We start from the raw sequence: 56095 nt of genomic DNA on the forward strand, positions 1-56095 counted from the left end.
TCGACTGACCGTCGGCGAGATGCGACATCCGGAGAGTTGGCGGCGGCGGGCGGAGGCGTCCTAGCGTCGGCGCATGCTCCTTCTCGATGCACCGCCGACCACGCACGCCCCCGTCGAAGCGGACAGAGCCCGCGTGGTGCGTTCCCCGACCGGGATGTCCTCCGTCATGAGGCTGCCCAACGGTACGGATGTGCCGCTGTTCGGCGGCACCGGGATCTTCTCGGGCATGTACCCGCCGAACCACCTCGAAGACCTGCGCTCCAGCGACCAGTGATCGCCCTCGACGCGAGCGTCCTGATCGCCTGGTCGGACGCTGGAGACGCGAGCCATCAGCGCGCCTTCGACCTGATCGAAGCGCACGAGTGGGACGAGTTCGCCACGAACGCCGTGGTGGTCAGCCGAGTGAGGCAGTCCACTCCGCGGTCGTGACGACGTCGGCCTGCCGCGGGAACACCTTCTCCAGCAGCACCCGGTGCACCTCGGGATCACCGTCCGCGCAGGCGTCGGACAGCACCGTCAGCCCGAAGTCCAGGTCCGCCGCCTGCCGCAGCGTCGACAGGACGACACCGCTCGTGGCGATGCCGGCGAGCACCAGGTCGCGGACCTCGAGCCCACGGAGCAGCACCTCGAGGTCGGACCCGGCGAAGGCACTCACGCGGAGCTTCGTCACGACGATGTCGTCGTCGCCCACGCCGAACGCCGGGTGGACGTCCGTGGCGCCGGGTGCCTGCGCGCCCATGCGGTCCCGCATGCCGGAGAACATCCGGTTGGACGACGCGACCTCGGGAGCGCCGGGGCGGAACCCGACCCGCACGAACAGCACCGGGATCCGTCGCTCGCGCGCGGCCGACACCGCCGCCGTCGCGGCAGCGAGGGACTCCTCGCTGCCGAGACGGTCGACGATGCTGTTCTGGTAGTCCATCACCAGCAGGGCAGTGCCAGCCATGTCAGTGTCCGAGCGCGTCGATCTGGCGGACCTCGTCGTCGGACAGGCTGATCGTGGCACCCGCGGCGTTCGAGCGGATGCGCTCCGGGTTCGACGACTTCGGGATCACGACGAACTCGTGGGCGACGTGCCACGCGACGATGACCTGGGCGGCGTCGGCGTCGTGCGCCTCGGCGATGGAGACCAGCGTCGGGTCCTCGAGGTTGCTCGCCTTGAAGGGGCTGTACCCCTCGAGCACGACGCCGCGCTCGCGCAGCCCGTCCGCAACGGCAGCGTCGAACTCGACGGGGCTCCACTTGATCTGGTTCACGGCCGGCGTGACCCCGGTGGCCTCGATGAGCTCGTCGATCTGGGCGAGCGAGTAGTTGCTGACGCCGATGGCCTTCGTCAGGCCGTCCTGCTGCGCCTGCACGAGCTGCTGCCAGACATCGGGACGGGCCTCGCCGTTCGGCGGCCAGTGCACCAGCCACAGGTCGAGGTGGTCGAGCCCGAGCTGGTCGAGGCTCTCCTCGATGGTCTCGCGGACCTTCTCGGCGTTGTCCGGCGGGAGCTTCGTCGTGACGAAGACGTCCTCACGGGCGAGCCCGGAGTCGGCGATGGCCTTCCCCACGCCGCGCTGGTTGCTGTACCCGGTGGCGGTGTCGATGTGGCGGTACCCGGCCTCGAGGGCGGAGCTCACGGCGGCGGGCGCGTCGGAGTCGTCGATCTGCCAGGTGCCGAAGCCGAGGAGCGGCATCGCTCCGCCGGTCACCGGCACGGACGGTTCTGCGTAGTCGGTCATGTCCTCGTGTCTACGCGGCGATCTCGGGGGCGTCCGCCAGGATCGTCAGGAACCGCCGAGCACCACCAGGAGTCCCGCCAGCAATGCCCTCTCGCCGACGCCGTCCCGTCCGCCTCCGCACGGGCGTCACCGCCGTGCTCGTCCTGCTCGCGATCGTCGTCGCGGGCTACGCCACCCTGACGGCCGAGCCCCCTGCGCCGGGGCCGAGCCGAGCCTCCAGTCCGACGGCCGCCAGCCCCGCGATCACCGCGAGCGCCGACCCGACCGCGCCGACGGCGACTGCGACTGCGACTGCGCCCACAGCCCCCGCTCCCACCACAACGGCAGGCACGATGCCACCGGCTGCTGCCGCGGCCCACGCTCGCGAGCTGCTCGCCGCGCTCCCGGTGAAGGGCCCCGCGCCGGCCACCGGCTACGACCGCACCGGCGACTTCGGCTCCCCCTGGCTCGACGTCGACCACAACGGCTGCGACACCCGCAACGACGTGCTCGCCCGCGACCTGACCGACGTCGTCCGCAGTGGTCCCTGCCGCGTGCTCTCCGGGGAGCTCGTGTCGCCGTACACCGGTGCCACGATCGACTTCGTGCGCGGGAACACGACGTCGACCGCCGTGCAGATCGACCACGTCGTCGCGCTCGAGAACGTCTGGCGCACCGGCGGGCAGCAGCTCACCCAGGACGAGCGCCAGGCGCTGGCGAACGACCCGGTGAACCTCTTCGCGGTCGACCAGCACTCGAACGCGCAGAAGCGGTCCGGGGACGCGGCGACCTGGCTGCCCGCGGACACGGCGTTCCGCTGCACGTACGTCGAGCACCAGGTCGCGATCAAGACGACGTACCGGCTCTGGGTCGTCCCCGCTGAGCGCGACGCCATCGAACGGGTCCTCGCTCGATGCTGAACCGGCCTGACCGGGCGAGATAAACGACAGGTGTAGCCTGGAGGGAGGCTGATGCGCACGCATCGACCTTCACCGTCGAAGACCTCAGGAGGCCTCCCCATGACCGTGCCCACCACCGGCACCACCCGCTTCACCGACCGCGTCGTCCTCATCACCGGCGGCGGTTCCGGCCTCGGCCGCGCCACGGCCGCGCGCCTGGCCACCGAGGGCGCCTCGCTCGCCCTCGTCGACGTCTCCGAGCAGGGACTCGCGGCCTCCGTCGCCGCCGTGCACGAGGTCGCCCCCGATGCCGACGTCCTCACCACCGTCGCCGACGTCTCCGACGAGGCCCAGGTCGACGCCTACGTCGCCGCCACCGTCGAGCGCTTCGGCCGCATCGACGGCTTCTTCAACAACGCCGGCATCGAGGGCAAGCAGAACCCCACCGAGTCCTTCACCGCCGCCGAGTTCGACAAGGTCGTCTCGATCAACCTCCGCGGCGTGTTCCTCGGCCTCGAGAAGGTCCTCGCCGTGATGCGCGAGCAGGGCTCCGGCAAGGTCGTCAACACCGCGAGCGTCGGCGGCATCCGCGGCGTCGGCAACCAGTCCGGCTACGCGGCCGCCAAGCACGGCGTCGTCGGCCTGACCCGCAACTCGGCCGTCGAGTACGGGCAGTACGGCATCTCGATCAACGCGATCGCCCCCGGCGCCATCTGGACGCCGATGGTCGAGAACTCGATGAAGCAGCTCGACCCGGAGAACCCGCGGAAGGCTGCCGAGGAGTTCATCCAGGTCAACCCCACGAAGCGCTACGGCGAGGCCCCCGAGATCGCTGCGGTCGTCGCGTTCCTGCTCTCCGACGACGCCTCCTACGTCAACGCGGCAGTCGTCCCGATCGACGGCGGGCAGTCGGCCAAGTACTGACGCTGGTCCGGCCGGGTCGCCGAGCAGGGCCTCGGCACCGGCCGGGAGGCTCGGCTCGCCCCGACACCGCATCGCGCCATGGCAGCATGGGTGGTCACACGACGAGTCACACGTCGAGTCACACGTCGATGGAGGAGGACGCGATGAGCGCGAACGGATCGACCGGGTCCGGCTTCGGCCGGGGCGCCGAGCACGCGGAGCCCGACGCTGCCGGTGCGCTGCGCCGCCGGATGGGCGAATCGGTCGAGGGCTTCCTCGGCAGCGCCGCCTGGGTGCCGTGGAAGGCCGCCGGGACGAGCGGCGAGGACGGCAGCATCGCGCACGTCATGATCCGCGACCGCGAGTTCGTGCCGGTCTTCACCGATCCGGCGGAGCTGACCACGAGCCTCCCGGACACCGAGGCCCGCGCCATGCCGATGGCCGAACTCGTCACTGCGCTCCCCGAGGGCTTCGGCATCGTCGTCGACCCGACCAGCGCGCAGGCGGCGAACTTCCTGCAGGCCGACGTCGTCGCCGAGCTGCGGGAGGGGATGCGCGGCGGCGTCCCCCTCGACCCCGACGAGCGCTGACCGCAGAAGCGAGCGCCCCCATGGCTGAGCACCTCACCGTCCCCCGGGCGTTCGCGCTGCTCCTCATCGAGCCCGACGGGCGTCGTGTCGTCAACGGCCAGACGTTCGACTCCGGCCTGGCGGGCGCGGTGCTCGCAGACCTCGCGCTTCGCGGCACGGTGTCGCTCCACGGCACGCACGTCCAGGTCGTCGACGGCACGGCCACCGGTGACCCGGTCCTCGACGGCGTCGTGGAGATGATCGGCGCTCCTGGATCGGCACGCTCCGCCAGGTGGTGGGTGTCGAAGCTGGGCCGGCGTCCGCTCCGCGACGGCGTGCTCGGCGGCCTCGTCGCCGACGGCCTGGTCACCGCGGCCCAGCGGAAGACACTCGGCATCTTCCCCTCGACCACCTGGCCTGAGCGGGACGGCGGACCCGAATCGCTGCTCCGAGCCGCGATCGCGGACGTCCTCGCCGCCCGGTCTGCTCCGACGCCCTTCACAGCCGCCGTGATCGGGCTGCTCGACGCCACCGGGACGCTGCGGAGGCAGTTCGGCACGGTCGATCGCGGCCGCGTGGCGGTCATCGCCTCCGGCGCGTGGGCATCCCCTGCGGTGAAGGCCGTGCTCGACGAGCTCCAGATGGCCGTGATCGTCTCGGTGGTCGCGGTCACCGCAGCGACGACGGCGACGACGGCCGGCACGAGCTGAGGGGCAGGCCGAGGCTCACCGGCCGCCGGGACGACCGATCCCGTTCTCGGGGCTGACGGATCCGGTCGACGAACCCCGACGTACGCGAACCGGATCCGTCACCGCGCTGAGGGAAGTGCATCGCTCGGACGAGCGACTCCCAGCGGTGAGTCGACGAGCTCGATGAAGCGGGAGAGCAGGGACAGGCCCGGGATCGAGGGCGGCAGGGCCGTCGTCAACGCAGGTGAGTACACGAGGTACGCCGCCCACTTCGCCCGCGAGAGCGCCACGTTCAACCGGTTCGGCATCAGGAGGAAGTCGAGCCCGCGGGGGATGTCCGCCGACGACGACGCCGCGAGCGAGACGATCGACACGACGGCCTCGCGCCCCTGGAACATGTCGACCGTCCCGACCTGGGTCCCTCGGAACCCCGCGCGGTCGAGCTCCTGCCGGATCACCGCCCCCTGCGCGTTGTAGGGCGCAACGACGATGACGTCCTCGTCCGTGAGCCTCCGCACGGTGTCGCCGTCGGTCCAGGTGCGCCCGACGACGTCCTGCGCGAGGGCGACCACGCGGGCGGCTTCCTCGAGCGACGAGGTCGTGTTGCCCGCGTGCACGACGGGCTCCGGGTGCACGCCAGCCTCGATGCCGTCGAGTTGCCGCCCCGTGACCATCGACGTCAGCTGCCCGTCGTAGGAGAGCCCGGACACCGCCGACGTCAGCGCTGGCTCCATCCGCCGGGTCCGCGCGAGGAAGTACCCGAACTCGGGTGGCAGCACATGCTCACCGTCCGCCAGCCACCCGAGCGCCGACTGGTCGACCGGCTCGGGGTGCGAGCCCTGCGACACCTGGGGCAGCTGCTGCGGGTCCCCCAGCAGCAGCAGGCGGGTCGCTGCGATCGAGGACGCGATCGTCGGCGCCAGCGAGAACTGGCCGGCCTCGTCGACCACGAGCAGGTCAAGGGAACGTCGGGCGATCGTCGTCTCGTTCGCGAACGTCCACGCCGTGCCGCCGACGACTCCCCCGGTGCCCGACTCCTCGCACGACGACAGGAACGCAGCCACCGCCGCGTTGTTCTTCACCGGGGTCCACCGCGCTGCGTCGAGCTCGTCCTCGGACGCGCCGGCCTTCGGCACCTTCACGACCCGCTCGGGGGCGACCCCCGCGGCGATGACGGCGTCGAGGAAGTTCTCGCTCGTCGCGTGGGACTGTCCGACGACGCCGACCCGCCACCCGTGCTCGCGGACGAGCCGCGCGACGACGTTCGACCCGACGTACGTCTTGCCGGTGCCGGGAGGCCCCTGGATCGCCAGGTACGAGTGGTCGAGTCCGAGCAAGGTGGTGACGACCGCGCCGACGGTGTCGTCCCCGACGACGGGCGCGAGCGCACCCCGCGGCGGCACCCGGCGCAGCAGGTCGAGGGCCGGGTCGGGCAGCATCTCCGGCAGCACGTCGAGCACGAGCGCACCCCACTCCGCGATGGCCTCGGGCTGGGGCTTCGCCCGCGGCGGGGCCGACGGCGCGAGCGCGACCGGGTACTCGTGGTGAGGCTCCCCGCCGACCGGCAGTCGTTCGAGCAGCAGGACCTCGGTGTGCTCGCCGTCGTCCCGCACGTCGAGGATCACCGCTCGGTCCGACGCCCCCTTCGACCCCGGGCCGGGCGAGCCGACCGATGGCGGAGTCGGGGTGTCGTAGACGAGGTGGGGCGAGCCTCCTGGCCGGAGCCGACTACCGGGCGCGAGCGTCCCCGACAACCGGAGCTCTCGTGACTGCGACCGGGCGCGCGGCATCGTCGCCCAGTCGCGCTCGACGGACGCGCGCTCGACGACCAGGACGTCGCGCGTGTCCGCCCACTCGTCGACCGGGTTGCGGAGGCGGTCGAAGTGGTCCTGCCAGAACGTCTTGGCCTCGCGCCGGTGGTAGTCGATCGCGGCCGCGGCGAGCGCCAGGGCGGTCTCGTCGGGGGTGCGGTCGAGGGCGTCCACGTGCTCGAGGTGCTCGCTCAGGGCGACGTACACGGGGTTCGGCTCGCGCTCGACGGGCACCGGTGGCAGGTCGAGCTCGAGCGGCGTGGCCGTCGTGGCGGGCTTCAGCGACAGGAGCCAGTCGCGCAGGCGGAGCGTCGAGCGGCAGTCGTAGGCGTTGTAGTCCGCGACCTGATCGAGCATCCGCTGCCCCGCGACCCCGTCGCCGGTGCGGAGCTCCTCGATCGCGTCGACGTAGGCGGTGATGCTGTCCGCCGCGTTCGTGACGTCGCTCTCGCGCAGGTCGTCGCCCATGTAGAGCGGCTCCAGCTTCTTGATCGAGTAGCTGCGGCTGCCGACGACCAGGGCCTTGCGGACGATCGGGTACAGGTCGACGAGGACTCCCGCGCGGAGGAGGTCGTCCACCGCTTCTTCGCCGACGCCGTGGCGCGCGGCGAGCGACAGCAGGTGCGTCCGCTCGTAGGACGCGTAGTGGTAGACGTGCATGCCGGGGTGCTGCTCGCGGCGCTGCTGCACGTACGCCAGGAAGTCCACGAGCGCCTGGCGTTCGTCGCGGATCGTGTGCGCCCAGAACGCCGTGAAGTCCGCGCGGTCGTCGACCAGGCCGAAGAGGTAGTCGAGGCCCCAGTGGACGCCGTCCTCGGTGTGCAGTGGGTCGCCCTCGAAGTCGAAGAAGACATCGCCGGCATCCGGTACCGGGATGGCGTCGAGGGCGGTCGGGTCGAGGAGTTCGAAGGCCGGTCGTGCGGGTCCGGTCAGCGTGGTCCCGGTTCGTTCCGTCTCGATCTGGAGGCTCGCCTGGCGGACCAGGCGATCTCGCGTCGTGCTCGACATGCCGGGCACCGGAGCGGTGCGGACCGCCAGGTCGTCGATCGTCCGCACCCCCTGCCGGATCAGCTTGGTCCGCTGGTCGAGGCGCATGCCGGCGACGAGGACCAGGTCGCGGTGCTGCGCGACCTGCTGCTGGCACGCGCCGCAGCGGCCGCAGCTGCTGTACCTCGGGTCGCCCCACTGCAGTGCTTCGTCGGCGCCGAGTCGTTCGTCGATCACGCGCTGGAGTTCGGCGCGCTGCGTGCGGTACACCGGCGCGATGTCGGCCAGGTCGTGCGTGGTCGTCGTGCGGTCGCCGAGGACCAGGTGGACCTGCTGCCCGGTCGGGATGCCGTGCGCCTGCATCTGCTCGGCGTAGGCGGCGAGCTGCAGGAGGGCGCTGATCTTGGCGTGGCGGGCGAGCTTGGTGTCGTAGACCTCGTACTCCCCCGCGTCGTTGCGGATGATGAAGTCCGCGAAGCCGATGAAGCCCGCGGTGTGGGCGGTCGGGGGTGCGTGGAAGGTCGGTTGGAAGAGGACGTCGGCGCCGTCGTGCATGGCATTGCGTGCGGCTTCCGCTGCTTCGGCGTACTGCGGCGGTGCCGGGCGGTCGAACTCGACGACGTCGTGGGTCTGCTTCAGGATCTGCAGGTAGTCGAACTCGTGCTGGTCACCGAGCTTCGCCGTGCGGTCGAGCATGTCGTCGTGCTCGTCCGGCAGGGGTTCGGCGCGGCCCAGCTTGGCGTCGAGGCGGCGGAGGAACGCCCACTCGCAGGTCGCCCACGTGGTGAGGTCGCTCGGGCTGAGGAGCGGCCGGCCCTCGGTGGTGATCTGCATGGGATCAACCGTAGGGGCGGCTGCCGACAGCGCTGGGCTGCTACTGATCGAGCGGGTCCTGCTCGTCCCAGAGCTCGTAGGCGGTGACGCCGTACCCGCACAGCCCTACCGCGTCGAAGCTCGAGTGCATAGCCGACACCGTGTAGCCAGCGCTCTTGAGCCCCGGCGCGTCGAAGGTCGTGACCTCCCAGAGTTCCGCGCCGGTGCTGGTCTGCCCGAGCTTGCCGACGTTCGCCGTGTAGCCCTTCTGCTGCCAGTGACGCTGCAGCTTCTTGACCTGGTGCTCGGCGTCGTCCTGTCCCTTGCCAGACCACGCCGACTGGAAGAACACCCCGTCCTCGTCTGGGTGGGTGCACTCCTCGATGGACATCTCACCACGCCCCTCCCACGCTGCATCCACCAAGCCAGTCCCATCGTCCACGAAGGCCGTGGTCTGCGCCTTCCGCGTCTCCCAGTCCACCGAGCGGTCGCCGTGCTGCTCACCGACCAGCGGACGCTCACTGCACCCGAGCAGCGTGATCAACACCGTCCCGACGATGACTCCGACAGCCGCCGGTCGGACGCTTCGCTGACCCATCACGGGTTGAGCGGAGTCCCGCGCTCGGGGAGTTCCCCGGCAACGCAATGACCGAAGACCGTCACGCTCGCATGCCCTTCAGCGGCGCCGATGTCGAACCCGTAGCCGTCGGCTTCAGTCCCGCCGTTGCAGCCGTTCGGGTACCCGATGACGGACTGCCCATTGGACGCGTCATGCTGCACTCGGACGTCGACGCCTCGATCGGAGAGCGAGTGCACGATGCGCTCGAGCACCTCTTCTGGGCTCCCCGGAAGCGTGCCCTTGCGAGCGCCGTCGATCGTGTACTGGACGGCACGTCCGCCGTCCGACCCGCACGGAACCCACCGGTGTTCGGTCTGCCAGTCGTCCTCGCCGACCGACTTCTGCACCATGGCGTACAGGTCGTCGAGATCGGCCTTCGCCGCTGTCCTGCTCATGCTCGGCTCCTTCGTGAGCCGTGTGATGGGATCGCCTTGTCTACAGGCTGCGAGGGCGACGAGGACCAGTGCAGCGCCGGCCGTCATCAGGGAAGGGCGCCGTCGGTTCCCGGGCGACGGACCGCGCCGCCGAGAACTGGCTCCGTTCAGAACAGCCACGTCTCCCCCTCAGACTCATCCGGCGCGACGAACGTAGCACCGAGCAACCTGGTGCATCACATGCACCGAGCACGCGCGACGGAGGGCAGCGCACACGACGTGAGAGCACTGATATGCTGCCGGTCGTACCACTTCGGGGGAAGGAAGAACGTGTCGGATGTCGTCGTCGACAAGGGGGCCATCCACGGGGTTGCCGGCAGGATCGAGCAGAGCAAGGCCGAGCTCGCATCACTGCAGATGAGCACCAGCGGGGGTGGAGCGGCATTCGGAGCCGCGGACGTACAGTCCGCGTTCGAGGCGGCGGCACACGTCCACGCTGCGCTGATCGAAGCGCTCGCATCGAACACGGGCGACATCGGTGCGCTGGCCAGGTCTGTCGCTCACGAGTTCGACAAGTGGGACGCCGACACCGCGGATGCGGCTGGGCGATGACCACCGACCCGACTGCTGGCGACCCAGCATCCATCCGAGCCATCGCCGCCACCCTCCAACGACGAGCCGGCGAGATCAGGACGTCTGCGAGCCGCGTGCAGCGTCAGGCCAATGCCGTCAGTGCTGGCGAATGGACGGGGAAGAGCCGGGCACCGTTCGTGCATGCCGCAGCCGATGTCAGCACCGGCGGGGAGCGGGTCGCAACCCAGGTCGATCAGGTGGCGACGGTACTGACCACCTACGCCGCGCGGGTCGAGCAGATCCAGGACGAAGCCCGAACCATCAAGGCGGCCCAAGCCCGCAATCAGCACGACGCCGTCACGAACTCCCGCTCGACGCAGAAGTTGCAGGACTCCCACGCCGTCGACGTCGCCGTGCAGCTCGGCGGTCTCGCTGTCGAGGCCGCGAGCCTCACCGCCTCGAAGCGAGCGCTCGACCAGTCCTGGGACGACCTCATCGCTCGCCGGAAGACCGCTGACGCCGAGACGGCGTCGAACCTGCGGAGCTCAGACACAATCGGTGCCTTCTCCGTCTCCACGTCGTCGATCTCCGGCATGTCCGACTCGCAGTTCTTGACGTTCCTCGCGAGCCTCCGACCCGAGGAGGTCGCCGCGTTCGCGGGCAACACGACGATCGCGGCTCGGCTCGCGGGCCTCGAGGACCCGGACGCTGTCGCCAAGTGGTGGTCCGGGCTCGGCGGAGAGCACGGCAAGGGGACGGCGGGAGAGCACACGGTTGCGCAGGCCGCGTTCATCACGGCGTTCCCAGCAGCCGTCGGGAACCTCAACGGGGTGGCGTACTGGGCGCGCGATGTGGCGAACCGCTCGGAGCTGGCACGACAGAAGCAGGCATCTGACGATCGCCTGACGGACCTCGAGAATGCGATCGACCGAGCTGTCGCGAGGGGCGAGCGCCCCTATGACCTCGCGCAGCAGATTGCCGCGGAACGAGTCCTCAACAAGCAACTCGAGAACTTCGCGAGCGCGGCTCGTGGGAGTCAGCTCCAAGAGACGGAGAAGTGGGACGACGTGCCCGTACAGGTGCTCTCGTTCACGATGGGGCATCCTCCACTCGGCGCGATTGCACTCGGCAACGTCGACTCTGCGGAGAACGTGAGCTACGTCGTTCCGGGCATGGGCACGACGATCGGGGATTCGACTGTCCTGCAACGCGGCGTGCGTAACCTCAAGGAAGCGCAGTTCAGGGTCACTCGGGACCTGGATGACACAGCAGTCGTCGCATGGGTGAACTACGACACTCCTCTCGACGTGCTGCAGAATCCTGATCAGGTCATGCAGGAAGAAAAAGCTGACGCGGGCGCTCGACGGCTCGTCGCCGACCTCAATGGCTTCCGCGCGGTTCGAGGCCCCCATGCGACACTCAACGTCGTCGGGCACTCCTACGGAACCACGACGGCTTCGATCGCGCTGGCGATGCAGGCCGACCTCCATGTCCAGAGCTTCGTGACACTCGGGTCGGCTGGAATACCCGAGTGGATTCCGAACGCAGAGGCGCTCCACGCCGCTCATGTCTATGCGGGTACCGGGCACGAGCCGATCGCTCCCGCCGGTCGCTATCTCAGCGGCCGCTCCGATCCGAGCAGCGGTGCTTTCGGAGCAGAGCCCATCCAGACGGGGCCGAGTTCTTCGGGCGAAGGCGTCAACGTGCACGATCCACTGAAGCATTCGCCCGACAACGACAAGTACGGTTACCTCGATTCGGGGACCAGTTCCCTGAACGAAACGGCGAAAGCGACATTGACCCCATGGTGAATCGATGAACGGGCGGCTGCTGCCCTGGCGCATAGCCGCGCTCGTTGCAGTGACGATGATCTTGACCAGCTGTGCGAACGGGGAAGGTTCTGGTATGGACATCCAGAAGAGCAAGCAGGACGGCGAGGCGGCGCTGCTCCAGGTGGTTCGTGTCCCTGGGAGCGAGTGGTCCTCTGAAGAACGCCAAGCGAAACCCGCGCCGACAGTCTGCACCTTCAATGGCGATGCTCAAGGTGGCGTTCAGTATCACTGGTTTGTCAATGGGAGCGCTCCGTCGGACCCCGAGGCCTACATCGCAGCCGTCGGCAAGGAGTTGCGCGGGAGCGGCTTCACGGTGCAGTTGCGCGAAACGGACTACGGCAAGTACGGGACGCTGTATGAGGCGGTGGCTCGCGGTGAGAGCTTGCCGACGGTCGCGACATCGGCGAACGCCAAGGGGTCCACGATCATGTTGGACTCGGTCTGTGTTGCTGGTGATGCGGAGAAGCTCTAACCAGGAACAGACCGAGGACGTGGGTGACGAGGGATGGGGTGGGCGCGATCTTGGTAGTCCTCGTGACCTCGCTCGGAGTGGAATCCACCGGTTGCGCGTCCGATCGCGGAGAAAGTCCGCCGACGAACAGCGCTCGTGTGCCCGCCCACGACCCGCTGCGGCACAAAGCAGGTGATCGTCAGCATGGCACTTCGACCGTAGGACGTCCTCGATGCACATCACAACTGCTGCGACCTTGAGACAGCAATGATGACCACGCTCGTGCGTCCTCGACGGACCGTCATCGTCGGTGCCAGCCTTGCCGCTCTCCTCTCGCTTGGCGCAAGCGGCTGTAGTCAAGCGAACACGGAGACTCCTCCCATGCCGGCTTCCGTGTCTGCTTCGGACCGGAATGAAGTTCGTGCCGTTGGCGAGGAAGCTCTTCGCCTCGTGAAGGAAGTCGCAGGCGCGACATGGGACACCGATGACGACAGCAACGGGTTCAGCGCCAACGACTGCTACCTCGACTCCGAGACGAAGGGTGTGCTGTTCCAGTGGTCATCCACCGGTCCGGAGATCTCGGACGGCGCGAACTACATCAAGCACGTCGCCGCCGCGCTCGTCGATGCTGGCTACTCAACGACGACTCGGACCACAACCCTCGAGCGGTACGGGACGTCGCGCCAAGCGGTTGGGCGGGGCGATGTCGTGTCCGCAGTGAGTGTCGCGTCCAACGAGAAAGCCGTGATCGCGTCCGTCGAGACGATCTGCGTTCCGGGGAGCCCGGAGGACTCCCCAGACAGATGAGCGCGTGGTTCAGAGTCCTGACACCGCTCTCGAAGTCGGAACGATCGCATCCGAGGACCAGGTGGACTTGATGACACTCGGGCGTTTCGCGATATCCACGGCGGTACTCGCCGCTGTCCTTCCGCTCTCGCTGAGCGCATGCGCGGGCTCAGCCCCGGCCCAGTCGTCTGGAACGACCCAGTTCGAGGAACAGAGAATGACACCCACTGAAGCGCGACAGGAAAGCGGCGAGGTAATCGCGAAGCTGCGGAGTCTCGACGAATCTGCCGTACCGACGCCCCCGTCGCCGAGTTCGGTGGAGTGCGGACCGCATCCGGACGCAGGCGTCGAGTTCCACTGGGTTATCCAAGGCGCTGCCGCCGAGGATCCACGGGAGCATTCCGCACGCGCCGTGACCGCGCTGAAGGCCGCCGGGTTCTCGACGAACGAGACCACCAGCGAACTCAACGACGAGCGGCCCCTTTACTTCGTCGGGGGCGAATCTCCGAGCGGCGTGCAGGTCGCTCTGAGCGCAAGCGCGGTGAACACGGTGTTGCAGGTTTCATCTGCTTGCTCGGACGGTGACGCGGACGACTCCGGATGATGTTCCCGACTTCGACCAGCATCAGTACTTCCGATGTCCGACGAGGACCTCCAGGCCGACCCATGAGCAACTTGCAACGGCGGTTCACCATGAGAACAACGACCGCGACGCTCGCATTGATGATCACTGCGTCGCTGGCAGTGAGCACGACCGGCTGCGCATCCGACACCAGCCGAAGGCCACCGCTGAACAGCACGCACTTCCGGTCTGACGCAGAAGCCTCGCTTCGTATGGTCTTCTCGGTTCCGGGCTCGACGTGGTCATCGGCGAACTCGAACTCCGAACCGGCCAACGCCGAGTGCACCCACGACGGCGACCCACACGGCGGTCATCAATGGCACTGGAACGCGGCGGGCTCTGCCCCAGCGGACCCGAAAGCCTACATCGACTCGGTGGTGAAGACGCTGCAAGATGATGCCCGGACGGTGACGATCACCTCCGCGAAAGCCGGAGCGTACGGAACGCTCCACCAGGCGACCGCCGAGGACGACGGGCGCCCAACGATCGCGGTGACGGCCAACCCGCGCACGACGACCGTCACGGTTGACTCACCCTGCCTCCCGGCGTCGTGAGCGCATCACCTCGAGGAACCGAAGACATCCCATGCGTACCGAGTCCCTCCGCAACAGCGGACCCCGCGACGACCGGAAACGTCCCGACCCAGTGACATTGCACTTGCGCCGCGCCCGGACGGCCACCCTCCTCCTGGCGGTCGGACTCACGGTCAGCGCATGCACGCCGACGGTGGATGCCGAGCACGCATCGAAGCAGATGCAGTCGCTCGTCCGAGACACGATGAACGCCGCTGGTGGGGAGTGGACGAGTGCGAGCGACGGCCCGGCCGGCCACGCGTGCACCACGCCTGACGGCGGCGAGGGCGTCTGGTTCTCATGGGACCAAGACGCCGATGGGCCGAGCGATCCGCAAGCGGTCATGCAGCGCGTCGATCGGGTCTGGCGAGACAAGGGACTCGCGACGACGACGCAGAGCGTCAAGCGAGCGGACGGCAGGACCTTGCATCGGGTCGGTTCGGCTGGGCGCGATGTCGACGCGATCCAGTTCAACGCCACGACGGGCCGCATGTCAATCAACGTGCAGTCGCTCTGCGGAATGGGCGACATCGACGACTTCACTGATGACAGGGGTGGCTAGGTGTTCTCGACCAGAAGCAGTGGAGCATGCACGGCTCCCCGCCGTTTCGGCACGGCCGCTCTCATCCTGATGATCGTCCTCGCCGTCACGGGGTGCACCCGAGCGTCGATCGAGCCCGTGCTGACGGCGACGAAGGCGTCCAAGCAGATGCAGTCCCTGGTCCGCGACACAATGGCTGCTGCCGGCGGCAAGTGGACGAGCACGAGTAACGGGCCTTCTCCAGATGCCTGCACCACGCCGTCCGGTGCAGAAGGAGTCTCCTTCTCGTGGGACCAGATCGCCGACGGAGTCGACCAGCCGAGAGCCGTCATGGAACGGATCGATCAACTCTGGCGGGACAAGGGACTCGCCACGAACACGCAGAGCGTCAAGCGCGCGGACGGCAAGATCCTGAACCGTGTCGGCTCCCAGGACGACGTCGTCGACGTGATCCTGTTCTCTGCCACGACGAGCCGCATGGTCATCGAAGTGCAGTCGTTCTGCGGCACGGGCAACGTCGATGACTTCGCCATCGACGGCGACTGACCTGCGGCGCCTCTGCCAAGACCGCGGCGCCGGAGACTCCCCCCATCGAAGCTTCCGACGCCGCGCCGACTCAGACCGCAACACCCCGCAGTGCCTGCGAGCTCAGCGCCACGAGGTCGTCCGCGCGGAGCCCCGGCCACCCGTGCAGCAACTCACGCCACTGCGTGGGCAGCGCCGACGCACCGTGGACGGCCCCCGCCAGTCCTCCGGCGATCGCCGCGACCGTGTCGGTGTCGTTGCCCGACCGGACTGCGGCGACGAGGGCGTCCTCGAGCGAGTCCGTCCGGAGCACCGCTGCGTACGCGGCCTGCAGCGCCGAGACGACCCAGCCGTTCGTCGCGGTGAAGTCGACGGGCACGCCGGCCTCGGCCGCGGAGAGCCGGCCGGCCCACAGCGCGCGGCGGTCCTCGGGCAGGGAGTCGAGCCCCCGCCGGACGTCGAGCGCCCCGTGCACGATCGCGTGTCGGATCGCCACGCACCAGAGCACGCAGCCGTCACCGGCGTCTGCCTCGAAGTGGGTCAGGTCGCTGACCGCCCGCGCCGCCGTGACGAGCGCAGCCTCGTCGTCCAGGTAGCCGAGGACCAGCGGCGTCGTCCGCATCAGCGAACCGTTGCCAGCGGAACGACCGCTCTGGTCGTGTTCGAGACGGGCCGCAGCCCGCGCGGCGGACGCGGTCCGAGCCTCCAGTCCGGTCAGAACGCTCCGTGTCTGGATGCCGACGTCCGGAGCGGTCCGTGCCCAGTCGGCCCAGGCTGCGACGAGGCTGTCGAGGACGGCCTCGTCGGCGAAGGACCCGCCGCGTGCGAGCGCCCGCAGGATCGGGACCGCCATGCTCGTGTCGTCGGTCCACTCCCCCGGTGCCCAGTTGAACATCCCGCCGCCCTTCATGCGGATCAGGGTGGGCTCCGGGACGGGCGGTTGGAACTCGTAGCCGGCGCCGAGTGCGTCGCCCGCGGCGGATCCGAGGACGGCGCCCACCGCACAATCGAGGATGTCCGGGTTGAGGGTCATGGCCACTCCGATCGGTTCGGGTTCACGCAGGATCGCGTAAACCCATCATGCATGGCGTTCTACGTTTGCGCAAGAGCGCGTAAACTCGCCGCATGACCAACTCCTTCCGAGACAGCAGCGGCAAGCGGCTGTCGGACTACCCGCGGCCCTCGGTCGCGGTGGACACCGCCGTCCTGACCGTGCCGATCGGTGGGCCGCTCTCCGTCGTGCAGGTCCGTGACCAGGTCGCCGGGGACTGGCGCCTGCCGGGGACGTTCGTCCACGAGGGTGAACGGCTCGCCGATGCCGTGCTGCGGTCACTGCGGGACAAGGCCGGCGTGACCGGGCTCGCGCCGCGGCAGCTCCACGTGTTCGACGACCCCTCGCGGGACGACCGGGGGTGGGTGCTGTCGGTGGCACACGTCGACGTGGTGCCGGCTGCTGCTCTGCAGACCGCGATGGAGGCGCGGGTCACGCCCGTCAGCGAGGCGACCGGGATGGTGCATGGGCACGACGACATCCTCGAGTTCGCGGTGGCGCAGCTCCGCGCTGACCACCGCGGCGCTCCGGATCCGCACGGGCTGCTGCCCGCGCCCTTCACGATGTCGGCGTTGCGAGGGTTGCACGAGGCGGTGCTCGGGGAGCGGCTGCTGCCGGACTCGTTCCGGCGGGCGATGCTGCCGATGTTGACGGCTACCGCCGAGAAGCGGGCAGCGGGGCCGGGGAAGCCGGCGGCGTTGTACAGACGGTAGCGGTCCCACGGCGGTGGTGGGACTCGAGCGCTCTCAGCGCCCGTCCATCGCCACGAACCGCGGCCCGTCGTACCCGTCCCGGACGACGTGCGCGGTGAAGTCCTCGAGCGAACGGACCCAGTGGCCGCGTTCCCCGTACAGCGCTTGGTACACGACCACCGGATCCTCGGTCTCGACATCCCGTGCCACGAGCAGTACCTCGTACTCGCCGCCCTTGAAGTGTCGGTAGCGTCCCGGCGTCACGTCGTTGTTCACGGGTCCGATGCTAGGGCCGAGCAGTCGTCGCGCGGGCTCACTCGACCTCCGCGAGAACCCGCTCGACGTCATACTCCGGATGACCGCCAGCCCAGCGGTGTCACGGGCTACCTGGCTCCTGAATCGAGCATCAAGCACGGCCGCCGTCCGCGACCTCGACGCGCTCGGCCTGACGGCGGACGACGTGGTCGTCGGGATCAGCGCGTCCGGCAGGACGCCCTACGTCATCGCAGCCATCCTGGAGGCCCGGCGCCGCTCCGCCCTGTCGGTATCCGTCGCGTGCAACCCCGACTCGGCCGCGGGGCGGGAGGCCGACATCGCCATCGACGTCGTCGTCGGCCCCGAGTTCATCGCCGGGTTGACCCGCCTGAAGGCGGGCACCGCGCAGAAGCTCGTCCTCAACATGCTCACCACGCTCGCGATGGTGCGCAGTCACAAGACGTACGGCAACCGCATGGTCGACGTGCGGGCGACGAACGCGAAGCTCGTCGCGCGGGCGTTCTCGCTTGTGCAGGACGTCACCGGCGCTCCCCCCGCCGAGGTCCAGGCAGCGCTCGATGCCTCGGACGGCGAGGTGAAGACCGCCATCGCCGTGATCCTGACCGGCGCCTCGGCTGCCGACGTGCGTGCTCGCCTCGATGCTGCTGCCGGCTCGTTGCGCGCCGTGCTCTAGACGTCGTTCCCCCTTTTCCGTTTCCTTTCCCCCGAGGAGCACAGCAATGCCCGATGCACAGCAACTCGCCCAGCAGATCCTCGACGCCGTCGGCGGTTCCGCGAACATCGCCGACGCCGAGAACTGCATGACCCGCCTGCGGGTCGAGGTCGTGTCCGACTCCTCCGTCGCGCTCGAGCACCTCAAGGCCACCGACGGCGTCATGGCCGCCATCGCGGCCGGCTCGAACCTGCAGATCGTGCTGGGCCCGGGTCTCGTCGACCGCGTGGCCGACGGTCTGGAGGCCCTGCGCGCGGCCGCCCCGTCGGCTGCGGCTGGTGGGCCTGGTGCGTCGCCTGAGGAGCTCGCTGCTCGCGGTGCGTCCATCAAGGCGACCGCGCGGTCGCGTTCCGACGGTCGCACCATGCGCGCGACCCGGAATATCTCCGCGATCTTCATCCCGCTCATACCCGCGCTGATCGCCTGCGGGCTGATCGCCGGGATCAACGGCGTCCTGACGAACCTGAGGTGGTTGCCTGCGTTGACGCCGTTCCTCGGGGTGCTCTCGTCCGGCTTCTTGTCGCTGCTCGCCGTGTTCGTCGGGATGAACGCCGCGAAGGAGTTCGGCGGCACGCCCATCCTCGGCGGTGCGGTCGGCGGCATCATCGTCGCGGCCGGTGTCGCGAACGTCACCGTGTTCGGTGAGACCCTGGCCCCCGGGCAGGGCGGTGTGCTCGGTGCACTGGCCAATGGCATCCTCACCGCCTACGTCGAGCGCTTCATGCGCCGGGTCACGCCGGACGTCATCGCGCTCATCGTGGTGCCGACCGTCACCGTGCTCGTCGCCGGTTCGATCACCCTCGGCGTGCTCATGTCCGTCGCCGGCTTCGTGCTCGGAGGCCTGTTCCTGCCACTCGTCATGACCGGCATGCACCAGGGAATCATCCCGATCCACACCACCCTGATCGACCAGACCGGGTGGATCGTGGTGCTGCCCGTGCTGGCGATGGGTGGTGCCGGGCAGATCGGTGCGTGCATCGCGCTGTGGGTCCGGTTCCGGTCGAACGCCTCGTTGGTGCGGACCATCCGCGGAGCGCTGCCGGCCGGCTTCCTTGGTGTCGGCGAGCCCCTGATCTACGGTGTGCCGCTCCCCCTCGGGCGGCCCTTCATCACCGCGTGCATCGGAGGGGCGTTCGGCGGTGGCGTCGTTGGGCTGTTCGACCAGCTCGGGCACTCCGTCGGGGCGATCGCCATCGGGGCCTCGGACCTGTCGCTCATCCCGCTGCTGAACGGCTCGTCCGGGTACGGGTGGGCGTTGCTCGGGCACGGGTCGGGCTCATCGTGGCGTACGTCGTCGGGTTCATGGCGACGCTGCTGTTCGGGGTCTCCGCGTCGGTGCGGGCTGATCTGGAGGCACGGTCGTCTGCGCCGTCCGGCGACCCCGTCGCTCCCGCTGCCCCGCTCGCCGTGGAACTTCCTGCGGTCGATCAAAGTGGCTCGGGCGCCGATCGACTTCAGGTTCTCGGCATCGGCGATCCGGCAGATCGCCTCGGTGCTCCCGATCGCCCTGAACGCGAGCACCCTCTAGGCCGACGAGCTGACGCCGTTCGCTGATCTCAACGTCGAGCTGATCCACAACTTCGACCCGCGGGAGTGGACCGGGCTGGCGTTGTCCTCGGTGGCGGCGTCGGTCTCAGTCGCCCGGCAGTTCGGCTGGCGTGTGGGTGCGTTCATCGCGGGCGACTCGGTCCGCCGAGGGCCGCTCGGCGAGGGGCTACCGACCGTCGAGGAGCACCGGAACTCGCCGCCGTTGTTACAGGCGCTGTCGCTTGTGGACGCCGGCGTGGACGATGTGTACGTCGAGGACCCGGTGCCCACCGATCACTCGTGGTCGCGACTCGGGTCGTGGTCCGCGAGGACCTGGGCGTGCTCGACGGCACCGCCGCCCCCGGCGTGCGCCCGGCGGTCATCGAGGCGCTGGTGGTCCGGACCGAAACCGACCCGATGCTGCCGAGGCGATGATCCGGCTGGAGCACTCGCGGGAGCGGTTCGACGGGTTGCCGCTGCCCGAGGTCGGTGGGCAGCCGAGGCCTACGGGATCGGTCACCGTGCATTTGACGTCGGCGGGGAGGTACTCGGAGGAGGTCTCGGTCACGATGCGCGACCTGCCCGTCGACAACCGCGTCGCCGTCCTCAGCTCGATTCCCGACGAACTCGGTAGGTTCCGTAGACGGCACTCCTTCGCGATACGTCTCGACTGACCGGACGTTCACAGCTGGTGACGCGCGGCCCTTGGCCATCCTTGAAGCTAACAAGATCGGTCGCGAGCGCAATCTCGCCAGAGGTGCCGAGGTGCCGAACCGACCGCACTGCCTAAGAGGCGGGCTGGCGTGTGTCTCGTTTCCCAAGTACGAAGCGCCGGTATCTGTGGCGCAGCGGGCCATGGGGTGGACGCGAGCCGGAGGCGCGACCGTCACGCCCTGAACGAGGAAAGGGTGTCGCCCCATTCTTCGGTGATGATCTGGATCGGTGCGAGCCGGTCGGCGAAGTCCTTATGCCGGGCCATGTCCGCGGTGCGGCCGAAACGGAAGTCCCACCGCCCGGTCGGCGAAAACAGACAGGCGGCAACGACATCGAATCCGTCCACTGGGTAAAATCGCGAAGCAGCATTGCCCTTGGAGGCGCGTGTCTTCTGCGTTTCGACCTTGTACGCACCGCTGGCCGAGGACTTCGGGCTGGCGTTCTTGCACTCAACCCGCAGGAGAGTCCCGTCATCAAGGGTGACGTCAAAGTCGTGCATCGCGTCCACGTCGAGCCGCCGCACCGAGGCAATGCCGGGAGCGCCGGTGAGTTGCCGCTCCAGGTGGTACTCGGCCACCCCACCACGCACAGCGACCGAGAGCCGATTGCGGCCGCCGATGATATCGAGGATTTGCTCGCTGGTCAGTGCGAACTGCTCTTCAAGGACATGCCTGTGCTGAGGCTCATCCGGCAGAACACGGTTGGCAATCGCGGTTGCGGCGGCAAAACGCAAAGGGGGGTCCAAGCGCAACGAGGTGGCGCGCCGCTCCAGCCGGGCGTAGTCGATGAACCGGTCGGGGGTGAAAGCGACAACGGTCTCGAGGTTTGTCGGCGAGCGCGCCTCACGGCGCTTCGTGCCCCCGCGATTGACCTTCTCCCAGACATGCCAACCTGAGTCCTTGGCTTGCTGCAACTCGGCGTCCTTGGCATAGAAAGAGATGCCCATCGGCAGCGGGTCCCACAAGTTGACGTCCAACCCGAGCAGCACCCCGTCAACCGGGTCGATGCCGATGATCGTCGTCACGTCCACGCCGGCGATATCACGTCCGACTGGATGCTCGCGCCTCCAAGTGTCTTCAGAGCCGTACCGTAACTGGCCCCGAACCTCGTCCCTGGGGCGCTTCTTGATCGGGTTTCGGGTGATCCGGAACGGGTAGACGAGCATCCCTATTCGCTCGTCCGAGTCCAGTTGCACCCCGAGGTACACCGGCGCGCGGCCGGGACCGCTGGCATAGAGGACGCGCCCGCCGGAAGCCTCGACGGCGTGCACGAGGAAGTCGCGGAGATCGGTCCCATGGACCCGGTAGACCTCGCCGAAGTCGCGACCTGCGAGCAGCTTGTCCTCCACAGGGCTCCCATCGTTCTCGAACGTCACAGAATGGCCGTCTGTCGCTAAGCATGTCGGAGGCATGGGACAGACTCGCTTCGACGATACTGGTCATACGCCCCGGGCCCACGGTAGACGGGCCGCGAGGGTATCAACGATTGAGGTAGCAGATGAGCGAGCAGCTCCCGGTAGTCAGCCTGTTCTCCGGAGCAGGAGGCCTCGACCTCGCCGTCGAGCGGGCCGACGCGGAACCGTTGTCCACCGCTGACCTCGGCGGTGGACTGCTGCGGGTCTCGGTCGCAACCGACTACAATGAGCCGGCTCTCCAGACGCTCAAAGCCAACTTCCGCGATACCAAGACGCTCACTGGCGACATCCGCGTCGTGCCGACCGAAGAGATTCTCGCCAAGGCGGGCCTACGCGCTAAAGAGCCCGTCCTCGTGGTCGGCGGACCACCCTGCACCCCGTTCAGCAAGTCCGGGTTCTGGCTGGAGCAGAAGCGCGAGAGCCGCGACCCCAACGCCTCTCTCCTCGACGAGTACGTGCGCGTCGTGCGGGAGACCCAACCAGAAGCTTTCATCCTGGAAAACGTCCAGGGACTCACCTACAAGACACACAAGGCACAATTCGAGCGCCTCCTCAAAGGCCTCGGCGCGCTGGGATACAACCCTCAGTGGAAGGTACTGCTCGCCGCGGACTACGGCGTGCCGCAGCTGCGGCGCCGCGTGTTCGTTGTCGGCCGCCGCGACGGGCAGAGGTTCGAGTTCCCCGAGCCGACCCACTCCGGATGGAGTGAGCATTCCCGCACTGTGGACGCCACGAAGATCCCTCACGTCACCGCCGCCCAGGCTTTCGAGGGCCTGCCCATCCTTTCGCGGGCATCTAACGACGAAATCGTCGACGGCAACTACGGCGAGCTTGCCGCAGAAATACCGCCCGGCCAGAATTACCTGTGGCACACCGAGCGATATGGCGGCCGCAACCATTTCGAGTGGCGAAGCCGCTACTGGACCTTTCTACTCCGACTTGACCCGAACCGGCCCTCCACCACGCTTCAGGCCCAGCCCGGCCCGTGGGTCGGGCCGTTCCACTGGGAGAACGTCCGCACCACTTCTGGACAGGAACGTGCTCGCCGGCTCCGCGTCAACGAGATGCTTCGTCTCATGTCATTCCCCGACGACTTTAAGATTGCTGGCACCCGAGCGGACGTGCAGCGTCAACTCGGTAACGCCGTCCCACTGGAACTCGGCAAGGCCGTCGTCCGTGCACTCATGACGCAACTCGGCTATCTCGACCGTGAGCCCGCATCCCGCTCCGTCGCGTTCGCCTGATCGAGACGAAGAGTTCACGCAGGCCTTGCCCGGACCAACACGCTTCGCCGAATCATCGTGGACCTCGGATGCGTGACACGTTCTACGCGTTCCGGTTCCAACGGCCGCCCGACGCCTGGTCGACATCTGCCTGCGAAATAGCCAATTTAGCCTCCGCTGATTCGAGCATTTGTAATGCAATAACGTTGTAAACGCTCTCGATGACGGAACAGAGCGCAGCGCATAGGTCATTCCAATTCAAATGCTCCGGCAAAATGCGGGCATCACCTAAGCTGTAATGTACGAGTCGATTGCGCATCTCGTAGAGTGGATGAGCCGTGCGCTCAGCCGTTGCATCGCCCTCAATCCCAAGGCTCCACCCCAACTTCGCCACGCTCTCGGCGCTGCTCATATTCAACACATGGGTGAGAGCCTCAAACTCTCGCGGACGCCACTTCAGGGAGCCGGCCAGCGATCTTGCAAGTTCAATCCAACTTGCATCTACCTTGAGTTCCGCACGTAGATCGGAGCTGGCTTTGTAGGCGTAAACGCCCTCCAGATATCGGTAAAGAACCATGAATAACGATCGGGGATCTTGATCTAGCAGCACCTCGACGAGCGGACCGGTTGGCATCATAGTCGGCACCGATCGCGCGAGCGTAACTAGCTTTCTCCGCAAGCCCTCTTCCATCCAGGACCCAGAGACCTCGGCTTCGTCAGACAACGCACTTATAAAGGCCCGCTCAACGTCGGGCTCAGAAATCTTGTGCCGAAGTTGCACGCATTGGAAGCGAGGGAAAAGCTCCGATAACGCAAGCCCGTCTTTGTCGACTGGCGAATTGCCACTGCGATCCGCGCCGATCAGATTCGCCACGTAAGTAGCGCTTTCGCGGGGTCGGGGCCCCATCTCGGCAGCAAGAAGCAGGAACATCGCCGAGGTCAAGTCGATTGGGCCAGAGTCGGCCAGTTGCAGATCGGAGTCAAAGCCGATAGTTGCAACGTAAGCTGTATCTTTCAACTCCCAGTACGAAACGGAGCGATACCTACCAAAATGGTACGCCTTGACCTTCACGGCGTTCTCAACAACGAGGTAGTCGTACCGAGAAAGCCATATCCGCCTCGTCCGATCGCGACCTTCAACCACCGCCCGTCCGGACATACAATAATCGTCGAGCGCCGCGAACAGACGCGCATTTGTGGAGTTGACCGAGCGGCTCAAGCCGCCCGCCAGCAAGGCTCCAAGTTGACCAAAGTGAAATCCTCATCGACGAGCACTTTGAATGCCTCGGAGAAGACGGAACGTTCGTAGCGTCCGACCTGCCCTACGCGTCGATCAAGGACCTCGCGGAGCACGTCAAGGCGCAGGTAGTCACCGAGTTCATCGTCCGTCATATTAGACAGTCGGTCCACCAGGATCCCGACGGACTCACCAACTTGCTGCATTCGCTCCGACCGCTCGCCCGCTGACCGGTCACTCCCGGGACGGCCCAGTATTTTCATGCCGAGAGCGACAATAAATCCAATTCGAGCAGGCTGTCCGTCGAAGATATTCCGACCCTTGCTGAATCGAGTCGAGTCGCCACCATCGAACCTTGAGAACTCTTTGTCGAGACGGGCAAGGAGGTTAAGGGTCTCGTAGAACTGATTCTGGAACTGCTCGTCGCTTAGATTATCCACAACATCTAGACGCGAGAACTCGTCCGAGACAGCTTCTTTAGTGTCGACGGCTGTCTTTCGGAGACCAAATGCGAGATACAGTTCGATAACGGCGTCGCTAGAGTACTGTGCACCACCGACCCTCCGACCCGGCGCGTCGGGAGTGTTCAACTTGTCGATCTCAGGAACTCGCGCCCTGATTTCGTCGAGGAGCGACGCGTAGACCACCGAAAGTTGACGACTCATCGTCCACGGCACTTGGCCGGTATTCAGGACGAGCATACGGTAGATTAACGCCCGGACGTCTTGCGCCAACCAGAACTCGACCCGAAGCTCGCGAGTACCGATTTCTGCCGCCTCGGTCAAGGCGTCCATGATTGCCGCAGTCCGCTGCATACCATCAATAATGGATAATGAACCGAACTTGTCGTCGCCCATGAGTGATTTGAGTTCGTCAAAGCTTTGGACAGGAAAGCTTTCGAATACATCGACGTCTACGACCTGTCCAATGACAACCGGTGGCAGCACGGCCCCGGCGCGAATATCCTCGACCATCCTCGTCCGAATGCGCCTCGCCGTCGTCGTGGCTAGGACATCACGTTGACCCGATATCGCGCCCTGCGCTTGATGAGCCTGATCGATCATCTGCACATAATCTTCGACGGTCATCAGGGTCTGCACGGACCAGCACTTGGTGCGGTCGTCGAATAACCAGTTCAATACGAGGCTCCCTCATCGGTCCGCTAAACACAGTAGCGCACTGCGCCGAGGCGGCGAACTAGTCTGAGCCGAGCCAGCAGCAGGGACTCGCCCCGTCTTTCGTTGTCCGGAGTGTTCATCGACCACGGCGTCCATCCCCGACGCGTACGGCGGCGACGCCCGCGACCAGTCAGGGCGCCTGGCTGACACCGCCGCCTCGGTCGGGTTGACAGCGAAGCCCCCGCCCGAATCCGCACCAGCCCCGCACCGGCGTGCGGCTCCGAAACCTCGTAGACGGCTAGGGCCACCTCGGAGCTTCCGAACACTTCGACCCCGGATGACGTGCATGCTCCCGGTCTACTTCCCCCGCACTTTCGCCGCTCAGAGAGGCCAGCGCCCACACGGAGTGCCCCTCTGCGCATCTGACATGATTAGGACATTCTGTATGCATGGCAGCCGCACTCCTTGATTATCAGTCAGCAGTTCCACGACACCTCGTGATGCAACCAGCAGGCGATGCTGCAAAGGTCAACCTACAGAAGACCGTGCTTACGCCGGTCCCGCGTCACGTGTGGTCCGAGCACCTGTCAGATCAGGATCGAGGAGTACTCGATCGCGAACATCCGTCCGGTAGCGTCCCGATGTGGGGCACGACGACTGGCGCTAAAGGGCAGATGCAGGGCAAGTGGGATCGCATGTTGCCCGGCGACCTCGTGCTCTTTCTAGCGAACAACCGGGCCTTCCTCGCCGCCACCGTCACTCACAAATGGGCAAGCGAAAGCCTCGCCGATGTGCTCTGGCCGAGGAAGCGAAGTGGCGCTCACCTCGTTCCTTGGCAACTCATGTTCAGTTTCACCCGGCCGACGCCGGTACGGATCTCCTATTCTGAAATGGCCACAGCCGCAGGAGTTAATGGCGCCCTCGGCACGAGGGAGTTCAACGTGTACGGAGCGCCGATCAGCGAGCGTGTCGCTGCACTGCTCAACGTCGATCAGCGAGCCCTCCTTAGGACTCATCCGTCGATCGACTTCGATGAGGTAGTTCGAACGTTCGACGTTGTGGACGCCGCAGCTTCGAGCGCACGACGACTGGAACAGTCGTACCTTCGCGATCTCATCCTCCCTGGGCGACAAGGCCGATGCGACCTTTGCTCCCGGGAAATGGCATCGGTTTTCCTCGTAGCTGCGCACATCAAGAAGCGCTCTTGGTGTTCCTTCGAGGAGAAGACTGACCTACCCGCGATCGCGATGGCAGCCTGCCGTTTCGGCTGCGACGAGTTCTTCGAGCGAGGCCTAATCTGGATTAGCGGCACGGGCTCGATCCGTCGGTCTCCTGCGTTGACTGACGAAACGGCCAGGTCTTATTGGACCGAACATCTGCAGGGGAAGAAGGTGTGGCGGTGGGAGGATCGCACCGCCTCGCACAAATACTTCGCGGTGCACCGAGAGGCGCATCGACCCTGACTGGCCACGCGGTTCTCCCCACACGACCGTCAGCACCTGGCTTTTCGGAGCGATCTGCCGAGACGCTGGGCATGTTCCGTCGGATGGTCGGCCGGTGCCTGGCGACGCGTATTGAACGCGGCGGACTCGCCCTCGGCCCCGCGTCCTGAGCGTCCTGAGCGGCACCTACCAGCTCAACACGAACCGCCCTCGCGTCCCGCCCGCCTCGAGCCGCTCATGCGCCTCCGCAGCCCGCGAGGCAGGCAACACCTCCGCCACCCGCGGCGTCACCGTCCCGCCCTCCACCGCGTGCCGCAACTGCTCAAGTTTGTCGAACGACCGGTACTCCTCGGACACCATGATCTTGTCGAACCGGATGTCCCGAGCCCCGTTGCCTTCGCACCCCCGAACGCTGAAGAACACTCCCCCGTCCTTCACGGCGTCGACGACCTCGGCCTGCTGCACGGAGGCATCGGCGAGCGCATCGACCCCGCCGCGCGGGATCGAACGGACGGCGTCCGCGAATCCCGCCCCTCGCGGCACGATGTGGTCCGGCCCGAGCGCCCGCACGACTGCCTCGTCGGCAGGCGCAGCATCGGCGATCACGGTCACGTTCGCGGTACGAGCGAGCTGGACGACGTAGTTCCCGAGCAGCCGCGCAGCCCCGGTCACGGCGAGCGTCTGCCTGGGAGCCAGCGCCGCACGAGACAGGATCTGCAACGCGGTCAGCCCGTTCATCGGCACCGTCGACGCAGCCTCGACCGACGTCCTACGAGGAATCCGCGTGAACGATCCCACCGGCGCCACGAACTCCTGCACGTACGCCCCGCCGTGCGTGCTGAGCGGCAGCGCGATCGCCTTGATCTCGTCGCCGACGTCCCACCCGGTGACGTCGGGCCCGACCTCGTCGATGACCCCGGCAGCGTCCATTCCCGGCACGTACGGCGGCGAGGCCTGCGAGCTGTCCCGCTGCCCGGCACGCACCCCCGTGTCGGTCGGGTTTACGGCGAATGCCTGCACCCGGATCCGCACGGATCCCCTACCGGCGTGCGGCTTCGGCGACGAGGGTCTCGACTTCGAGCAGCGATCAGGCCGCGTGAACCGTCTTGGCGGCCACGCGGTCCGCCAGAACGTCGCGGCGGCGCACGGGGCCTTCGTTGTCTCAGACGATCCGAACCCGTGGCGTGCACGGTTCGAGGACGCGACCCAGTCGGCTGCGGCGGCCGGGTACGGGCATTTTGCACCGTGGTGGTCTCCCCGGAGTGGTCAGCACCCAGCGTCTGGTGATGGAGGGCCCGCTGAGCCGGGATCGTGCCCGGTACGACCGGCTGCGGGACGCTCGTGCTCTACCGGCTGACCCTCGGCAGCCGCAGCAGGAAGACATAGTGGACCTGACGAAACAGCGCGGGGTCGGCAGCGCAACGATGGCATCGATTGACCTCCGTGACCCGTCCAATCGTGCTGACCAGCTGTGGGTCTGCGCCATGACGCATCCTTCACAGGGTTGGATGCGCTCCCCCACAGCAGCCCATACAGTAAAAACTGTTCGTGACGTTGCCCCCCCCCCCCGATCGCTCGTTCAGACGATCAAGATGCGAGACGAGACGAAGGACTGAGATGAGCGAGGACGACGAACTCACCACGCGAAAAGCAGAGAGACTCCGGCAACTCGCCAGCAGCAACTTCTCAAAGTTTGCCATTCAGGTCGAGCACCTCAGTACCGAGGTACAGATGAAATTGATTGCACAGCTACCTGAGTTCCAGAAGCTCGCTGCGGGGGCTCTCGAGAAAGTCTCTGACGCGCATCGAGAGACGCTCCGGTCGATGGGCCACAACGAAAATCAGGTGCACGAGGCGTTCGAGGAATGGAGAGCTGCCCTCCGAACTCTGCTCGATGATTCCTCGCTCACGCTCGACGAGAAGCTTCGAGTCACCTCTGAGATCGGTAGAACAGTGCGGGAGCAAGCAGATCTGCAAGCACAAAACCACCGAGCCAAGGTCGCCATGTTCGGGAAGGTCGCCGTCGGTTCTCTGATGGTGGTCGGGAGTATCGTCGTTGCTGTAACCGGTGGGAAATTTGGCATCGACCAAGGCGACAAGAGTGCGTGAAGCGACTGCGGGTTTTCGTCGAGCGAACGAATTCACCTCAGGGCGTAGGCGCCGTCGCCGGAGCTTGTTCATTAGCACGTCGCGTTGTCCGTACAGAGTTGATTCGACCTCGCCGCAATGCTGCATCAGGTCCCCGTGCTCCGCGACGGCGCGACGATGCCGCCGCAGAATGTCGTCTCCTCAACGCGGATCACCGCGAACCGGCCCCGACGATTGACTCCTTCGACGACGAACTCAGAGAGCGGCTTCTCAACGGCGTCCTCGGCGCCCCGTCCAGGACTGGATGGCCTTCCTCGACCCCACCCAGGCCAAACTCGTCCGTCGCAACTTCAACGGCCCGGCACGCATCCGCGGCGCCGCCGGCACCGGCAAGACCGTCGTCGGCCTGCACCGCGCCGCCTACCTGGCGCGCGCGACCGGCGGTCGCGTCCTCTTCACCACCTACATCCGCACCCTCCCGGCGGTCCTGCAGTCCCTCCTCGAACGCCTCGCGCCCGACATGGTCGGCCGCGTCGACTTCGTCAACGTGCACGCCTTCGCCAGCCAGCTCCTCAAGGAGCGCGGGGTCCCGTTCCGCATCGACGGACTGGAGGCTCAGCGCGCCTTCGCCGACGCCTGGAACGTGATCGGAGCCTCCAGTCCGCTGCGCGCTCCGCGCTTCACGCGCCGGTACTGGGAGGAGGAGATCGCTCACGTCATCAAGGGGCGCGGGCTGACGCACTTCGACGAGTACGCCGACCTGGCGCGCGTCGGGCGGCGGCACGCGCTGCCGGTCGAGGTCCGGCAGGCGGTGTGGGACCTGTACGAGACCTACTCGACCAATCTGCGCGAGCGGCGCGTCTGCGACTTCGAGGACGTGGTCCTGCTCGCCAGGGACGCCGTCCGCGACCAACCGCTCGACCGGTACGACGCCGTCATCGTGGACGAGGCGCAGGACCTGTCGTGCGCGATGGTCTCGCTGCTGCACGCCCTGGTCGAGGACCGCCCGGACGGCCTGACGCTCATCGGCGATGGCCAGCAGACCATCTACCCGGGCGGCTACACCCTCGGCGAGGTCGGCATCAGTCTTGCCGGGCGTGGTGTCGTCCTCGACGTGAACCACCGCAACACCGCCGAGATCCTCGACTTCGCGAAGAAGATGGTGGCGGACGACCAGTTCGTCGACATCGAGGGCGTCGACGGCGCCGGGGACACGGTCTCCGCGGTCACCCGCTCTGGCCCTGCGCCCGGGGTCCACCGCTTCGCGGACCGCGCGGCGCACGATGCTGCGCTGCTCGCCCGCGTCGACGAGGTCCTGCGCTTGGTGGGGACCGGCCGCGGTGACGTCGGCATCCTCACCGCGACGAACCCGCAGGCCGACAAGGTCACGGCGGTCCTCGATGCAGCCGGAGTGCCGTCCGTCTCGCTGAAGCACTACGCGGGTAAGAGCTCCGACAGGGTGCGGGTCGGGACGATCAAGCGGGCGAAGGGCCTCGAGTTCAAGCAGGTCCTGCTGCCGCACGTACCGGCGAAGCTGCTCGGTGACGCTCCGGACACCGAGTCGGTCGCCGTCCGCGAGCGCCGCGAGCTCGACCGCCGCGAGCTGTACGTCGGGATGACCCGAGCGCGTGACGGTCTCTGGGTCGGTGCGCTCGGCCGCGCGTGAGCGGGTCTGCGCGCCTCGGCGAGGCACTGACTCTCCACCGGTCGTCGGCGACCCATTCTGCACGCGCACCCGTCGGGCTAGCGTCACGGGATGCAGCAGTGGGAAGCGGACGACGCCCGGCGGAAGCACATGGCTCGGCTCCGGCGGCGCGACACTGCACCGGAGCTCGCACTGCGCCGGGTCCTGCACGCACGGGGCCGACGGTTCTTCGTCAACCGGCTCGTCAGCTCACGCACTCGGACGCGGGCTGACCTCGTCTTCTCTCGTGCCCGGGTAGCAGTCTTCGTCGACGGCTGCTTCTGGCACTTCTGCGAGGAGCACGCGCACCTGCCGAAGGCCAACGCCGATTTGTGGCGGCAGAAGCTCCTGGCGAACCGGCAGCGGGATGCTCGGCACGACGAGGTGCTCCGCGCTGAGGGGTGGAAGGTCGTCCGCGTTTGGGAGCACGAGGATCCTGTTCAGGCCGCTGACCGCGTGGAGCGTGAACTCGCGCTCTGGGCTCAGATCGTCGATGGTCGATGGTCGATGGTCGACGAGCCTCAAGCACGCCGACCAGTCCGCTGAACCGCACGACGACGCCGGCGTGACGCCGACGTGTTCAACATCGCGTCGCAGTCGTGTCCGATGCCGCGTCACTCCTCGTAGTCGTCGAGCGATCCTGTAGCACACGGTGAGAGGACGCGGATGGCGACCGTCGTGTTGCTGACCTGGTAGGCGGCGCTGGCTGCCCCCGCCTCGTCCGCGGTTGCCGAGTACAGGATGCCGCGCTTCTCGCCGAAGTCCGTCGTCGACGGAGAGACAGTCAGCCCCTCGGCCGTCCAGAACCGCCCGAACGTCGTGGCGAGTTGCTTCGCGTCCGTCCGGATCCTCGCGGTCACGTAGTACCCGAACCGAACGCCGCCTTCGCACTGTTCTGCGCTTGGGGACGGTGTCGCTGGCCACGGCAGGTCGACTTGATTCTCGGTGCGGTTCAGCAGCTGCACCGCTGCCTTCTGCGCATCGCGTGGCGTTGACACGGCTCCCTGCCCTCCTGCGCACGCACTTGACCCGAGACCGACGATCAAGGTGAGAGCTACCAGTCGGCAGGTCTTGATTCGGTTGCTGCTCACCGCATCGTCCCTTTCGGGGCGCTGGCCGAGCCAAACACCCGATTGGCTCCGAGAAGCGGATCAGCATCGTGAGGAGGATGACTGCCCTCACGCCGTGCGCTGCTCACTCGTAGTCGCTGACGTTCCCGTCGGCGCACTGAGAATCAACGTACAAGTTGATGCCAGTGCTGGAGATCTCGTACGAGCCCCAGGGCATCCGATCCGCACGAGCGGTGGCTGAATACATGACACCGTACTTGCCGAAGTCTTCCTGGGATGGCTTGACCTCAAGACCACGGCTCGTCCAGTACGACTGGAGTGTCGAAGCGATCTTCTGTGAGTCCGCATCGGTGTCCACCGAGACGAAGTACTGGAATCGCACCCCGTCATCTCCATCGGAACATCGCGTAGCCACGGGTGTGGGCACCGGGGGCCATGCGACGTCCTGTTCGTGCTGCATGGTGTCCTTCAGGAACGCAACGGCTTCTGCTTTGGCGTCGTCGGCGTGCACGTTCGAACCTCCGGTAGCGGCGCAACCGCTGAGTAGGAGCATCACTGCGGAGAAGATCGCCGCTGACGCGATGAGATTGGGTTGTTTGGCTGTGGTCATGGAAGCGTCACCTTCGCTGTAGCGGCTAGCGACTGAGTACCACTGTCAAGGTATCCAAAGTCATCGCCCTGCCCGTTCGCGCTGAGATCGTGGACATTGACCGCGGAGGCCCCTCCTGTTCCGATCGGCGTCGAGCCGAAACCTTCCGTGGGGTCCGCACGGTGCGGCGAACTGAAGGTCCTTCCGACCCACGCGACGCCGTACTTCTCATCGGCCTGAGCAGCGTACATGTGCCTGACATGCGTGGCCGATGCGTCCGGAACACTGGTGTGCATCCCGGCAGACCCGTAAGTCACGAATGAGTTGACGTCCACGTCCGCGCTGTCTGCGAGGGCGAGCGAAGCCACCGTCGACCCGTACGAGTGCGCGAGAACGTTTAGCGAGGCATCAGGACGGGTTGCACGGAGGCCCGACAGGTCTTGTTCAAGGGCTGGCGCCCCTCGCTCTGCGTACTCCTGGTTGAACACGGCTGGGTCCCCTGTCTTCGTGAAATCAGGTGGGGCCTCGTACCCGAGCCAGGTGACCACGGCCGTCGGTTCTGCGGGCGGCGGCAGTCGCTGCTGCGCTGCCTGGATGTTTGACCCTGTCCGCATGTAGTGCGTGGTGTCCTCGAGGGAGCTTCCCATGCCGGGAACGAGGTAGGACACGCTGCCTGCAGTGTCCAGGTCTCCGACGGAGAAGGCCCCAAGAGGCGGCGCTCCCGGTTTGAAACTCACCATCTGGCGGGGTAGCGGAGTCCGGAGGTTGAGAGGCGTCCTGGCTCCAGCCAAAAAGTTCTCAAGTGCATCGTGCTGCTGCTCTGCAGCACGGAGCTTCGCCAGGGCCCGGGAGTAGGCGGTCCGTCCCACTGCACCCGCGACCGACTCCTTCGCACGCTTCAAATCAGCCTTCGCAGCATCGAAGGCCTTCTCCGCGCTGATCCGGTTCGCCTGGTCCCGCGCCCAGTACGCGACGCCGTTGAGATTGCCGATCACTGCGGGCAGGGCGGTGATCAACCCGTCCTGCGCAGCGGAGTGCTCGCCCGCACTCCCACGGCCGCCCATGCTGTCCCACCACTGCTTCACGACGTCTGGCTCCATCGATGCGAGTCGCATTTCGATCTGCTTCTGCAGCGCGGCGAGTTGTTCCGGCGGCATCGTGGTGAGGGCCACGAGGAAGTCAGCGTCGGACATCGACGGCATCGATGCGGCGAAGGAGATGGTGTTCCCGACGACGTCCGAACCGGAGAGTGCGGACGCGGCCGCACGGTCGGCAGCCTGGCGACGCGCCACGAGCTCCGTCCACTGTGTCGCGAGCCGCGCTTGCGTCAGAGCGAGGTCATCGCTCGAGCTCTGGAGACGACGCAGGGCAGCCCGATCAGCATCGGACGCGTCATCGGCGTGCGCGGCGTGCGCTGCTCGGGCAGTCGAGTTCGCGTTCCTCGCGACATCGGCCGCCGCGTTGTCCTGAGCGCTCCGGATGCGCTGGGCTTCGTCCTGGATCTGCCGGACCTGTTCGGCGTAGGTCTCGAGCGCGGTCGCTGCGGCGTCGACCCGACTGCAGACTCGGTTCGCGGCATCGGGGAGTGTCGATGCCGTCGAGGTGAAGCGTTGCCTGGACGCACCTTGCCATCCGACGGCAAGGGCGGAGGCTCGGGTCGTCGCGCTCGCGCCGGCCGCGATGGATCGTGAGCGCTCGGTGAGCTGCATCGCCATTCGCTTGATCGTTCCGGGGTCACCGGACAGGGGATCCGCGGTCATCTGCCGGCAGCCTTCCCGGCGAGGTCCTGGTCAACGTCTTGGAACGACGACTTGGTGTCGTGGGCATAGGTCGAGAGAGTCATCGCGCTGTCGCTGAGCCACTGGGCCATCTGCTGCTGCATCGCTCGCATCGTCGCGAACGCCTGGTCGACCTCGGCAGCACCGAACGCGCCAGTTGGACCGTCGACCGAACCGTGCGCGAATGACCGGGCCGCCGAGTGCATCCGCTCAGACACATGGTCGAGCACGTCGTAGGACACCGTGAGTACAGCCATGCAGATCCCCCCTCTTTTCCGGAACAACTCCCCGACGGCAACATATCAGACGCGGTCTCGACGCGGCATGCTCGCAGAGATCAACTGAACCTCACGTACCTCGCCGTTGTGATGGCAAGAGTGATGTTTCCCCCTCCCCTGCTAGCGTGACGCAGGGTCGTCGGAGGGGCTGACGACTTGAACCACCGAGGGGAATCACCATGCCGAACATCAACGTGTCCTACCAGGAGCTCAACGGCAACGCCGACCGGCTGCTCGCAGGGCGTGACGAGATCAACGCGACGCTGTCGAAGCTGCAGGCGCAGATCGCGTCGCTGACGCAGGCGGGGTTCCAGACCGACCGCTCGTCCGGTGCGTACAACGACGCCTACCAGCGCTTCACCTCCGGTGCGCAGAACACCATCGGTGGCCTGAACGACCTGGCCCAGTTCCTCCGCACCACCGCGACCACGCTGGGCGACGTCGACCAGCAGCTCGCATCGAAGCTCGGCCGCTGACGCGAATCGAGATCATCGACGCTCGCGCTGGTGTGGGGACACCGCGTCGAGCGTCGTCTCAGGGGGTGAACTGTGAGTGCAGAACTGAAGGTCGTCCACGCCGCATTGGATGCAACAGCGACACAGGTGTCCGTTGCTGCTGACGACGGCCGAGTGCCCTGCGCGACATGAGAACGTTCGTCGAGGACCAGTGATCATGAAAGCCGTCAAACTCCTCGCCATTGCGACGACAGCCGCCCTCCTGACGGGATGCTCCATGAACGGTGCGAACGACGCGGCCGACCCGAAGCAGCGAGTGATGGACGCCAAGGATCGCACGCAGCAGTTCGAACTCCGTGTGGCAAAGCTCGTGCCAGAGAATGACGTGAGCCAGGTGACACAACTCGGACAAGGCTCACTACAGTCGTGCGAATCCGGCGAGATGTGGGCGGGCGGCGTGACGATTCAGCTGCGATCTGGGGTGGAGCCCGAAGCCGTTCTCAACGATCTTCGTGCCAGCGCGCGCACCGCGGGCTTGGAGGTGGGCTCGAGCAAAGCGTTCGGCGGCGCGCAACGGGTCACGGTCACGAGCAAAGGGGGGATTTCGATCTTGGTCGATGCCACCGAGCGAAGTCTTGAAGGTGGATCCTTCTCCGAGTGTTTCAACCTCCCCGAGGACTTCTACAGGGGCGGTGCCTTCTGACAGGCAATCCCGTCATGATGACGGAGGTTCGACAGTCGGTCTGCCCGCCTCCAGGGTGCGGCCGGCGGATGCGGTGATTCGTGAGGAGGACAGTCAGGATCCGTGGCACATTCGCGGTCGCGGTGACCTTGGTCCTGCTGGAACGCTTCCTCGGGATGGGCACACGATGAAATCGACAGCTGTGTTGCTCGGCCTGACGCTGATCATCGGACTTGATGGATGTGCAATGAAGAGCGATCTGCCGACGAACCCCGATGAGCGGATCCTCGTCGTCAAGTCACTTGCGCAAGACGCCGAGATGAAGACCGCCGAGCTCGTCCCCGTCGATGACCGCACTGACTTCAAGCAAGCCGACAAAGGGACACTCCTGTCGTGCTCCGGCGGCAGACAGTGGTCTGGCAACTCGACAATTCAGTTGGAGAACCCGGCGAACGGCGAGCAGGTGATGGAGCAACTCGGCAAGGTGGCCCCTGACCACGGCTTCACGGTCACGCGCAGCACCACGCACGATGGAGCTGCCCGCCTGCGCCTCATCGATGTGCACGGAACGACGGTGTACGCGTCAACGTGGGTCGATGGGCGATCGATCGAGGTCAATTCATGCTCGAGGTGTTTCCCGCTCCCCAATTACTTCCACCCTGAACGCTCGTACTAGCCAAGTGTCGGGCAAACGGCCGGGCGGAAGGAGAACTGTCATCATGCAACCTGCGAGACGCACCTGGGTCGTGTTCGCAGCACTAACACTCCTCATCGCCGTGGCAGGCTGCTCGTCGTCGAGCCTCCCCGATGCGCCGAGCGAGCGAATCGCAGCCGCGAAGGCTGCAGCGCAGTCGGCGGAAGACACCGTGGCCGACTTCGTTCCTCGTGATGAGGTCGAACGCCGTCACCAGATCCCCACCGGCAACCTGCTGCCGTGCTCGTCCGGCAAACAGTGGTCAGGCAACACGACCTTGCAGCTGGTGCGACGGTACGACGCGGATCGGCTCGTCGACACCGTCGCCCGGAAGGCGGCTCGCGCAGGTTTCACGGTTGAACGAGACGTCTCCCGGTCGGGAACGCCTCGTTTGAGCGTGACGAACAACGCGGGTGTCTCGCTGCTCTTCGGGGTCTGGAACCAGGGCACAGTCGTCAACATCGACTCGTTCTCGATGTGCTTCTCACTGCCGACCGGCTTCTCGCCACACCCGTCGTACTGACGGGGCTCATGAAGGACACACGCAAGCAGAGAGATGAGCAGCCAGTGAAACGAAGTGGTCTTCTGGTGGGCATGGCCCTGGTCATCGGACTGACGGGATGCGCAACGGACACTCATCTCCCGTCTGATCCAGAGGAGCGCATCCTGCTCTTCAAAGCTCAGGCACAAGAGGCCGAGAGCGCGGCCGCGCGCCTGATCCCGACAGGCGCACGGGGAGAGGTCAAGCAGATACCCGAAGGGACGGTGCTCGCTTGCTCTGGTGGCCGACAGTGGTCAGGGAACACGAGGATCACGCTGACGGACCCGAACGCGGGGCCCTCAGTTCTGCGCGACCTGTCCAGCGATGCTGCGGAGCAGGGTTTCCTGGTCGCCCGCAGTACCACCGCAGACGGCGCACCCCGGATCCGACTTGTCGACGACAACGGCACCACGCTCCTGGCAACGGTGTGGGTGGACGGGAAGTCCATCGACGTCGACTCGTTCTCGAAGTGCTTCCCCCTCCCTGCCGACTTCATCCCCCACGGCTCGTACTAGCCGCGCGCAGGTTCGTTCTGACACCGCTGTGATGCCCCGGGCGACGTCAGAACGTCCCGAGACCTCGAGCACCATCCTCCGATCGGAGGACCCCACCCCGCCCGCCCCACCGATCCGCCGACCGCCTCCTCCGATCAGGCTGGTCTCATGCCCGAGTCCCCCGCCATCGAGGTCCACCACCTCGCGAAGCAGTACCCCACCGGCAGACGCGCCGTTGACGACGTCTCCTTCACGATCGAGCGCGGCGAGACCTTCGCCCTCCTCGGCCCCAACGGCGCCGGCAAGTCCACGACGGTCGAGATCCTCGAGGGCCACCGCTCCCGCACCGGCGGCGACGTCCGCGTCCTCGGCCACGACCCCGCGAACACGAGCCGCAGCCACAACGCCCGCATCGGCATCGTGCTGCAGTCGAGCGCGGAATCGCCGAACGTCACGGTCGCCGAGCAGCTGAACCACTTCGCCAAGCTCTACCCGAAGCACCGCACCACGGACGAGCTCCTGCACGCGACAGGGCTCGAGACGCACCGCAACGTCCGCCTGAGCAAGTTGTCCGGCGGACAGCGTCGCCGCGTCGACGTCGCGCTGGGGATCATCGGCCGCCCCGAGGTCCTCTTCCTCGACGAGCCGACGACCGGCTTCGACCCCGAGGCCCGTCGCCAGTTCTGGGACCTCCTCCGACAGGTCCAGCACGAGGGCACGACCATCCTCCTGACGACGCACTACCTCGACGAGGCCGCCCACCTGGCCGATCGGGCGGCGGTGATCGTCGACGGCCGGCTGCTCGACATCGCGCCGATCGACGAGCTCGGGGGTCGGGCAGCCCGGCAACCTCGAGTGATCTGGCGGGATCCCGACGGTCAACGACACGAAGAACGAACCACCGACCCGACCACGCTGATCCGCAGCAACACGGACCCGATGCACGACCTCGAAGTCATCCGCCCGTCCCTCGAGGACGTCTACCTGGAGATGGTGGGACACGCATGAACCCGGCAACCGTGGGCATCGCCCGCATCAGCTACGAGCTCCGCTCCTACTTCCGGGCGCCCGAGTCCGTCTTCTTCACGTTCCTGTTCCCGATCATCATGCTGGCGCTGTTCTCCGTCGCGTTCAGCAGCGCCGCCGACATCCAGGCCGGCCCGGGCACGAGCGTCGACTACGCCACGTACTACCTCCCCGGTCTCGTCGCGACCGGCATCCTCCTGTCGGGCACCCAGGCGCTGGGAGTCGACATCGCCACCGAGCGCAGCGACGGCACCCTGAAGCGCCTCGGCGGCACCCCCCTCCCCGTCCTGAGCTACTTCGTCGGCAAGATCGGCATGGTCCTGGTGACCACGTTCGTCCAGACGGCGATCCTGCTCGCCGTGGCGAGCCTCCTGTTCGGTGTCGACCTGCCGACAGACGCGAGCCGGTGGGGCGTCTTCGCCGGCGTCCTCCTCCTCAGCATCGCCACCAGCTGTGTCCTCGGCATCGCGATCTCCGCCCTCCCCCGTGAAGGTCGCCGTGCCACCGCCACCATCGTCCCGGTGGTCCTGGTCCTGCAGTTCATCTCCGGCGTCTACCTCCCCTTCACCCAACTTCCCGCCTGGTTGCAGGATGTGGCGTCCGTCTTCCCCCTCCGGTGGATGGCGTCCGGCATGCGGTCGGTCTTCCTGCCGCAGGCGTTCGAGTCCGGTGAGCCGGGAGGCTCGTGGCAGCTCGGCCTGGGCGCCCTGGTGCTGGTCGGGTGGCTGGTCCTGGGCACGGTGGCCTGCGTGGTCACCTTCCGGTGGAACCGCAAGGACGCCTGATGCCCCGGCAGGTCCGGCCTGTGGACAACTGCCTGCGGCCCGCTGAAGGGTGGGATGCTGTCGGCATGGACACGGTCACGGAGCGCGAGGACACCTGGGTACGGAACCGGTGGCTGCACGCCTTCTTCGCTGCGACCATGTCCCTGACCGCGGTGATCGCGGTGTTCGGCTGGTCCCCCTGGTCGACCCGGTGGCCGGCGTTCGCGATGATCGTCGTGCTGGTCGTCGCCTACGCGGCCTACGGGCACCGGGGCTACGACAGTCATCGACCGGCAGCGGCGTTCCTGCCGTTGGTGGTCCTCGCTGCTGCCGTGCTGCCGGCAGTGGCACCGAGTACGGCCTTCGTGCAGTGCATCCTCTTCCCGCTCGTGTGGTGCCAGTCGCAACGCATCCGCACCGGCGTCGTGCTCTCCGTCGCCGTCGGCGTCGCGAGCGGCATCGGCCTGCAGGTCAGCGGCGGCCCGGACGAGATCGTGAGCACCCTGCTCATCGAGGGCATCAGCGTCGTGGGCGCGTCCGCGATGGGCGTCTGGATCTCGAGCATCGCCGGCCTGTCGGAGTCACGCCGCGCCCTGCTCGACGAGCTCCGAGCGACGCAGACATCCCTCGCCGAGGCGAACCGCGCCGCCGGCATCGCCAGCGAACGGGAACGTCTCGCCCGCGAGATCCACGACACCGTCGCGCAGAACCTCGCCGGCATCGTCATGCTGACCGAACGCGCCCGCCGTGACCTCGCCGACGACCACACCGGTGCGCTCGACGAACGCCTGACGGTCCTCGAGGAGTCAGCCCGAGCAGCCCTCGAAGAGTCACGCGTCCTCGTCGCCGCCGGAGCCGCTGGAGCGTCCCACGACAGCCTCGCCGGCGCCCTGCACCGCCTCGGCGAACGGCACACCCGCGAGACCGGCACACCGGTGACCGTCGACGCGGCGGACCGCCCGCTGGACCGCGACGCGCAGGTGGTCCTGTTGCGTGTCGCCCAGGAGGCCCTGGCCAACGTCCGTGCGCACGCCAACGCTGCCTCGGTGCGCGTCGCACTGCATCACGCGCCCGAGCAGACCGTCCTGCGGATCCAGGACGACGGCGTCGGCTTCGCCACAGCCGTCCGGAGCGTCGGCCGCGGACTCGCCGGGCTCCGCGAACGGCTCGCCCTCGCTGGCGGGACCTGCGTCGTGACCAGCGCTCCGGGCGACGGCACCACCGTGACGGCCACGCTGCCCACGGTGACCACCGCCGGACCGGTCCTCCCGGACCAGGCGACGCCGAACCTCCCGGCAGTCGCGCGACCCGTGGCGGAGGTGGCCCGGTGATCCGCGTCGTCGTGGCGGACGACCATCCCATCGTGCGGGCCGGCATCGTCGCGCTGCTGCAGTCCGCGCCGGACGTCGACGTCGTCGGCCAGGCGTCCGACGGCGAGGCAGCGGTGTCGATCGTCCGCGCCGAACGCCCCGACGTCGTGCTCATGGACCTCCGCATGCCGCTCCTCGACGGCGACGCGGCGACCGCGCAGATCGTGGCTGCGCAGCCCGACGTCCGTGTGCTCATCCTCACGACGTACGAGTCCGACGACCAGATCCTCGCCGCGATCGAGGCCGGCGCCACGGGCTACCTGCTCAAGGCCGCTCCCGAGTCGGAGATCCTCGCCGGCGTACGGGCGACAGCCCGAGGCGAGACCGCGCTCGCTCCCTCAGCGGCCGCGGCCCTCGTGCGTCGCGCGACCGGAGGGACGCCGGCCGGGCCGAACCTCACTCCGCGGGAACTCGAGGTCATGCGGCTCGTCGCGCAGGGGAACAGCAACCCTGCGATCGGCAGGGCCCTGTTCCTCAGCGAGACGACCGTGAAGACGCACCTCGGCCACGTGTTCGAGAAGCTCGGCGTGAACGACCGCACGCGTGCCGTGACCCGCGCGATGGAGCTCCACCTCCTACCCTGATCGCGGAGCGCTATATATCACACTCCGGCTGTTATACGGTCGAAGCGTGAACAACCAAGTCACTGCCGCCTGGGTCGGCGTCATCATCACCCTCGTGATCTCGATCTGGAGCATCACCGTCGCACGACGCGCCGAACGCACCGCGAGGACGGAGCGAAGCGTTCGCGAGGCCGCCAAGGTCAGCGCCTGGATCTCACCACCACCTGGTCGGTCTCCGCGCCGGAGGACGACTCCCAGAAGAGCAACATCCTGGTCATCCGGAACTCGTCCGATGCGGTCATCCACGACGTGGAGGCCACGGCGCTGATGAACAAGCGAGAAGCGACGTTCTCTGCTGCGGTGTGCCCGCCAGGAGAGTCCTTCGCGACCTGGAAGCCGGGCGGGCGCTTCGCGTGGGAGCTCCTCGCGTCGTGCAGTGAACTGGCCACCGGGAACCGGGGATCCCGAGCGTTCACGAAGAGCCCGAACTGGAGGCTCGTCTCCCTCCGGTTCACCGATGCCTTCGGGGCACGCTGGGAGTACCGATCGGGCGAGGGCGTCACGCTCGTGCGGTGACCGTCACCAGGTGAGGACGAACCGGCCTCGGGTCCCGCCGGCCTCGAGCCGTTCGTGCGCCTCGCGGGCGCTCGTCGCCGGCAGCACCTCGGCGATGCGCGGCGTGATCGTGCCGCCCTCCACGCCGTGGCGCAGTCGCTCGAGCTTGTCGAACGACCGGTACTCCTTCCCGACGAGCGCCCGCTCGAACCGGACGCCCTCGGCGCCGTTCCCCTCCCAGCCCCGCACGTCGATGAACACGCCGCCCTGGCGCAGTGCCGGGACGACGACGTCACGCTGGACTGCACAGTCGGCGACGGCGTCGACACCCTCGGGCACGATGCGTCGGACAACCTCCGCGAAGGACTCGCCGCGCGGGACGATGTGGTCCAACCCGAGGGACCGCACGAGGGTCTCGTCCTTCTCGGCAGCGTCAGCGATCACCGTGATGCCCTCGGACGTCGCGAGCTGCACGAGGTAGTTGCCGAGCAGGCCGGCTGCGCCGGTGACAGCGAGGGTGTCGCCCCGGGAGAGCCCCGCCAGCTCGAGGACCTGGATGGCGGTGAGCCCGTTCATCGGGATCGTGGACGCCAGCTCCACCGAGGTCCCGCGCGGGATCCGCGTGAAGGACCCGACCGGGGCGACGAGCTCCTCGACGTAGGCCCCGCCGTGGGCGGTCAGGGGCAGTGCGATCGCCATGACCTCGTCCCCGACGGCCCACCCGTCGACATCCGGGCCGACCTCGTCGATCACCCCGGCAGCGTCCATGCCCGGCACGTAGGGAGCGGACGCATGCGAGCTGTCTCGCTGACCCGCGCGCACGCCCGTGTCCGTGGGGTTGACGGCGAACGCTCCGACCCGGATGCGGACGGACCCGGCACCGGCGTGCGGCTCCTGGACCTCGTGGACGGCGAGGGCCTCGGGCCCTCCGAACTGCTCTACTCCGACGACCTTCACCCGTCCGGTCTACCGGCCTCGACGACGCAGCGTTCTCAGGCGTCGGACCCCGAGCGAGCAGGACCAGGGCCAGGGCCAGGGCCAGGGCCAGGGCCAGGACCAAGACCGGCCCCGGTGGGCACGACCGCCCGTCGCATCTCGACCGAGTCACCAGGAGCGAACCCGATCGGCCGTCGACGCCCCGTCCGCACGAACCCGTGCCGCTCGTAGAACGCTCGCGCCCGCGCGCCCGCCGGGTTCTCGTCCACCCACAGCGCGATCGTGTCGCCACGTCCCCGAGCCCAGGCCAGGACCTCCGCGAGCAGCACCTCGGCCACACCGTTTGCGCGGCCGCGGAACTCCGGCACGACCCACACACCGGTCAGCAGCAGTCCGCCCTGCTGCTGCGCGCTCATCATCCCGATCCACCGCCCACTGACATCGTCGATCGCGACCAAGCTCGTCGCGTCGGTCGCGTGCCCTCGTCGAGCACGCATCCGCCAGTCGTCCTCGGACATCGCCGTCGTGGTCTCGAGGCTGGCACCGTACGACACCGGGTTGTCCGTCGCGTTCTCGATCCGCGCGGCCCGCACCGCGGGCCAGTCGTCCTCGGTGGTCACGCGGACGGAGAACCGCGCTCCTGGAAGCCCCGAGCGGTCCAGCACCGAGACGAGCTCCTGCTGCAGGGCACCGGGCTGAGCAGTGCCATGCGGCGAACTGACGGGTGCGCCGAACGCAACGGCGGCCGCAGACCGCATCACCACGTCGAGCGCGCTGCGGGTGGTGGGCAGTGGAACGTCGGCAAGGTCCGCCGAGAGCGCCGCCCAGGAACCGGGACCGCCCTCCGAGCGCACGCTCGAGAGCAACCCGCCGATCGTCTGCATCACCCCATCGTGCCAGGATCCACCGGACGGGAGGCGCGGGACCTGCCCGCCCCGCACCTCCCGCCCGACAGGACAGCCGGACAGCAGGACGCCTGCCTGCGCCTGCGACCCGACTGGACAGGAGGACGCCTGCCTGCGCCTCCTGCCCGACCCGACGAGCAGCGCTGCCATCGCCACCCGTCCGTTCTCGACACCGACCGATCAGCGGATGCGGAACACCCGCGCCGTCGGTGTGACGCCCCCGTTGTCGACGTGGAGCACCCCGTCCTCCCACGTCGCCGTCCACGGCCCCGCCTCCCGCGGGAACAGCGGCTCCACGGACACGTCCCGCCCCCGGAGTGCCGGCACCGGCAGCGACACCGAGTCCGACGCCCCGGGCAGCGACCACACCGACAGGAACAGGTCGCCCCCGGGGACGGCGAGCCCCAGGGCGATCCAGGTGTCCTCCCACGCCGGCAGCCCGAGCGGCCACACGGGGACGGTCGTCGGCAGCACCTCGAGCACCGTCCGGTGGGCCGCGATCGCCGCTCCCACGACCTCGAGCTGCGCCGGCGACATCGTGTTGAGGTACCCGGACAGGTACATCCGCCCGAGCACGCCGTTCACGAGCGACAGCACGAAGCGCTCATCGCTCATGTCGACCGCGGGGTAGGCCCAGTTTCCTGCCTGTTCCGGCAGCATCGCGGCGGGTGCAGCAGCGGCGATCGAGGCGTACAGCACCGGGTCCTGCTGGTCCGACGTGGACTGCATGTGCAGCCGCGAGAGCATGGCCTGGTCGGCCCGCATCGCCCCGGAGGCGCAGTTCTCGATGAGCAGCGACGGGTGCCGCTCCTGCACGGCGTCGATCCAGTCGAGCAGCGCCCGCTGGTGCTCGAGCATGCCGGGGAACGAGCCGGTCATCGTGTTGTCGTCCATCTTGATGAAGGTCACGCCGAGCGACCCGACCAACCGGTCAACGACCGCCTCGAGGTGCGCGCGGGCCTCCGGCGAGCGCAGGTCGAGCAGGTGTCGCCCGTGCTCTGCGACCCGCACCCCGTGGTGCTGCACGAACGCGCGGTCCGGCAGGGTCGACGCCAGCGGCGAGTGGATGCCGATGACCTCCGGCTCGAGCCAGAGCCCGGCCTGCATGCCCCGGTCGCGGATGTGGTCGATGACGAGCGAGAGCCCGCCCGGGAAGCGCGAGACAGCCGGCTCCCACGCGCCGACGGTGTCCCACCAGTGCCCCTCCGCGTACCAGCCGGCGTCGATGCAGAACAGGTCGGCCCCGGCGTCGGCGGCCGCGTCGATCAATGGGAGGAGCTTCGCCGTGGTCGGGTCCCCCATCAGGGTGTTCATGTAGTCGTTGAACACGAGCGGCATCGCGAGGTCGGCCGGTCGGAGGTTGCGCGTCGCCCGTCGTTGCCTGGTGAGCACCGCGAAGGCCTCGTCCACGGTGCCGGCGATCCCGACGGACACGGGCACCGAGGTGAACGGACGGTCCCTCGTCACCTCGGTCGTCCACTGGTGGTCCTGGTCCGTCGGTCCGCTGAGCAGCACGTACGCGTGGTGTCGCGTCTCCCCCAGCTCGTACAGCCACGGCCCGTTGTGCTCGACCTGCCAGGCGAGGCCGTACGACGGTGCCAGGAGCACGCCGATCGGCAGCGCCTCGCCCGTCGACCACGATCCCCGGTTCTGCACGACCGCCCGGCTCCGCGGCGGCTGGTGCTGGACGTCGCGGTCGATCCGCGCCAACCCGATGTCCCGCAGGGGGTCGGTGCGCCAGCGGCTCTCGGCCACCCAGTCGTTGTCGGCGTGCGCGAGCGCGAGCTCGTCGACGGTCGCGCCGGAGTCCGTCAGGAACGCGCCGGTCGCGAACGAGGACACGAAGTCCACGACGTGCTCGCCGTGCTCCGCCGACACTTCGGTCCAGGTCCGGAACGCGGGCACGTCGGCGTGCGCCCGGAAGACCGATTCGACCTGGAGGCCCGTGGTTGCGTCCGACTGGAGGATGCGGAACTCATGATCGGTCCCCTCCTCGGACGCCCGGTGCGACACCGGGCGCAGGCGCGCCCCGATCGTGGAGTCGACGTGCCGGAAACCGCCGGGGAACCGACCGTGCCCGATGGTCGTCAGCTCGACGAGCGGCTGCGGGTCGTCCGGCCCGTCGGCGAGGACGCCGGAAGCGAAGACGCTGGAAGCGAAGACGCCGGAAGCGAGGACGCCGCCCGCGCGGGTCCCACCGGCGGCGAGCGAGCCGAGCGCCGCGGGCACGAGCGACACCAGCGCCGCGGGCACGAGCGACACCAGCGCCGCGGGCCCGTCGCTCCCGATCCGGAACCGGGCGGAGAAGCCCGGCGTGACCCAGTCGACGAACGTCGACCCGTCGCTCATCGTGCTCCCACCGGTGCCGGCCGGCTCGGGACCCACGCGCCGACGGTGTGGTCGTAGCACGTGGTGTTGTCGATCGTCGACCGGTCGAGCGCCGGACCCGCCGTGACCCGCCGTTCCCCACGCTCGGGGTCCGGTGCCGCGTCGGCCAGCAGCCGGGTGTAGTCGTGGTGCGGGTCGAGGATCACCGCGTCCGAGGGCCCTCGTTCGACGACCCGGCCGCGGTAGAGCACCAGGATCTCGTCCGAGAAGTGTCGTGCGGTCGCCAGGTCGTGCGTGATGTAGAGCACGGCGAGGTGGTCCTCCCGCTGCAGGCGCCCGAGCAGGTTGAGGACGCTGAGCCGGATCGACACGTCGAGCATCGACACGGGCTCGTCGGCGATGAGCACCTGCGCACCCGGGGCGAGTGCTCGGGCGATCGCGACGCGCTGCCGCTGACCACCGGAGAGCTCGTGCGGTCGGCGGGAGGCGAAGTCCTCGTCGAGGTTCACCCGCCCGAGCAGCTCCCGCACCCGGTCCGTGGTCTCCTCGGCGCCGCGGGCCCGGTGGTGCAGCTGCAGCGGCCGGGCGATGTGGTGCTCGATCGAGTGGAACGGGTTGAGCGAGGCGAAGGGGTCCTGGAACACCATCTGCACGTGTCGGCGGTACATGCTGCCGACGACGGGGGTGCCGTCCTCCAGGCGGACGTCGATCGACCCGTGGGTGACCGACTCGAGCTTGGCGAGCATCCGCGCGATGGTGGACTTGCCGGACCCGGACTCCCCGACGAGGGCGACGGTGCGGCCGGGGAGCAGCTCGAACGACACGTCGTCGACGGCCCGCAGCGTGGTGCGCCGGAGGCCCTTGCGGGTGTGGAAGTCCTTGCCGAGGTGGCTGACGGTCACACTGGTCATCGGTCCGTCTCCTGTGCTGCCTGCACCAGGACGGCCCTGGTGTCGGTCTGGGGTTCGACGCCGTCCTCGACCCCGCTGCGGATGAACGCGCCACGCGCACCCGACAGACTCGGGAACGACCGCAGCAGACGCCGCGTGTACGGGTGCTTCGCGTCGTGCTGGATCACCGAGGCCGGCTCGCACTCGACGACCTCGCCGCGGAGCATGATCGCGATCCGGTCGCTGATCTCCAGCAGGAGCGGCAGGTCGTGCGTGATGAACACGACCGCGAACCCGAGCTCGTCGCGCAGGCGGACGATCTCCCGCAGGATCTCCCGCTGCACGACGACGTCGAGCGCCGTCGTGGGTTCGTCCATGATCATGATCTGCGGCTCGAGCAGCATCGCCATCGCGATCATCACGCGCTGCCGCATGCCGCCGGAGAGCTCGTGCGGGTACGCCGTGATGCGCGACGGGTCGACGCCGACCCGGCGCAGGGCGTCCTCCGCGATCGCCCGTCGCTCCCTGCGGGACAGCCCCTTGCGGTGTTCGACGAGGGCGTCGTCGAGCTGGGCGCGGATCGTGGTGACCGGGTTGAGCGCGTTCATCGCCCCCTGGAACACCATCGACAGCTTCGACCACCGCACGGCACGGAGCGCTTCGTGGCCGAGGCCGAGCAGGTCCACGTCGGAGCCGTCCCGGTCGTGGAACGTGATGCTGCCGGAGGTGACCTTCGCCGGCGGTCGGTGCAACCGCGTGATCGCATAGGCCAGGGTGGTCTTCCCGCACCCGGACTCCCCCGCGAGTCCGAGGATCTCGCCGGGTGCCAGGGTGAGCGACACGTCCTTCACCGCGTGGACGGGGTGTTCGGTCTCGTAGACGACGTCGAGGTGCTCGATCGTCAGGACTGCGGTGGCGCTCATCGGGCGGCCCCCTTCGTGTCGTGGGCTGCGGGGGCGACGCGGGGCGAGCCTCCCGACCGGGCAGCGCGCTTGGCGCGACGGTCACGGCGACGCTGGGCGCGCACGTTGCCGAGCCGGGGGTTGATGACCTCGTCGATCGAGAAGTTCACCAACGAGAGCCCCATGCCGAGCAGTGCGATGAGCAGCCCCGGCGGGACGAACCACCACCACGCGCCGTTGGCGAGCGCGAACCCGTTCTGGGCGTAGAAGAGCATCGTGCCGAGCGTCGACGAGTTCGACGCCCCGAGCCCGAGGAAGGACAGTCCCGCCTCACCGAGGATCGCCGCGATCACCGCGAAGACGAACTGCGACGCCAGCACGGGCAGCAGGTTCGGCAGGATCTCGACCGCGATGACCCGCCAGGGCCGCTCCCCGGCGACCCGGGCGGCCGACACGTAGTCGCGGTTGCGGATCGACATCGTCTGCGCCCGGAGCACCCGGGCGGACCCGGCCCACGACGTGATCGCGAGGACGACGGCGATGGTCCAGAGCCCGCGGGCTTCCCGCGGGACGAGACCCGAGATGACGATGACGAGCGGCAGGCCCGGGATGACGAGGAAGACGTTGGAGAAGAGCGAGAACGCCTCGTCCATGATCCCGCCGAGGTACGCGCCGAGGATCCCGAAGAAGGCGGAGAGCACGGTGGCGAGCAGCCCGACGATGAGGCCGATCTGCAGGCTGCCCCGGGTGGCGAAGGCGAGCTGCGCGAGGACGTCCTGCCCGGTCTGCGTGGTGCCGAGGAGGTTCTCCGCGCTCGGGCCCTGCAGCCCGGAGTCGCGGATGGTGGTCGGGTCGCCGACGAGCAGCGGTCCGATGACGCCGAAGAGCACGACGCCGAGGACCAGCGCGATGCCGGCGACGAGCCACGGGGTGAGGGTCGGGAGGAAGCGACGGATGCCGCCCTTCGACGCCCGTCGGGTGGCGATCGACGTGGTGCTGTCGGCCTCCTCCGTGAGCGCGCCGATGGTGGGCTCGGTCTCCTGCTGGATGTTGGTCATGGTCGTCTCTCCCTAGCTCCGCGCCCGCGTCCGCGGGTCGATGAGCCCGTACAGCAGGTCGACGACGAGGTTCGCGCCGAGGACCGCCAGGGTGATGAACAGGAAGATCCCCTGCATGAGCGCGTAGTCGTTGTTCGTCACCGCGGAGAGGAGCTTCGACCCGATGCCCGGGTAGGAGAACACCTGCTCGGTGACGACGGAGCCGGACACGATGAACCCGAGGGAGATCGCGAACCCGGCGACGGAGGGCAGCACGGCGTTGCGTGCGGCGTAGTTCCGCAGGATCTTGCCGTCGGGCAGCCCCTTCGCCTGCGCGGTGGTGATGTAGTCCTCGGACAGCGTCGACACCATCATGTTGCGCATCCCGAGCAGCCATCCGCCGAGGGACGCGAGCACGATCGTCACCGCCGGCAGCACGCCGTACTTGATCGCCGAACCGATGAAGTCGCCGTTGAACCCGGGCGTCAGCACGACGTCGTAGCCGCCCTGGGCGGGGAACAGGTGCAGTCCGGTGGCGAAGAAGTACACCAGGATCAGCGCGAGCCAGAAGTACGGCACCGCGGCGAGCAGGGTGGTGGCGGGCACGAACGAGTCGAGCCAGGTCCCCGGTCGCCACCCGACGAAGGCGCCGAGGCCCACGCCGATGACGGCCGCGACGATCGTGGCGATCCCGACCAGGGCGATCGTCCAGGGCAGGGAGCTGCCGATGACCTCGGTCACGGGTGCCGGGAAGTAGCTGACGGACACCCCGAGGTCACCGCGGAACACGTTGACCAGGTAGTGGCCGTACTGGGACCAGAGCGGCTCCGAGGTGTCGCCACCGAGGAGCAGCTCGTACGCCTTCCGTGTCGCCGGGGTGACCTGCCCGCCGCGCTGCTGGAGCTTGGCGAGCAGGATGTCCACCGGGTTCCCGGGCAGCAGCCGCGGGATGATGAAGTTCAGCGTCAGTGCCGCCCAGAGGGCCACCACGTAGAAGCCGATCTTGCGCAGGAAGTACGTCATCGTCGAGTGCTCCTCGGTCGCGATGCCATCGTGGTCAGCCCTTGGCCGGCTTCAGCGCCTTGAAGACCTCGGCGTTGTCCGGGCTCGCCCAGACCGCCGGGAAGGCGTAGAGGTCGTCCTTCGTCGGCCATCCGGTGAACTTCGCCGAGTGGAACTCGCTCGTCGTGCCGCCGGTCATCACCGGGATGTAGGGCAGGTCCTCGACGATGTGCTGCTGGACGACGTCGAACTCCGGCTGCGTCTTCGCGGTGTCGGTCGGGTCGATCGTTGCGAGCTTCGCGAGGGCGGCGTCGACGTCGGGGTTGCTGTACCGCGAGATGTTCATCGGGGCCGCCTCACCGACCTTCGCGGTGTTCGCCGTCGTGAAGTAGTTGTTGTAGAGGTAGTACGGGTTCGACGCCGGCCCCTGGCCGAGCGAGTCGATCGCGAGCTCGAAGTCGCCCTTGGTCTTCTTGTCGGTCCACTCGTTCCAGGACGACTGCTGCGCCTTCAGCTCGATGCCGGCGGCCTTGAGCTGCTGGGTCATCGTGTCGATCGCGGTGATGTAGTCGGTCCAGCCGGTGACCACCTCGACGGTCAGGGACAGCTTCTGGCCGTCCTTGGCGTAGATGCCGTCGGAGCCCTTCGCCCAGCCGGCGCCCTCGAGGGCCTCCGCCGACGCGTCCTTGTCCGCGTTGTCCGGCATGACCGCCGGCGACACGTCCTTCGAGATCGTGTCCTCCTGCGTGCTGGTCAGCGCGAAGGTCGGCGAGATCTCGCTCGCGGTGTTCTCGAACGCCAGCGAGTTGAGCTGCTTGCGGTTGATGGCGTCCGCGATCGCGTGCCGCACGGCCGGGTCCGTCTGGGGTCCCTTGCAGCCGAGCGCCGTGTTCGAGCAGGTGAGCAGCGCCATCTGGTTCTGCGGGACCGTGATGCCGTCGTACCCGGGGTACTTCGCGGCGATGTCGGACATGCCGGGGACCGGGCCGGTCTGCCAGTCGATCGAGCCCTGCGACAGGGCGTCGGCGCCGGCGGTGTTGCCGGAGAGCGAGAGGTAGCGGATGGTCTTCACCTTCGGCGCCCCGCCCCAGTACTTCGCGTTCGCCTCCAGGGTGAACGCCTGCGGCTTGAACGTGCCGAGCGTGTACGGACCGGTGCCGACGGGCTTGCGCATCACGTCGGTGGTCGGGTCGATGTCCTTCCACAGGTGCTCGGGCACGATCCAGGTCTTGCCGAGCAGGTTCGGGCCGAGCACGAACGAGGGCTTCGCGAACGACACCACGACCGTGTCGTCCCCCTCGGCCTTCGCGGTGCCGTCGTACCCGATCGAGTTCAACGCCTTCTGCTTCTTGAGCATGTCGAGGGTGAAGACGACGTCCTTCGACGTGAAGGGCTTCCCGTCGCTCCAGGTCGCCCCGTCGCGGAGCGTGATGGTCAGCTGCGTGCCGTCCGCGTTCCACTCGTAGGACTTGCCGAGCAGCGGCTTCGGGTCGTTCGTGTTCACGTTCGTGATGAAGAACAGCGACTCGTAGATCGTCCCGACGCCACCGATGTTCGACGGCGACCACGGGTTGTAGTTGATCTGGTAGTCGCCGGACTGGCCGGTGTACGCGACCAGGGTCGAGGCGGCGTCGCCACTCGTGCTGGCGGAGCCACTGGAGCTGCAGCCACTCAGCGCGAGGCCGGCTGCCAGGAGAACGGCGCCGCCGATGGCGAGCCGCGAACGGGTTGGGTTGAACATCGTTGTCCTCTCGGTCTGCGTCATCGCAGGTCCACGTTGTGAGCGTGATTGTTACACGCATAAACTAAGTCGGTCAAGGGGTGGCATCGTGTGACCCTGGGAACCCTGAGGAGACGCAATGGAGCGGACGACACTCGACGGCACGTGGACGGTCGAGGCGGTGCGCGGTCCGGCAGCAGCCGACGCGGCCGCGACCCCGATCGAGGCGGTGGTCCCCGGCGTGGTCCACACCGACCTGCTGCGCGCCGGGTTGATCCCGGACCCGTTCGACGGCGACAACGAGGCCGCGACCCAGTGGATCGGCGACACCGTCTGGCGCTGGCGTCGCACCTTCGACTGGCACGCCCCGGCCGCCGAGCGCCACGACCTGGTCGCGGACGGCCTCGACACCCTCGCCACGATCGAGCTCAACGGCATCGTCGTCGCGACCACGGCCAACCAGCACCGGTCGTACCGCTTCCCCGTCGGGCACCTGCTCCGGGAGGGCACCAACGAACTCGTCGTGACCTTCGACGCCCCGGTCCCCGCGGCCGAGCGGCTGTCCGAGCTGCACGGCGGCGAACTCCCCCACGTCAACCACCACCCGTACAACGCGCTCCGCAAGAACGCGTCGAACTTCGGCTGGGACTGGGGCATCGACGTCGCGACGAGCGGCATCTGGAAGTCGATCGGCATCGAGTCCTGGAGCGGCGCCCGGATCGCGTCCGTCCGGCCGCTCGTGGACATCGACGGCACCGACGGCGTGCTCACCGCACACGTGGACGTCGAGCTCGCCGGGTCCGGCAGCCGCTTCACGCAGGCCATCGGCAGCGCGCCCGTCACCGCAGCAGGCGGTGCCGACACCACCGGACTGGAGGCACGGGTCACCCTGGCCCCGCACCGCGCGTCCGCAGGGTCCGCGGTCACCGGCACTGAGCCTCCCGTCGGTGCCGGAGCGGACGGTGTCAGTGCGGACGGTGGCGACACCGTGGTCGGATCGCGCCGCGTCGAGGACGGGTCGGCCACCGTCCGGCTCGTGGTGCCGGAGGTCGCCGTCTGGTGGCCGCGCGGCGAGGGCGACCAGCCGCTGTACGACGTCCGCGTCGAGGTCGGCGACGACGTCTGGACCGGCCGGGTCGGCTTCCGGACCGTCACCCTCGACAGCGCTGCCGACGCTGGCGGGGCACCGTTCCTGCTGCGCGTGAACGACCGGCCCGTGATGGTGCGCGGGGCGAACTGGATCCCGGACCACGCGTTCCTCACCGAGATGACCCGCGAGCGCTACCACCGGCGCATCGACGACGCGGTCGACGCGAACATGAACCTGCTCCGCATCTGGGGTGGCGGCATCTACGAGTCCGACGACCTGTACGACCGGTGCGACGAGCTCGGGGTCCTCGTCTGGCAGGACTTCCTCTTCGCCTGTGCCGCTTACGCCGAGGAGCCGTGGCTCCGCGACGAGGTCGAGCCCGAGGTCCGCGAGGCCGTCACCCGCCTCAGCCCGCACCCGTCCCTCGTGGTCTGGAACGGCAACAACGAGAACCTCGTCGCCTACGCGGAGTGGGGGTGGCGCGCCTCGCTCGTCGGTCGGACCTGGGGCAACGGCTACTACCGGGACCTGTTCCCGGCGCTCGTCGCCGAGCTCGACCCGACGCGTCCGTACACGCCGGGCAGTCCGTTCTCGTTCGACGAGTACCTGACGCCGAACGACGAGCGGAACGGCAGCGTCCACATCTGGGACGTCTGGAACCGCCTGGACTACCGCGCCTACGCCGACTGGCAGCCGCGCTTCGTGGCGGAGTTCGGGTTCCAGGGACCGCCGGCGTGGTCCACGTTGACGGCGGTCGTGCACGACGAGCCGCTCGACCCCGACGGCCACGAGATGCTGGTGCACCAGAAGGCCGACCAGGGCAACCGGAAGCTCGCGGACGGGATGCGGGGCCACCTGCCCGAGCCGGCCTCCATCGAGGACTGGCACTTCGCCGCGCAGCTGAACCAGGCGCACGCGATCCGGTTCGGCATGGAGTGGTTCCGGTCGCGCACCCCCGACAACACCGGGATGGTCGTCTGGCAGCTCAACGACGACTGGCCCGTCGTCTCGTGGGCGCTCGTCGACCACGCCGGTATCCGGAAGCCTGTCTGGTACGCCGTGCGACAGGCGTACCAGCCCGTGCTCGTGACGGTGCAGCCCGGGGCCTCCGCGTCGTCGGTGCTCGACGTCGTGGTCGTCAACGCGTCCGGCGCCGCGGTCGAGGGCCAGGTCGAGGTCGCCCGGATGTCGTTCGACGGCACCGTGCTCGCGTCGGGGTCCTTCCCGGTCACCGTCGGGGCCGCCGATGCCGCTCGTGTGGCCCTGCCGGCGTCGCTGGCGGTCCCCGGGGACCCGGCGTCGGAGGTGCTCGTCGTCACCGGGACACCCGGCCGGACCGTGTACGACTTCGCCGAGGTGATCGACCAGGCCCTCGAGTCGGCACCGTTCACCACCGCGGTGGAGCCGACGACGGACGGCGCCCGGGTGACCGTCACCGCGACGTCGTACGCGCGGGACGTGTCGCTGTTCCCGGACCGCGTCGATGCCGCGGCCCGCGTGGACGACGGGCTGGTGTCGCTGCTGCCGGGCGAATCCGTGACGTTCACCGTGACGGCGGCCCCCGGGATCGACACCGGGGCGCTCACGACGCGCGAGGTCCTCCGGCACGCGGGGTCCCTGCTGCGCTGACCCACGCGCCCGCTCCGCCCGGCCGACCTGGCCGGGCGGAGCGGGCAGCGCTCAGTCGAGCGCCGCGCACTCGAGCACGATCGCCGTCGCCGGCGCGAGCATCGGCAGCCGCACCCCGACGTCCTCGAGCACCGCGCCCGACAGCTCCACCCACCCGCGACCGACCCACGGCGGCGGCACCATGTCGAGTCCGCGCGGCACGCCGATGCCCGTCGCCGGGGCCACCCGGTAGCGCCGCGACCGGTCGAGACCCCGCAGCCGGACCGGCACCGCGAGCGACTGTGGGCCGGTCACGGTCCGGGCCACGCGGACGAGCGCCCGCGACCGGTCGACCGCCACCACCGAGGTCGCGTCGAGCCCGGGGTCCCCGAGGTCGAGGTGCCGCAGCCGTCCGGTGTGCAGCAGCGCCCGCGAGCGTCGGTACAGCGCCGTCCACGCGCGGAGCCGGTCCAGCTCCGGCGGGGACAGGCGCGTGACGTCCGTCTCGATGCCCGCGGAGCCGAACAGCGACACCGCCATCCGGAAGTCCAGGTCGAGGTGCCGACCGGTCGTGTGCGACACCTCGGGGCCGACGTGGCTGCCGATGAGCTCGAGCGGCAGGAGCGCCTCGGTCCACCGCTGGATGGCCAGCCGCTCCACCGCGTCGTTCGTGTCGGACGGCCACACGCGGTCGGTGTGCTCGAGGGCGCCGAGGTCGACCCGGGCTCCGCCGCTCGCACACGACTCGATCTCGAGCCACGGGTGGCGTCGGCGGAGGTCGTCCATGAGCGTGTACACGCCCCGGGTGTGTGCGTCGATGCCTGCACGTCCTGCGTGCACCGCGTGGACGACATCGCGGTTCGCGTCCCACTTGACGAACTCCACGTGGTGCCCACCGATGACCGCCGACATGCTCTCGAGCACGAAGGCGCGGGCTGCCGGGTTCGCCAGGTCGAGCACGTGCTGGTTCCGCCACGTCCGCACGTCGTCGTCGGGTCGCTGCAGGAGCCACTCCGGGTGCGCGGCGGCGAGCTCCGACGCGGGGCTCACCATCTCCGGCTCGAACCACAGCCCGAACTCCATCCCGAGCTCCCGCACCCGGTCGACGAGGGGGCGGAGCCCGTCGGGCCAGACGGCCGGGTCGACCTGCCAGTCGCCGAGCGACGTGGTGTCCGACCGGCGTCCGAGGAACCAGCCGTCGTCGAGCACGAACCGCTCGACGCCGATGTCCGCGGCCGTCTCGGCCAGGGCCACCAGCGGAGCGAGGTCCTGCTGGTAGTACACCGCCTCCCACGTGTTCAGCACGACGGGCCGCGGGCGTCGCGGGTGCCCGGGCCGCGCGCGGATCGAGCCGTGGAGCCGGGCCGACATGCCGTCGAGTCCCTCGTCGCTCCACACGAACACGGCGTCCGGGGTCGTGAACGTGTCGTCCTCCCCGAGCACGACCTCGCCCGCGCGGAGCAGTTCCCCGGCGCCGAGCAGTGGCCGCGCCTCGGCGAGCACGTCGTGGCGGTGCACGGAGTCCGCGCTCCACGCCAGGTGCACGGCCCAGACCTCCCCCGCGTCGTCCGAGAACCCGGGCGTCCCGAGCACCAGCAGCGTCGGCGCGTCGTGGCCCGTGCGCCCTCGGCGGCTCTCGCGCGCGTGGCTGCCATGTGTCAGGGTCCGCCGCTGCGGGGTGCGTTCCCGCGTCCAGCGCCCCGCCAGGTCGAGGACCTCCCCCGCCCGTTCCCCGACGGGCAGCACCGCCTCGAGCGCCTGGAGGTGCACCGCCGCCGCACCGTGGTTCGTCACGGCATGTCGGACCCGCAGGACCCCCGCGGCGTCGAGCGCGAACTCGCTCCGCAGCCGCAGTTCGGCGGAGACCGCGGTCACCGTGACGAGCCCCTCGTCCGACACCACGACGACGTCCTGCCACCGCGGGACGAGCGGCAGCCCGTCGACGTGTCCGGCGATCCCCGGTCGCCCTTCCCAGCCGTCCCGTTCCGTCGGCAGGACCGTCAGCGGCCAGGGCGCGTCGAAGGCACTCGGTGAGACGGGTCGCCCCACCGCCAACAGGAGCTCGTCCGTGTCGATCGTCCCGACCGGTCCGACGTCGCGGCCCCAGTGCAGCACCTCCGGCAGACCGTCCGGCGCCGCCACGAGCACGAGCGACACCCCGGCGGCGCGGAGCACGTGTGCCTGCCGGGCCTGGTCGGACGGTCGTGTCCGTGCGGCGTCCTGGTCGACGACGGTCACGCGTCCCGCTCCTCGCGGAGCACGCGGACGCGGCCTGCCGGCACCACGGTCTCCGGCCCGTGGCCGGAACCGTCGAGCAGGTCCACCCCGGACGCGCGCACCGTGACGGGCTCGGCCAGGTGGTTGACGA

59 protein-coding genes and 1 pseudogene (2 of these 60 cut by a window edge) are annotated in these 56095 nt (G+C 68.3%); 35 read left to right on the forward strand and 25 right to left on the reverse strand.

What is annotated here, in order from left to right; all coding sequences use genetic code 11:
• Both ITJ68_RS15995 and ITJ68_RS16000 read left to right on the forward strand, forming a co-directional pair.
• Positions 1-8, forward strand: the 3' end of a protein-coding gene (locus ITJ68_RS15995; RefSeq protein WP_194662671.1) for an SNF2-related protein. Its footprint begins 3421 nt before the window's first position; the window shows 8 of its 3429 coding nt (coding positions 3422-3429); its start codon lies off the left edge, out of view; the stop codon is at positions 6-8.
• A gap of 65 nt (positions 9-73) precedes the next feature.
• Positions 74-274, forward strand: coding sequence for a hypothetical protein (locus ITJ68_RS16000; protein ID WP_194662673.1), 201 nt, complete (start codon positions 74-76; stop codon positions 272-274).
• Positions 275-394: 120 nt separating this feature from the next.
• Here the strand turns inward: ITJ68_RS16000 and ITJ68_RS16005 are convergent, their stop codons facing one another.
• A complete protein-coding gene (locus ITJ68_RS16005) occupies positions 395-946 on the reverse strand; it encodes a cysteine hydrolase family protein (RefSeq protein WP_194662675.1) in 552 nt (183 codons plus the stop codon).
• Between the two features lies 1 nt (position 947).
• Positions 948-1727, reverse strand: a complete 780-nt coding sequence (locus ITJ68_RS16010) for an aldo/keto reductase (RefSeq protein ID WP_228505844.1) — start codon at positions 1725-1727, stop codon at positions 948-950.
• Positions 1728-1810: 83 nt separating this feature from the next.
• Between ITJ68_RS16010 and ITJ68_RS16015 the strand changes: the two genes are divergently transcribed.
• From ITJ68_RS16015 to ITJ68_RS16030, 4 genes are all read left to right on the forward strand, one after another.
• Entirely contained in the window at positions 1811-2626 is an 816-nt protein-coding gene (locus ITJ68_RS16015) for an HNH endonuclease family protein (RefSeq protein ID WP_194662677.1), read from the forward strand.
• A 99-nt stretch (positions 2627-2725) separates the two neighbouring features.
• A complete protein-coding gene (locus ITJ68_RS16020) occupies positions 2726-3529 on the forward strand; it encodes an SDR family oxidoreductase (protein WP_194662680.1) in 804 nt (267 codons plus the stop codon).
• A gap of 143 nt (positions 3530-3672) precedes the next feature.
• Complete coding sequence (locus tag ITJ68_RS16025) at positions 3673-4098, forward strand: SseB family protein (protein ID WP_194662682.1); 426 nt, start codon at positions 3673-3675, stop codon at positions 4096-4098.
• Between the two features lie 20 nt (positions 4099-4118).
• Positions 4119-4787 (forward strand): GOLPH3/VPS74 family protein, encoded by a 669-nt coding sequence (locus tag ITJ68_RS16030; RefSeq protein ID WP_194662684.1) that lies wholly within the window; start codon positions 4119-4121, stop codon positions 4785-4787.
• A 98-nt stretch (positions 4788-4885) separates the two neighbouring features.
• On the opposite strand, the gene ITJ68_RS16035 is transcribed toward ITJ68_RS16030, so the two are convergent.
• The 3 genes from ITJ68_RS16035 to ITJ68_RS16045 form a co-directional block, all read right to left on the reverse strand.
• Positions 4886-8398, reverse strand: coding sequence for a TM0106 family RecB-like putative nuclease (locus ITJ68_RS16035; RefSeq protein ID WP_194662686.1), 3513 nt, complete (start codon positions 8396-8398; stop codon positions 4886-4888).
• Between the two features lie 40 nt (positions 8399-8438).
• Positions 8439-8768 (reverse strand): hypothetical protein, encoded by a 330-nt coding sequence (locus ITJ68_RS16040; protein ID WP_194662687.1) that lies wholly within the window; start codon positions 8766-8768, stop codon positions 8439-8441.
• Between the two features lie 206 nt (positions 8769-8974).
• Positions 8975-9391, reverse strand: a complete 417-nt coding sequence (locus tag ITJ68_RS16045) for a hypothetical protein (RefSeq protein WP_194662688.1) — start codon at positions 9389-9391, stop codon at positions 8975-8977.
• Positions 9392-9700: 309 nt separating this feature from the next.
• Here ITJ68_RS16045 and ITJ68_RS16050 point away from each other — a divergent pair, with 309 nt between their 5' ends.
• From ITJ68_RS16050 to ITJ68_RS16085, 8 genes are all read left to right on the forward strand, one after another.
• Positions 9701-9982: a hypothetical protein gene (locus ITJ68_RS16050; protein ID WP_194662689.1), complete on the forward strand. Its 282-nt coding sequence runs from the start codon at positions 9701-9703 to the stop codon at positions 9980-9982.
• Positions 9979-11754, forward strand: coding sequence for an alpha/beta hydrolase (locus ITJ68_RS16055; RefSeq protein ID WP_194662693.1), 1776 nt, complete (start codon positions 9979-9981; stop codon positions 11752-11754). Before ITJ68_RS16050 ends, ITJ68_RS16055 begins: the two co-directional genes overlap by 4 nt.
• Positions 11755-11848: 94 nt before the next feature.
• Entirely contained in the window at positions 11849-12247 is a 399-nt protein-coding gene (locus ITJ68_RS16060) for a hypothetical protein (RefSeq protein ID WP_194662694.1), read from the forward strand.
• A gap of 429 nt (positions 12248-12676) precedes the next feature.
• On the forward strand, positions 12677-13033 hold the full coding sequence (locus ITJ68_RS16065; RefSeq protein ID WP_194662695.1) for a hypothetical protein: 357 nt from the start codon (positions 12677-12679) through the stop codon (positions 13031-13033).
• A 196-nt stretch (positions 13034-13229) separates the two neighbouring features.
• Positions 13230-13616 (forward strand): hypothetical protein, encoded by a 387-nt coding sequence (locus tag ITJ68_RS16070; protein WP_194662697.1) that lies wholly within the window; start codon positions 13230-13232, stop codon positions 13614-13616.
• 62 nt (positions 13617-13678) lie between these two features.
• Positions 13679-14188: a hypothetical protein gene (locus tag ITJ68_RS16075; protein WP_194662699.1), complete on the forward strand. Its 510-nt coding sequence runs from the start codon at positions 13679-13681 to the stop codon at positions 14186-14188.
• A 31-nt stretch (positions 14189-14219) separates the two neighbouring features.
• Positions 14220-14768 carry a hypothetical protein gene (locus ITJ68_RS16080; RefSeq protein ID WP_194662700.1) on the forward strand — a complete coding sequence of 183 codons (549 nt, stop codon included), beginning with the start codon at positions 14220-14222 and terminating at the stop codon, positions 14766-14768.
• 69 nt (positions 14769-14837) lie between these two features.
• Positions 14838-15293 carry a hypothetical protein gene (locus tag ITJ68_RS16085; protein ID WP_194662701.1) on the forward strand — a complete coding sequence of 152 codons (456 nt, stop codon included), beginning with the start codon at positions 14838-14840 and terminating at the stop codon, positions 15291-15293.
• Between the two features lie 70 nt (positions 15294-15363).
• Here ITJ68_RS16085 and ITJ68_RS16090 read toward each other — a convergent pair whose 3' ends face one another.
• A complete protein-coding gene (locus ITJ68_RS16090; RefSeq protein WP_194662702.1) occupies positions 15364-16305 on the reverse strand; it encodes an ADP-ribosylglycohydrolase family protein in 942 nt (313 codons plus the stop codon).
• A gap of 92 nt (positions 16306-16397) precedes the next feature.
• Between ITJ68_RS16090 and ITJ68_RS16095 the strand changes: the two genes are divergently transcribed.
• The gene (locus ITJ68_RS16095) at positions 16398-17036 is read left to right on the forward strand and encodes an NUDIX hydrolase (protein WP_194662703.1); all 639 of its coding nucleotides are present in this window, start codon (positions 16398-16400) and stop codon (positions 17034-17036) included.
• 33 nt (positions 17037-17069) lie between these two features.
• Here the strand turns inward: ITJ68_RS16095 and ITJ68_RS19380 are convergent, their stop codons facing one another.
• A complete protein-coding gene (locus ITJ68_RS19380) occupies positions 17070-17291 on the reverse strand; it encodes a DUF1653 domain-containing protein (protein ID WP_323743349.1) in 222 nt (73 codons plus the stop codon).
• 79 nt (positions 17292-17370) lie between these two features.
• Between ITJ68_RS19380 and ITJ68_RS16105 the strand changes: the two genes are divergently transcribed.
• The 4 genes and pseudogenes from ITJ68_RS16105 to ITJ68_RS19385 all read left to right on the forward strand — a co-directional run bounded on the left by ITJ68_RS16105 (position 17371) and on the right by ITJ68_RS19385 (position 20204).
• Positions 17371-17964 (forward strand): N-acetylmuramic acid 6-phosphate etherase, encoded by a 594-nt coding sequence (locus ITJ68_RS16105; protein ID WP_228505846.1) that lies wholly within the window; start codon positions 17371-17373, stop codon positions 17962-17964.
• Between the two features lie 46 nt (positions 17965-18010).
• The gene (locus tag ITJ68_RS16110) at positions 18011-19531 is read left to right on the forward strand and encodes a PTS transporter subunit EIIC (RefSeq protein WP_228505848.1); all 1521 of its coding nucleotides are present in this window, start codon (positions 18011-18013) and stop codon (positions 19529-19531) included.
• Positions 19532-19573: 42 nt separating this feature from the next.
• Positions 19574-19831 (forward strand): annotated as a pseudogene (locus ITJ68_RS19725) (MupG family TIM beta-alpha barrel fold protein); the annotation flags it as partial.
• 130 nt (positions 19832-19961) lie between these two features.
• A complete protein-coding gene (locus tag ITJ68_RS19385) occupies positions 19962-20204 on the forward strand; it encodes a phospho-sugar glycosidase domain-containing protein (RefSeq protein WP_194662704.1) in 243 nt (80 codons plus the stop codon).
• 212 nt (positions 20205-20416) lie between these two features.
• Here ITJ68_RS19385 and ITJ68_RS16125 read toward each other — a convergent pair whose 3' ends face one another.
• A complete protein-coding gene (locus tag ITJ68_RS16125; protein WP_194662705.1) occupies positions 20417-21592 on the reverse strand; it encodes a hypothetical protein in 1176 nt (391 codons plus the stop codon).
• A gap of 149 nt (positions 21593-21741) precedes the next feature.
• On the opposite strand from ITJ68_RS16125, the gene ITJ68_RS16130 reads away from it, so the two are divergent.
• On the forward strand, positions 21742-22902 hold the full coding sequence (locus ITJ68_RS16130; RefSeq protein WP_194662706.1) for a DNA cytosine methyltransferase: 1161 nt from the start codon (positions 21742-21744) through the stop codon (positions 22900-22902).
• 82 nt (positions 22903-22984) lie between these two features.
• Here ITJ68_RS16130 and ITJ68_RS16135 read toward each other — a convergent pair whose 3' ends face one another.
• Entirely contained in the window at positions 22985-24100 is a 1116-nt protein-coding gene (locus ITJ68_RS16135; RefSeq protein ID WP_194662708.1) for a hypothetical protein, read from the reverse strand.
• Positions 24097-25257 carry a hypothetical protein gene (locus tag ITJ68_RS19180; RefSeq protein WP_228505852.1) on the reverse strand — a complete coding sequence of 387 codons (1161 nt, stop codon included), beginning with the start codon at positions 25255-25257 and terminating at the stop codon, positions 24097-24099. Before ITJ68_RS19180 ends, ITJ68_RS16135 begins: the two co-directional genes overlap by 4 nt.
• A gap of 428 nt (positions 25258-25685) precedes the next feature.
• On the opposite strand from ITJ68_RS19180, the gene ITJ68_RS16145 reads away from it, so the two are divergent.
• The gene (locus ITJ68_RS16145; protein ID WP_194662710.1) at positions 25686-26699 is read left to right on the forward strand and encodes a hypothetical protein; all 1014 of its coding nucleotides are present in this window, start codon (positions 25686-25688) and stop codon (positions 26697-26699) included.
• A 165-nt stretch (positions 26700-26864) separates the two neighbouring features.
• On the opposite strand, the gene ITJ68_RS16150 is transcribed toward ITJ68_RS16145, so the two are convergent.
• Positions 26865-27710: an NADP-dependent oxidoreductase gene (locus ITJ68_RS16150; RefSeq protein WP_194662712.1), complete on the reverse strand. Its 846-nt coding sequence runs from the start codon at positions 27708-27710 to the stop codon at positions 26865-26867.
• Positions 27711-28295: 585 nt separating this feature from the next.
• Between ITJ68_RS16150 and ITJ68_RS16155 the strand changes: the two genes are divergently transcribed.
• The 3 genes from ITJ68_RS16155 to ITJ68_RS16165 all read left to right on the forward strand — a co-directional run bounded on the left by ITJ68_RS16155 (position 28296) and on the right by ITJ68_RS16165 (position 30996).
• A complete protein-coding gene (locus tag ITJ68_RS16155) occupies positions 28296-28787 on the forward strand; it encodes a hypothetical protein (RefSeq protein ID WP_194662714.1) in 492 nt (163 codons plus the stop codon).
• A gap of 283 nt (positions 28788-29070) precedes the next feature.
• Positions 29071-30432: a UvrD-helicase domain-containing protein gene (locus tag ITJ68_RS16160; protein WP_194662716.1), complete on the forward strand. Its 1362-nt coding sequence runs from the start codon at positions 29071-29073 to the stop codon at positions 30430-30432.
• A gap of 90 nt (positions 30433-30522) precedes the next feature.
• The gene (locus tag ITJ68_RS16165; protein WP_194662718.1) at positions 30523-30996 is read left to right on the forward strand and encodes a very short patch repair endonuclease; all 474 of its coding nucleotides are present in this window, start codon (positions 30523-30525) and stop codon (positions 30994-30996) included.
• 68 nt (positions 30997-31064) lie between these two features.
• Here the strand turns inward: ITJ68_RS16165 and ITJ68_RS16170 are convergent, their stop codons facing one another.
• The 4 genes from ITJ68_RS16170 to ITJ68_RS16185 form a co-directional block, all read right to left on the reverse strand.
• A complete protein-coding gene (locus ITJ68_RS16170; RefSeq protein WP_194662720.1) occupies positions 31065-31541 on the reverse strand; it encodes a hypothetical protein in 477 nt (158 codons plus the stop codon).
• Between the two features lie 103 nt (positions 31542-31644).
• Positions 31645-32130, reverse strand: a complete 486-nt coding sequence (locus tag ITJ68_RS16175) for a hypothetical protein (RefSeq protein ID WP_194662722.1) — start codon at positions 32128-32130, stop codon at positions 31645-31647.
• On the reverse strand, positions 32127-33824 hold the full coding sequence (locus tag ITJ68_RS16180) for an alpha/beta hydrolase (RefSeq protein ID WP_194662724.1): 1698 nt from the start codon (positions 33822-33824) through the stop codon (positions 32127-32129). Before ITJ68_RS16180 ends, ITJ68_RS16175 begins: the two co-directional genes overlap by 4 nt.
• Before the next feature lie 41 nt (positions 33825-33865).
• Positions 33866-34129 carry a hypothetical protein gene (locus ITJ68_RS16185; protein WP_194662726.1) on the reverse strand — a complete coding sequence of 88 codons (264 nt, stop codon included), beginning with the start codon at positions 34127-34129 and terminating at the stop codon, positions 33866-33868.
• Between the two features lie 215 nt (positions 34130-34344).
• Between ITJ68_RS16185 and ITJ68_RS16190 the strand changes: the two genes are divergently transcribed.
• From ITJ68_RS16190 to ITJ68_RS16235, 10 genes are all read left to right on the forward strand, one after another.
• Entirely contained in the window at positions 34345-34641 is a 297-nt protein-coding gene (locus ITJ68_RS16190; protein WP_071270879.1) for a WXG100 family type VII secretion target, read from the forward strand.
• Between the two features lie 196 nt (positions 34642-34837).
• Positions 34838-35323 (forward strand): hypothetical protein, encoded by a 486-nt coding sequence (locus ITJ68_RS16195; protein WP_194662728.1) that lies wholly within the window; start codon positions 34838-34840, stop codon positions 35321-35323.
• A gap of 166 nt (positions 35324-35489) precedes the next feature.
• Entirely contained in the window at positions 35490-35978 is a 489-nt protein-coding gene (locus tag ITJ68_RS16200; RefSeq protein ID WP_194662730.1) for a hypothetical protein, read from the forward strand.
• A 70-nt stretch (positions 35979-36048) separates the two neighbouring features.
• The gene (locus tag ITJ68_RS16205; RefSeq protein WP_194662734.1) at positions 36049-36519 is read left to right on the forward strand and encodes a hypothetical protein; all 471 of its coding nucleotides are present in this window, start codon (positions 36049-36051) and stop codon (positions 36517-36519) included.
• 8 nt (positions 36520-36527) lie between these two features.
• On the forward strand, positions 36528-37052 hold the full coding sequence (locus tag ITJ68_RS16210; protein ID WP_194662736.1) for a hypothetical protein: 525 nt from the start codon (positions 36528-36530) through the stop codon (positions 37050-37052).
• Positions 37053-37199: 147 nt separating this feature from the next.
• Positions 37200-38039 (forward strand): ABC transporter ATP-binding protein, encoded by an 840-nt coding sequence (locus ITJ68_RS16215; protein WP_194662739.1) that lies wholly within the window; start codon positions 37200-37202, stop codon positions 38037-38039.
• On the forward strand, positions 38036-38842 hold the full coding sequence (locus tag ITJ68_RS16220; protein WP_194662742.1) for an ABC transporter permease: 807 nt from the start codon (positions 38036-38038) through the stop codon (positions 38840-38842). The genes ITJ68_RS16215 and ITJ68_RS16220 overlap by 4 nt, the downstream gene beginning before the upstream one ends.
• A 65-nt stretch (positions 38843-38907) precedes the next feature.
• On the forward strand, positions 38908-40152 hold the full coding sequence (locus tag ITJ68_RS19655; RefSeq protein WP_194662745.1) for a sensor histidine kinase: 1245 nt from the start codon (positions 38908-38910) through the stop codon (positions 40150-40152).
• Positions 40149-40775 carry a response regulator transcription factor gene (locus tag ITJ68_RS16230; RefSeq protein ID WP_194662747.1) on the forward strand — a complete coding sequence of 209 codons (627 nt, stop codon included), beginning with the start codon at positions 40149-40151 and terminating at the stop codon, positions 40773-40775. Before ITJ68_RS19655 ends, ITJ68_RS16230 begins: the two co-directional genes overlap by 4 nt.
• Before the next feature lie 306 nt (positions 40776-41081).
• Complete coding sequence (locus ITJ68_RS16235) at positions 41082-41330, forward strand: hypothetical protein (RefSeq protein ID WP_194662749.1); 249 nt, start codon at positions 41082-41084, stop codon at positions 41328-41330.
• Positions 41331-41333: 3 nt separating this feature from the next.
• Here ITJ68_RS16235 and ITJ68_RS19660 read toward each other — a convergent pair whose 3' ends face one another.
• The 8 genes from ITJ68_RS19660 to ITJ68_RS16275 all read right to left on the reverse strand — a co-directional run bounded on the left by ITJ68_RS19660 (position 41334) and on the right by ITJ68_RS16275 (position 51050).
• Positions 41334-42266, reverse strand: coding sequence for an NADP-dependent oxidoreductase (locus tag ITJ68_RS19660; RefSeq protein ID WP_194662751.1), 933 nt, complete (start codon positions 42264-42266; stop codon positions 41334-41336).
• Between the two features lie 35 nt (positions 42267-42301).
• Positions 42302-43129: a GNAT family N-acetyltransferase gene (locus ITJ68_RS16245; protein ID WP_194662753.1), complete on the reverse strand. Its 828-nt coding sequence runs from the start codon at positions 43127-43129 to the stop codon at positions 42302-42304.
• 201 nt (positions 43130-43330) lie between these two features.
• Positions 43331-45535, reverse strand: coding sequence for a glycoside hydrolase family 36 protein (locus tag ITJ68_RS16250; protein WP_194662756.1), 2205 nt, complete (start codon positions 45533-45535; stop codon positions 43331-43333).
• Complete coding sequence (locus ITJ68_RS16255) at positions 45496-46389, reverse strand: ABC transporter ATP-binding protein (protein ID WP_194662758.1); 894 nt, start codon at positions 46387-46389, stop codon at positions 45496-45498. Before ITJ68_RS16255 ends, ITJ68_RS16250 begins: the two co-directional genes overlap by 40 nt.
• Positions 46386-47291: an ABC transporter ATP-binding protein gene (locus ITJ68_RS16260; protein WP_194662761.1), complete on the reverse strand. Its 906-nt coding sequence runs from the start codon at positions 47289-47291 to the stop codon at positions 46386-46388. The genes ITJ68_RS16255 and ITJ68_RS16260 overlap by 4 nt, the downstream gene beginning before the upstream one ends.
• Entirely contained in the window at positions 47288-48328 is a 1041-nt protein-coding gene (locus tag ITJ68_RS16265) for an ABC transporter permease (RefSeq protein ID WP_194662764.1), read from the reverse strand. The genes ITJ68_RS16260 and ITJ68_RS16265 overlap by 4 nt, the downstream gene beginning before the upstream one ends.
• Before the next feature lie 12 nt (positions 48329-48340).
• The gene (locus tag ITJ68_RS16270) at positions 48341-49330 is read right to left on the reverse strand and encodes an ABC transporter permease (protein WP_194662767.1); all 990 of its coding nucleotides are present in this window, start codon (positions 49328-49330) and stop codon (positions 48341-48343) included.
• A 34-nt stretch (positions 49331-49364) separates the two neighbouring features.
• Positions 49365-51050 carry an ABC transporter substrate-binding protein gene (locus ITJ68_RS16275; RefSeq protein ID WP_194662769.1) on the reverse strand — a complete coding sequence of 562 codons (1686 nt, stop codon included), beginning with the start codon at positions 51048-51050 and terminating at the stop codon, positions 49365-49367.
• A 118-nt stretch (positions 51051-51168) separates the two neighbouring features.
• Between ITJ68_RS16275 and ITJ68_RS16280 the strand changes: the two genes are divergently transcribed.
• A complete protein-coding gene (locus tag ITJ68_RS16280) occupies positions 51169-53748 on the forward strand; it encodes a glycoside hydrolase family 2 protein (protein WP_194662771.1) in 2580 nt (859 codons plus the stop codon).
• Between the two features lie 51 nt (positions 53749-53799).
• Here ITJ68_RS16280 and ITJ68_RS16285 read toward each other — a convergent pair whose 3' ends face one another.
• Together ITJ68_RS16285 and ITJ68_RS16290 are read right to left on the reverse strand one after the other, a co-directional pair.
• Positions 53800-55965 carry an alpha-galactosidase gene (locus ITJ68_RS16285; protein ID WP_323743350.1) on the reverse strand — a complete coding sequence of 722 codons (2166 nt, stop codon included), beginning with the start codon at positions 55963-55965 and terminating at the stop codon, positions 53800-53802.
• Positions 55962-56095, reverse strand: the final stretch of a protein-coding gene (locus ITJ68_RS16290; protein ID WP_194662780.1) for a beta-galactosidase. The gene runs 1885 nt beyond the window's last position; only the last 134 of its 2019 coding nucleotides appear in the window; its start codon lies off the right edge, out of view; the stop codon is at positions 55962-55964. Before ITJ68_RS16290 ends, ITJ68_RS16285 begins: the two co-directional genes overlap by 4 nt.

This window comes from Curtobacterium sp. VKM Ac-1395 (genome assembly GCF_015350975.1).
Taxonomy (GTDB): Bacteria; Actinomycetota; Actinomycetes; order Actinomycetales; family Microbacteriaceae; genus Curtobacterium.

Coding starts and splice junctions, on each gene's coding strand:
- ITJ68_RS16000 (WP_194662673.1), top strand. CDS start 74: ATGCTCCTTCTCGATGCACCGCCGACCACGCACGCCCCCGTCGAAGCG.
- ITJ68_RS16005 (WP_194662675.1), bottom strand. CDS start 946: ATGGCTGGCACTGCCCTGCTGGTGATGGACTACCAGAACAGCATCGTC.
- ITJ68_RS16010 (WP_228505844.1), bottom strand. CDS start 1,727: ATGACCGACTACGCAGAACCGTCCGTGCCGGTGACCGGCGGAGCGATG.
- ITJ68_RS16015 (WP_194662677.1), top strand. CDS start 1,811: ATGCCCTCTCGCCGACGCCGTCCCGTCCGCCTCCGCACGGGCGTCACC.
- ITJ68_RS16020 (WP_194662680.1), top strand. CDS start 2,726: ATGACCGTGCCCACCACCGGCACCACCCGCTTCACCGACCGCGTCGTC.
- ITJ68_RS16025 (WP_194662682.1), top strand. CDS start 3,673: ATGAGCGCGAACGGATCGACCGGGTCCGGCTTCGGCCGGGGCGCCGAG.
- ITJ68_RS16030 (WP_194662684.1), top strand. CDS start 4,119: ATGGCTGAGCACCTCACCGTCCCCCGGGCGTTCGCGCTGCTCCTCATC.
- ITJ68_RS16035 (WP_194662686.1), bottom strand. CDS start 8,398: ATGCAGATCACCACCGAGGGCCGGCCGCTCCTCAGCCCGAGCGACCTC.
- ITJ68_RS16040 (WP_194662687.1), bottom strand. CDS start 8,768: ATGTCCATCGAGGAGTGCACCCACCCAGACGAGGACGGGGTGTTCTTC.
- ITJ68_RS16045 (WP_194662688.1), bottom strand. CDS start 9,391: ATGAGCAGGACAGCGGCGAAGGCCGATCTCGACGACCTGTACGCCATG.
- ITJ68_RS16055 (WP_194662693.1), top strand. CDS start 9,979: ATGACCACCGACCCGACTGCTGGCGACCCAGCATCCATCCGAGCCATC.
- ITJ68_RS16060 (WP_194662694.1), top strand. CDS start 11,849: ATGGACATCCAGAAGAGCAAGCAGGACGGCGAGGCGGCGCTGCTCCAG.
- ITJ68_RS16070 (WP_194662697.1), top strand. CDS start 13,230: ATGACACCCACTGAAGCGCGACAGGAAAGCGGCGAGGTAATCGCGAAG.
- ITJ68_RS16075 (WP_194662699.1), top strand. CDS start 13,679: ATGAGCAACTTGCAACGGCGGTTCACCATGAGAACAACGACCGCGACG.
- ITJ68_RS16080 (WP_194662700.1), top strand. CDS start 14,220: ATGCGTACCGAGTCCCTCCGCAACAGCGGACCCCGCGACGACCGGAAA.
- ITJ68_RS16085 (WP_194662701.1), top strand. CDS start 14,838: ATGATCGTCCTCGCCGTCACGGGGTGCACCCGAGCGTCGATCGAGCCC.
- ITJ68_RS16090 (WP_194662702.1), bottom strand. CDS start 16,305: ATGACCCTCAACCCGGACATCCTCGATTGTGCGGTGGGCGCCGTCCTC.
- ITJ68_RS16095 (WP_194662703.1), top strand. CDS start 16,398: ATGACCAACTCCTTCCGAGACAGCAGCGGCAAGCGGCTGTCGGACTAC.
- ITJ68_RS16105 (WP_228505846.1), top strand. CDS start 17,371: ATGACCGCCAGCCCAGCGGTGTCACGGGCTACCTGGCTCCTGAATCGA.
- ITJ68_RS16110 (WP_228505848.1), top strand. CDS start 18,011: ATGCCCGATGCACAGCAACTCGCCCAGCAGATCCTCGACGCCGTCGGC.
- ITJ68_RS19385 (WP_194662704.1), top strand. CDS start 19,962: ATGATCCGGCTGGAGCACTCGCGGGAGCGGTTCGACGGGTTGCCGCTG.
- ITJ68_RS16130 (WP_194662706.1), top strand. CDS start 21,742: ATGAGCGAGCAGCTCCCGGTAGTCAGCCTGTTCTCCGGAGCAGGAGGC.
- ITJ68_RS16145 (WP_194662710.1), top strand. CDS start 25,686: ATGGCAGCCGCACTCCTTGATTATCAGTCAGCAGTTCCACGACACCTC.
- ITJ68_RS16155 (WP_194662714.1), top strand. CDS start 28,296: ATGAGCGAGGACGACGAACTCACCACGCGAAAAGCAGAGAGACTCCGG.
- ITJ68_RS16160 (WP_194662716.1), top strand. CDS start 29,071: ATGGCCTTCCTCGACCCCACCCAGGCCAAACTCGTCCGTCGCAACTTC.
- ITJ68_RS16165 (WP_194662718.1), top strand. CDS start 30,523: ATGCAGCAGTGGGAAGCGGACGACGCCCGGCGGAAGCACATGGCTCGG.
- ITJ68_RS16175 (WP_194662722.1), bottom strand. CDS start 32,130: ATGACCACAGCCAAACAACCCAATCTCATCGCGTCAGCGGCGATCTTC.
- ITJ68_RS16180 (WP_194662724.1), bottom strand. CDS start 33,824: ATGGCGATGCAGCTCACCGAGCGCTCACGATCCATCGCGGCCGGCGCG.
- ITJ68_RS16190 (WP_071270879.1), top strand. CDS start 34,345: ATGCCGAACATCAACGTGTCCTACCAGGAGCTCAACGGCAACGCCGAC.
- ITJ68_RS16195 (WP_194662728.1), top strand. CDS start 34,838: ATGAAAGCCGTCAAACTCCTCGCCATTGCGACGACAGCCGCCCTCCTG.
- ITJ68_RS16200 (WP_194662730.1), top strand. CDS start 35,490: ATGAAATCGACAGCTGTGTTGCTCGGCCTGACGCTGATCATCGGACTT.
- ITJ68_RS16210 (WP_194662736.1), top strand. CDS start 36,528: ATGAAGGACACACGCAAGCAGAGAGATGAGCAGCCAGTGAAACGAAGT.
- ITJ68_RS16215 (WP_194662739.1), top strand. CDS start 37,200: ATGCCCGAGTCCCCCGCCATCGAGGTCCACCACCTCGCGAAGCAGTAC.
- ITJ68_RS16220 (WP_194662742.1), top strand. CDS start 38,036: ATGAACCCGGCAACCGTGGGCATCGCCCGCATCAGCTACGAGCTCCGC.
- ITJ68_RS19655 (WP_194662745.1), top strand. CDS start 38,908: ATGGACACGGTCACGGAGCGCGAGGACACCTGGGTACGGAACCGGTGG.
- ITJ68_RS16235 (WP_194662749.1), top strand. CDS start 41,082: ATGAACAAGCGAGAAGCGACGTTCTCTGCTGCGGTGTGCCCGCCAGGA.
- ITJ68_RS16245 (WP_194662753.1), bottom strand. CDS start 43,129: ATGCAGACGATCGGCGGGTTGCTCTCGAGCGTGCGCTCGGAGGGCGGT.
- ITJ68_RS16255 (WP_194662758.1), bottom strand. CDS start 46,389: ATGACCAGTGTGACCGTCAGCCACCTCGGCAAGGACTTCCACACCCGC.
- ITJ68_RS16260 (WP_194662761.1), bottom strand. CDS start 47,291: ATGAGCGCCACCGCAGTCCTGACGATCGAGCACCTCGACGTCGTCTAC.
- ITJ68_RS16265 (WP_194662764.1), bottom strand. CDS start 48,328: ATGACCAACATCCAGCAGGAGACCGAGCCCACCATCGGCGCGCTCACG.
- ITJ68_RS16270 (WP_194662767.1), bottom strand. CDS start 49,330: ATGACGTACTTCCTGCGCAAGATCGGCTTCTACGTGGTGGCCCTCTGG.
- ITJ68_RS16275 (WP_194662769.1), bottom strand. CDS start 51,050: ATGTTCAACCCAACCCGTTCGCGGCTCGCCATCGGCGGCGCCGTTCTC.
- ITJ68_RS16280 (WP_194662771.1), top strand. CDS start 51,169: ATGGAGCGGACGACACTCGACGGCACGTGGACGGTCGAGGCGGTGCGC.